The 57,262-nt window shown below is 69.0% G+C and carries 54 protein-coding genes (1 of these 54 cut by a window edge); 28 read left to right on the top strand and 26 right to left on the bottom strand.

Features of this window, described 5'->3' with window-relative positions:
- From A5782_RS10115 to A5782_RS10095, 5 genes are all read left to right on the top strand, one after another.
- Positions 1–514, top strand: partial view of a glycerol-3-phosphate dehydrogenase/oxidase gene (locus tag A5782_RS10115; RefSeq protein WP_067098882.1) — the 3' portion only. The gene continues 1,235 nt to the left of window position 1, outside the view; 514 of the gene's 1,749 nt are visible here — the last part of the coding sequence; its start codon lies off the left edge, out of view; its stop codon occupies positions 512–514.
- 12 nt (positions 515–526) lie between these two features.
- Positions 527–1,405, top strand: coding sequence for a pseudouridine synthase (locus A5782_RS10110; RefSeq protein ID WP_067098879.1), 879 nt, complete (start codon positions 527–529; stop codon positions 1,403–1,405).
- A gap of 67 nt (positions 1,406–1,472) precedes the next feature.
- Positions 1,473–2,975 carry an HNH endonuclease signature motif containing protein gene (locus A5782_RS10105; RefSeq protein ID WP_067098874.1) on the top strand — a complete coding sequence of 501 codons (1,503 nt, stop codon included), beginning with the start codon at positions 1,473–1,475 and terminating at the stop codon, positions 2,973–2,975.
- 36 nt (positions 2,976–3,011) lie between these two features.
- On the top strand, positions 3,012–3,818 hold the full coding sequence (locus A5782_RS10100) for an MBL fold metallo-hydrolase (protein WP_067098869.1): 807 nt from the start codon (positions 3,012–3,014) through the stop codon (positions 3,816–3,818).
- Positions 3,819–4,026: 208 nt separating this feature from the next.
- Positions 4,027–5,169 (top strand): PPE family protein, encoded by a 1,143-nt coding sequence (locus A5782_RS10095; protein ID WP_067098865.1) that lies wholly within the window; start codon positions 4,027–4,029, stop codon positions 5,167–5,169.
- Here the strand turns inward: A5782_RS10095 and A5782_RS26085 are convergent.
- Complete coding sequence (locus tag A5782_RS26085) at positions 5,129–5,341, bottom strand: hypothetical protein (RefSeq protein WP_156623874.1); 213 nt, start codon at positions 5,339–5,341, stop codon at positions 5,129–5,131. The two genes, A5782_RS10095 and A5782_RS26085, sit on opposite strands and share 41 nt — an antisense overlap.
- On the opposite strand from A5782_RS26085, the gene A5782_RS10090 reads away from it, so the two are divergent.
- The gene (locus A5782_RS10090) at positions 5,340–6,488 is read left to right on the top strand and encodes a PPE family protein (RefSeq protein ID WP_067098860.1); all 1,149 of its coding nucleotides are present in this window, start codon (positions 5,340–5,342) and stop codon (positions 6,486–6,488) included. The genes A5782_RS26085 and A5782_RS10090 overlap by 2 nt on opposite strands.
- Here A5782_RS10090 and A5782_RS10085 read toward each other — a convergent pair.
- Entirely contained in the window at positions 6,419–7,078 is a 660-nt protein-coding gene (locus A5782_RS10085) for a DUF5994 family protein (protein ID WP_082942859.1), read from the bottom strand. The genes A5782_RS10090 and A5782_RS10085 overlap by 70 nt on opposite strands.
- A gap of 509 nt (positions 7,079–7,587) precedes the next feature.
- Complete coding sequence (locus A5782_RS10080) at positions 7,588–7,953, bottom strand: DUF732 domain-containing protein (protein ID WP_067098853.1); 366 nt, start codon at positions 7,951–7,953, stop codon at positions 7,588–7,590.
- 191 nt (positions 7,954–8,144) lie between these two features.
- Between A5782_RS10080 and A5782_RS10075 the strand changes: the two genes are divergently transcribed.
- Complete coding sequence (locus tag A5782_RS10075) at positions 8,145–9,062, top strand: PHB depolymerase family esterase (protein ID WP_067098849.1); 918 nt, start codon at positions 8,145–8,147, stop codon at positions 9,060–9,062.
- Positions 9,063–9,084: 22 nt separating this feature from the next.
- On the opposite strand, the gene nei2 is transcribed toward A5782_RS10075, so the two are convergent.
- The 5 genes from nei2 to A5782_RS10050 are packed head-to-tail and all read right to left on the bottom strand — an operon-like array spanning position 9,085 to position 18,010.
- The gene (gene nei2 / locus A5782_RS10070) at positions 9,085–9,840 is read right to left on the bottom strand and encodes an endonuclease VIII Nei2 (protein ID WP_067098844.1); all 756 of its coding nucleotides are present in this window, start codon (positions 9,838–9,840) and stop codon (positions 9,085–9,087) included.
- Position 9,841: 1 nt separating this feature from the next.
- Positions 9,842–14,467 (bottom strand): ATP-dependent helicase, encoded by a 4,626-nt coding sequence (locus tag A5782_RS10065; RefSeq protein WP_067098842.1) that lies wholly within the window; start codon positions 14,465–14,467, stop codon positions 9,842–9,844.
- A gap of 39 nt (positions 14,468–14,506) precedes the next feature.
- Entirely contained in the window at positions 14,507–15,178 is a 672-nt protein-coding gene (locus A5782_RS10060) for a TetR/AcrR family transcriptional regulator (protein WP_067098840.1), read from the bottom strand.
- Between the two features lie 46 nt (positions 15,179–15,224).
- Positions 15,225–16,754: an aldehyde dehydrogenase family protein gene (locus tag A5782_RS10055; RefSeq protein ID WP_067098921.1), complete on the bottom strand. Its 1,530-nt coding sequence runs from the start codon at positions 16,752–16,754 to the stop codon at positions 15,225–15,227.
- Positions 16,755–16,756: 2 nt separating this feature from the next.
- Positions 16,757–18,010 carry a VOC family protein gene (locus A5782_RS10050; protein WP_067098838.1) on the bottom strand — a complete coding sequence of 418 codons (1,254 nt, stop codon included), beginning with the start codon at positions 18,008–18,010 and terminating at the stop codon, positions 16,757–16,759.
- A 30-nt stretch (positions 18,011–18,040) separates the two neighbouring features.
- Here A5782_RS10050 and A5782_RS10045 point away from each other — a divergent pair, with 30 nt between their 5' ends.
- The 6 genes from A5782_RS10045 to A5782_RS10020 all read left to right on the top strand — a co-directional run bounded on the left by A5782_RS10045 (position 18,041) and on the right by A5782_RS10020 (position 22,499).
- Positions 18,041–18,493 carry an Lrp/AsnC family transcriptional regulator gene (locus A5782_RS10045; protein WP_067098836.1) on the top strand — a complete coding sequence of 151 codons (453 nt, stop codon included), beginning with the start codon at positions 18,041–18,043 and terminating at the stop codon, positions 18,491–18,493.
- 52 nt (positions 18,494–18,545) lie between these two features.
- Positions 18,546–19,895, top strand: coding sequence for an L-lysine 6-transaminase (lat, locus tag A5782_RS10040; RefSeq protein WP_067098833.1), 1,350 nt, complete (start codon positions 18,546–18,548; stop codon positions 19,893–19,895).
- A 216-nt stretch (positions 19,896–20,111) separates the two neighbouring features.
- Positions 20,112–20,495: a hypothetical protein gene (locus A5782_RS10035; protein ID WP_067098918.1), complete on the top strand. Its 384-nt coding sequence runs from the start codon at positions 20,112–20,114 to the stop codon at positions 20,493–20,495.
- A gap of 47 nt (positions 20,496–20,542) precedes the next feature.
- A complete protein-coding gene (usfY, locus tag A5782_RS10030) occupies positions 20,543–20,854 on the top strand; it encodes a protein UsfY (protein ID WP_067098830.1) in 312 nt (103 codons plus the stop codon).
- 422 nt (positions 20,855–21,276) lie between these two features.
- Complete coding sequence (locus tag A5782_RS10025) at positions 21,277–21,714, top strand: ATP-binding protein (protein WP_007773234.1); 438 nt, start codon at positions 21,277–21,279, stop codon at positions 21,712–21,714.
- Complete coding sequence (locus tag A5782_RS10020; RefSeq protein ID WP_067098827.1) at positions 21,711–22,499, top strand: RNA polymerase sigma factor SigF; 789 nt, start codon at positions 21,711–21,713, stop codon at positions 22,497–22,499. Before A5782_RS10025 ends, A5782_RS10020 begins: the two co-directional genes overlap by 4 nt.
- Here the strand turns inward: A5782_RS10020 and A5782_RS10015 are convergent.
- From A5782_RS10015 to A5782_RS09985, 7 genes are all read right to left on the bottom strand, one after another.
- Positions 22,470–22,901 carry an STAS domain-containing protein gene (locus A5782_RS10015; protein WP_067098823.1) on the bottom strand — a complete coding sequence of 144 codons (432 nt, stop codon included), beginning with the start codon at positions 22,899–22,901 and terminating at the stop codon, positions 22,470–22,472. The two genes, A5782_RS10020 and A5782_RS10015, sit on opposite strands and share 30 nt — an antisense overlap.
- A gap of 188 nt (positions 22,902–23,089) precedes the next feature.
- Positions 23,090–24,886 carry an acetyl/propionyl/methylcrotonyl-CoA carboxylase subunit alpha gene (locus tag A5782_RS10010; RefSeq protein ID WP_067098820.1) on the bottom strand — a complete coding sequence of 599 codons (1,797 nt, stop codon included), beginning with the start codon at positions 24,884–24,886 and terminating at the stop codon, positions 23,090–23,092.
- Positions 24,887–25,012: 126 nt separating this feature from the next.
- On the bottom strand, positions 25,013–25,432 hold the full coding sequence (locus A5782_RS10005) for a SufE family protein (protein WP_067098817.1): 420 nt from the start codon (positions 25,430–25,432) through the stop codon (positions 25,013–25,015).
- 21 nt (positions 25,433–25,453) lie between these two features.
- Complete coding sequence (locus tag A5782_RS10000; RefSeq protein ID WP_067098814.1) at positions 25,454–26,344, bottom strand: sulfurtransferase; 891 nt, start codon at positions 26,342–26,344, stop codon at positions 25,454–25,456.
- A 16-nt stretch (positions 26,345–26,360) separates the two neighbouring features.
- Positions 26,361–26,999, bottom strand: a complete 639-nt coding sequence (locus A5782_RS09995) for a nucleoside triphosphate pyrophosphatase (RefSeq protein WP_067098811.1) — start codon at positions 26,997–26,999, stop codon at positions 26,361–26,363.
- Positions 26,996–27,253: an acyl-CoA carboxylase subunit epsilon gene (locus tag A5782_RS09990; RefSeq protein WP_067098808.1), complete on the bottom strand. Its 258-nt coding sequence runs from the start codon at positions 27,251–27,253 to the stop codon at positions 26,996–26,998. Before A5782_RS09990 ends, A5782_RS09995 begins: the two co-directional genes overlap by 4 nt.
- Entirely contained in the window at positions 27,250–28,890 is a 1,641-nt protein-coding gene (locus tag A5782_RS09985) for an acyl-CoA carboxylase subunit beta (protein WP_067098806.1), read from the bottom strand. The genes A5782_RS09990 and A5782_RS09985 overlap by 4 nt, the downstream gene beginning before the upstream one ends.
- A 35-nt stretch (positions 28,891–28,925) precedes the next feature.
- Here A5782_RS09985 and A5782_RS09980 point away from each other — a divergent pair, with 35 nt between their 5' ends.
- Genes A5782_RS09980 through A5782_RS09970 form a run of 3 tightly spaced genes read left to right on the top strand, consistent with a single transcriptional unit; the run spans position 28,926 to position 31,867 of the window.
- A complete protein-coding gene (locus tag A5782_RS09980; RefSeq protein ID WP_067098803.1) occupies positions 28,926–30,494 on the top strand; it encodes an FAD-binding protein in 1,569 nt (522 codons plus the stop codon).
- Positions 30,495–30,511: 17 nt separating this feature from the next.
- Positions 30,512–31,339, top strand: a complete 828-nt coding sequence (locus tag A5782_RS09975; RefSeq protein ID WP_067098798.1) for a biotin--[acetyl-CoA-carboxylase] ligase — start codon at positions 30,512–30,514, stop codon at positions 31,337–31,339.
- A 9-nt stretch (positions 31,340–31,348) separates the two neighbouring features.
- Positions 31,349–31,867: a PH domain-containing protein gene (locus A5782_RS09970; protein ID WP_067098793.1), complete on the top strand. Its 519-nt coding sequence runs from the start codon at positions 31,349–31,351 to the stop codon at positions 31,865–31,867.
- On the opposite strand, the gene A5782_RS09965 is transcribed toward A5782_RS09970, so the two are convergent.
- Positions 31,822–32,481 carry a GtrA family protein gene (locus A5782_RS09965; protein ID WP_067098788.1) on the bottom strand — a complete coding sequence of 220 codons (660 nt, stop codon included), beginning with the start codon at positions 32,479–32,481 and terminating at the stop codon, positions 31,822–31,824. The genes A5782_RS09970 and A5782_RS09965 overlap by 46 nt on opposite strands.
- 110 nt (positions 32,482–32,591) lie before the next feature.
- On the opposite strand from A5782_RS09965, the gene A5782_RS09960 reads away from it, so the two are divergent.
- From A5782_RS09960 to A5782_RS09925, 8 genes are all read left to right on the top strand, one after another.
- Positions 32,592–33,920 carry a 5-(carboxyamino)imidazole ribonucleotide synthase gene (locus A5782_RS09960; protein WP_082942858.1) on the top strand — a complete coding sequence of 443 codons (1,329 nt, stop codon included), beginning with the start codon at positions 32,592–32,594 and terminating at the stop codon, positions 33,918–33,920.
- Positions 33,917–34,435 carry a 5-(carboxyamino)imidazole ribonucleotide mutase gene (gene purE / locus A5782_RS09955; protein ID WP_067098781.1) on the top strand — a complete coding sequence of 173 codons (519 nt, stop codon included), beginning with the start codon at positions 33,917–33,919 and terminating at the stop codon, positions 34,433–34,435. Before A5782_RS09960 ends, purE begins: the two co-directional genes overlap by 4 nt.
- A gap of 24 nt (positions 34,436–34,459) precedes the next feature.
- Positions 34,460–35,629: an acyl-CoA dehydrogenase gene (locus A5782_RS09950; RefSeq protein WP_067098777.1), complete on the top strand. Its 1,170-nt coding sequence runs from the start codon at positions 34,460–34,462 to the stop codon at positions 35,627–35,629.
- Between the two features lie 248 nt (positions 35,630–35,877).
- Positions 35,878–37,023 (top strand): PP2C family protein-serine/threonine phosphatase, encoded by a 1,146-nt coding sequence (locus tag A5782_RS09945; protein ID WP_156623873.1) that lies wholly within the window; start codon positions 35,878–35,880, stop codon positions 37,021–37,023.
- Positions 37,020–38,621, top strand: coding sequence for a CHASE3 domain-containing protein (locus A5782_RS09940; protein ID WP_067098770.1), 1,602 nt, complete (start codon positions 37,020–37,022; stop codon positions 38,619–38,621). Before A5782_RS09945 ends, A5782_RS09940 begins: the two co-directional genes overlap by 4 nt.
- Positions 38,618–39,067 carry a response regulator gene (locus A5782_RS09935; RefSeq protein ID WP_067098765.1) on the top strand — a complete coding sequence of 150 codons (450 nt, stop codon included), beginning with the start codon at positions 38,618–38,620 and terminating at the stop codon, positions 39,065–39,067. The genes A5782_RS09940 and A5782_RS09935 overlap by 4 nt, the downstream gene beginning before the upstream one ends.
- Before the next feature lie 352 nt (positions 39,068–39,419).
- The gene (gene pstS, locus A5782_RS09930; protein WP_067098759.1) at positions 39,420–40,526 is read left to right on the top strand and encodes a phosphate ABC transporter substrate-binding protein PstS; all 1,107 of its coding nucleotides are present in this window, start codon (positions 39,420–39,422) and stop codon (positions 40,524–40,526) included.
- A 21-nt stretch (positions 40,527–40,547) separates the two neighbouring features.
- Positions 40,548–42,542: a serine/threonine-protein kinase PknD gene (locus tag A5782_RS09925; RefSeq protein ID WP_067098754.1), complete on the top strand. Its 1,995-nt coding sequence runs from the start codon at positions 40,548–40,550 to the stop codon at positions 42,540–42,542.
- A 4-nt stretch (positions 42,543–42,546) separates the two neighbouring features.
- Here the strand turns inward: A5782_RS09925 and A5782_RS09920 are convergent, their stop codons facing one another.
- Together A5782_RS09920 and A5782_RS09915 are read right to left on the bottom strand one after the other, a co-directional pair.
- Positions 42,547–43,752 (bottom strand): CaiB/BaiF CoA-transferase family protein, encoded by a 1,206-nt coding sequence (locus tag A5782_RS09920; protein WP_067098749.1) that lies wholly within the window; start codon positions 43,750–43,752, stop codon positions 42,547–42,549.
- 14 nt (positions 43,753–43,766) lie between these two features.
- Positions 43,767–44,690, bottom strand: a complete 924-nt coding sequence (locus A5782_RS09915; RefSeq protein ID WP_067098746.1) for a class I SAM-dependent methyltransferase — start codon at positions 44,688–44,690, stop codon at positions 43,767–43,769.
- A gap of 137 nt (positions 44,691–44,827) precedes the next feature.
- Here A5782_RS09915 and A5782_RS09910 point away from each other — a divergent pair, with 137 nt between their 5' ends.
- Entirely contained in the window at positions 44,828–45,484 is a 657-nt protein-coding gene (locus tag A5782_RS09910) for a cation transporter (protein ID WP_067098741.1), read from the top strand.
- A 4-nt stretch (positions 45,485–45,488) separates the two neighbouring features.
- Here A5782_RS09910 and ctpC read toward each other — a convergent pair whose 3' ends face one another.
- From ctpC to A5782_RS09890, 4 genes are all read right to left on the bottom strand, one after another.
- Entirely contained in the window at positions 45,489–47,726 is a 2,238-nt protein-coding gene (gene ctpC / locus A5782_RS09905; protein ID WP_067098738.1) for a manganese-exporting P-type ATPase CtpC, read from the bottom strand.
- Positions 47,727–47,736: 10 nt separating this feature from the next.
- Positions 47,737–48,018 carry a DUF1490 family protein gene (locus tag A5782_RS09900; protein WP_067098735.1) on the bottom strand — a complete coding sequence of 94 codons (282 nt, stop codon included), beginning with the start codon at positions 48,016–48,018 and terminating at the stop codon, positions 47,737–47,739.
- A gap of 112 nt (positions 48,019–48,130) precedes the next feature.
- On the bottom strand, positions 48,131–48,859 hold the full coding sequence (locus tag A5782_RS09895) for a TIGR03089 family protein (protein ID WP_197694180.1): 729 nt from the start codon (positions 48,857–48,859) through the stop codon (positions 48,131–48,133).
- Entirely contained in the window at positions 48,847–50,319 is a 1,473-nt protein-coding gene (locus A5782_RS09890) for an LCP family protein (RefSeq protein ID WP_067098732.1), read from the bottom strand. Before A5782_RS09890 ends, A5782_RS09895 begins: the two co-directional genes overlap by 13 nt.
- Before the next feature lie 109 nt (positions 50,320–50,428).
- Here A5782_RS09890 and rfbD point away from each other — a divergent pair, with 109 nt between their 5' ends.
- From rfbD to A5782_RS09875, 3 genes are read left to right on the top strand one after another with little or no spacing between them, the layout of a single operon-like run.
- Entirely contained in the window at positions 50,429–51,334 is a 906-nt protein-coding gene (gene rfbD, locus A5782_RS09885) for a dTDP-4-dehydrorhamnose reductase (RefSeq protein ID WP_067098729.1), read from the top strand.
- Entirely contained in the window at positions 51,294–52,211 is a 918-nt protein-coding gene (locus A5782_RS09880; RefSeq protein ID WP_156623872.1) for a glycosyltransferase family 2 protein, read from the top strand. The genes rfbD and A5782_RS09880 overlap by 41 nt, the downstream gene beginning before the upstream one ends.
- Before the next feature lies 1 nt (position 52,212).
- Positions 52,213–53,289, top strand: a complete 1,077-nt coding sequence (locus A5782_RS09875; protein WP_067098722.1) for a sugar phosphate nucleotidyltransferase — start codon at positions 52,213–52,215, stop codon at positions 53,287–53,289.
- Here A5782_RS09875 and A5782_RS09870 read toward each other — a convergent pair.
- The 4 genes from A5782_RS09870 to A5782_RS09855 form a co-directional block, all read right to left on the bottom strand.
- Positions 53,286–53,831 carry an NUDIX domain-containing protein gene (locus tag A5782_RS09870; protein WP_067098913.1) on the bottom strand — a complete coding sequence of 182 codons (546 nt, stop codon included), beginning with the start codon at positions 53,829–53,831 and terminating at the stop codon, positions 53,286–53,288. The two genes, A5782_RS09875 and A5782_RS09870, sit on opposite strands and share 4 nt — an antisense overlap.
- Positions 53,828–55,423: a class I SAM-dependent methyltransferase gene (locus A5782_RS09865; RefSeq protein WP_067098719.1), complete on the bottom strand. Its 1,596-nt coding sequence runs from the start codon at positions 55,421–55,423 to the stop codon at positions 53,828–53,830. Before A5782_RS09865 ends, A5782_RS09870 begins: the two co-directional genes overlap by 4 nt.
- A gap of 10 nt (positions 55,424–55,433) precedes the next feature.
- Positions 55,434–56,786 carry a coenzyme F420-0:L-glutamate ligase gene (locus A5782_RS09860; protein ID WP_067098716.1) on the bottom strand — a complete coding sequence of 451 codons (1,353 nt, stop codon included), beginning with the start codon at positions 56,784–56,786 and terminating at the stop codon, positions 55,434–55,436.
- The coding region (locus tag A5782_RS09855) for a 2-phospho-L-lactate transferase CofD family protein (RefSeq protein WP_197694179.1) at positions 56,783–57,262 on the bottom strand (480 nt) is incomplete at its 5' end. The genes A5782_RS09855 and A5782_RS09860, both read right to left, overlap by 4 nt.

Genomic DNA, 57,262 nt, shown 5'->3' with positions numbered 1-57,262 from the left:
CGAGAAGGTGAGCCTGCTGGGCGCCGAAGGCTACTTCGCGCTGATCAACCAGGCCGAACACGTCGCCGAGCTGCAGGGCCTGCATCCCTACCGGGTGCGCCATCTGCTGGACCGCTACGGCTCGCTGATTGGTGACGTGCTGGCGCTGGCGGCCGAACGCCCCGACCTGCTCAACCCGATCAAGGAAACGCCGGGCTACCTGCGAGTGGAAGCGCTGTATGCGGTCACCGCCGAGGGCGCATTGCATTTGGAAGACATCCTGGCGCGGCGGATGCGCGTCTCCATCGAATACCCGCACCGCGGCGTCGACTGTGCCCGCGAGGTCGCCGAAGTGGTCGCGCCGGTGCTGGGCTGGTCGGCCGAGGACATCGAAGGTGAGGTCGCGAACTACACCGCGCGGGTTCAGGCCGAGATCTTGTCCCAGGCTCAGCCCGACGACGTGTCCGCCGATGAGTTGCGGGCCAGCGCGCCCGAGGCGCGCGCCGAGATCCTCGAGCCGGTCCCGCTCAGTTGAGCACGCCCTGATATGGCTTTAAGGGCGGCGCCACTGCCCGTGCGGGACGGACTCGGCCCGGCGCGGGTGCGGCTGCGGGGCGGGCCGGTGCTGGCCGAACTCACCGACCGGTTCGGCGCGCGGGCCCGCGCCAAGGTGCTCGCGGGCGAGGTCGTCGACGCGGACGGCGCGGTAATCGATGGCGCCACAGCCCTTCCCGCCGGCGCGAGCGTCTACCTCTATCGCGAGCCGCCGGATGAGGTGCCCGTCCCGTTCGACATCCCGGTGCTGCATCGCGACTCCGACATCGTGGTCGTCGACAAACCGCACTTCTTGGCCACCATGCCGCGCGGACGCCACGTCGTGCAGACCGCGCTGGTGCGGCTGCGTCGGGAACTGGGTGGCGAACCAGGATTGGCCGAGCTCAGCCCGGCACACCGCCTCGACCGGCTGACCGCCGGGGTGCTGCTGTTCACGGTGCGGCGCGAGGTCCGCGGCGCCTACCAGACGCTGTTCTCCCGCGGGCTGGTGAAAAAGACCTACCTGGCCCGGGCCGCCGTCAACCAGGGGCTGGAGTTGCCCCGCGTGGTGAAGAACCGAATCATCAAGCGCCGCGGCCACTTACAGGCGGTCTGCGAGCCGGGTGCGCCCAACGCCGAGACGCGCGTGGAGCTGCTGTCACCGGACGGTCTGTACCGGCTGACGCCACGCACCGGACGCACCCACCAGCTGCGCCTGCACATGGCCTCGCTGGGGATAGCGATCGAGGGTGATCCGTTGTATCCCAACATCGTTGACGTTGCCGCCGACGACTTCAGCACGCCCCTGCGGCTTTTGGCGCAACGCATCGAGTTCACTGATCCGCTCACCGGTGTGCGACGCGAGTTCGTCAGCCGCCGGGCGGAGCCGTGAGTGTTGGGAAGCTTTGAGCCCGGGCGCTGACCGACTCTTGTCGTACCGGCGCGGTAGACTCGAACACATGTTCGATACAGCGCGGCAAGCAGAGGTGATTGCCCGCTTTGATGAGCTTGTCGAGCGGCAGCACCCGTCGACGACGGCGCGCTCGACAGAGCTGGTGGAATCGATCTGCGATTCCTCCCGGGTTCAGAATCGGGCGGTGGCCGCGCAGCTGGCCGCGATCCACGAGTTGTTCACCTATCGGCTGTCGCGGTGTTCGGAGACCGAGGACTGGGCGATCGACACGATGGACGCGGTGGCCGCCGAGGTGGCCGCTGCGTTGCGAATCGGCCAGGCGCTGGCCCTCAGCAGGCTGCGGTATGCGCGCGCGCTGGTCGAGCGGCTGCCCAGGGTAGGCGAGGTGTTCCGGACCGGGGACATCGACTATCGGATGTTTCAGACCATCGTATTTCGCACCGACTTGATCGCCGATCCCGAAGTGCTGGCGGTGGTGGACGCCCAGTTGGCGGCCAATGTGCTGCGTTGGCCGTCGATGACGCAGGGTCGGCTGGGCGCCCAGGTGGACAGAATCGTGGCCAAAGCCGACATCGACGCGGTGCGGCGGCGCCGGCAGCGCGTGAGCGACCGCGCCATCTGGATCGGTGAGGTGCACGACGGGTTGGCCGAGCTCAGCGGCGCCCTGCTCGGGCCGGACGCTCACGCGCTCGAACAGCGATTGAGCGCGCTGGCGGCCTCGGTGTGCGCTAATGACCCGCGCACGCGCGAGCAGCGCCGCGCCGACGCTCTGGGCGCGCTGGCCGCCGGAGCAGACCGACTCGGGTGTCGCTGCGGGCGGCGTGATTGCGCGGCCGGCAAACGTCCCACCGCCGGGCCGGTGGTGATCCATGTGATCGCCGAGGCGGCCTCCCTGGAGGGACGCGGCGGCGCACCAGCCTCGGAGGTGGGAGCCGACGGGGTCATCCCGCCCGAACTCGTGGCCCAACTCGCGCAGTCGGCCAAGCTGGTGCCGCTGACCCGCCCCGCCGACGAGCCGGAGAAGGGCTACGTGCCGTCGAAGAAGTTGGCCGAGTTCGTGCGCTGCCGGGATCTGACGTGTCGGGCGCCCGGCTGCGACCGCCCCGCCAGCCACTGTGACATCGACCACACGATCCCCTACGCCGACGGTGGGGCCACGCACCCGTCGAACTTGAAATGTCTGTGCCGGCTTCACCATTTGCTCAAAACTTTCTGGGGCTGGCGCGACCGACAGCTGCCCGACGGGACTGTCATCTGGACCCTGCCCGACGGGCATACGTACATCACCACCCCGGGCAGCGCGCTGCTGTTCCCCGCCCTGTGCGCGCCCACGGGCGAAATCGCCCCGGCGGCGGCCAGAACCGACTACTGCGCCGAACGCACCGGGATGATGCCCCGACGCCGCCGCACCCGCGCCCAAGACCGCGCCACCCGGGTCGCCACCGAGCGCTGCCGCAACCGCCAAGCGCGCCTGGCCAGCCACGCCCCGTCGGTGAGCCACTCGTGGCCCACCACCTACGGGCCCGACGACGATCCACCGCCCTTCTAGCGGCATGGACGCCGCGGGACCGGGTAGCCCGCGGCCATGGACATCACCGTTACGTTCGTCGGCAACGCCACCACGCTCATTTCCGCGGGCGGGGTGACGCTGTTGACCGACCCCAATTTCCTGCACCGGGGGCAACGCGCCTACCTCGGCCATGGGCTGGTGTCCAAGCGGCTCAAGGAGCCGGCGATGCGCCTGGGCGAACTGCCACCCCTCGACGCGATCGTGCTGTCACACATGCACGGCGATCACTGGGACAGGGTGTCGCAGCAGGGCCTCGACCACGGACTTCCCGTCGTCACCACCCCGCATGCCGCCCAACGGCTGCACAGGCGTGGCTTCGTCCAGGCGCGTGGCCTGCAGACCTGGCAGCAGCACACGATCACCAAGGGCGGCACCACGCTGACCCTCACGTCGCTGCCCGGGCGTCATGCGCCGGGGTGGAGTCAGCGGCTGCTCCCGCCGGTGATGGGCACCATGCTGGAGTTCGCCGCCGCCGACGGCTCGCCCCGGCGCCGGGTCTACATTTCCGGCGACACCCTGCTGATCGAGGAGCTCAAAGAGATCCCGGCGCGGTTCGACCCGATCGACGTGGGCATGCTGCACCTCGGCGGCACCCGACTGCCGGCCGGCGCGCGGCTTCCGTTCGGACTGACCGTGACCATGGACGGGCGCCAGGGCGCCGAACTGGTCGCGATGCTGGCCCTGCCGAAAGCGATCCCGGTGCACTTCGACGACTACGCGGTCTTCGCGTCGCCGCTGGCCGACTTCACCAGCGAGATGCAGCACCGAGGACTGGGTGACCGGATCATCACGGTGGACCGCGGCGCCTCGGTGACCGTGTAGGAAGGCGGCCGCTGTCGGGCGGGTTGCCTGGTCAGCAAATGTCAAATCGCTCTCAGTTTTGGGTATAGGGTGTCCTAACACCGGGCAGTCGAACTGGGAGGTACCGACCGCAGGTGACAGGCTTCGACGTGCAGAGTTCCAAGGTTCTTCGCGGCCTGGTTAACGCAAATTTGCTGAGGCGTTCTCAGCGTGGGCATTGTGAGATGTGATGGATCTTTTTGCACCCCCCGAGGTCACCTCGACGCTCATCCACACCGGACCGGGAGCGGGCTCGCTGATCGAGGCCGCCGGCGCCTGGCAACGTCTGGCCGTCGAACTGGAGAATTCGGTCTCCACCTATGCCTCGACGCTGTCGTCGCTCATCGAGTCCTGGGACGGGCCGTCGGCGATGGCGATGCTGCAGTCCGTCCAGCCCTACCTGCTCTGGCTGCGCGAGACCGCGCAGCAATCCGCGCAGATGGCCACCTCGGCCGAGTCCGCCGCGTCGGCGTTCACCGTCGCCCGGTCCACGGTGGTGCACCCCTCGGTGGTCAGCGCCAACCGGACGCGCCTGGCGCAGTTGCTGGCCACCAACGGGTTCGGGACCAACACGGCGGCCATCGCCGAGACCGAAAACGAATACCAGACCATGTGGGCGAACAACTCGGCGGCGATGAGCCGCTACCAGGCGTCGTCCTCGCAGGCGACCACCCAGCTGTCGCAGTTCAATTCGCCGTTGACCATCGCCAATCCGTCCGGAACGGCCAATCAGCAGGTCGCGGTGAGCAACGCCTCCATGTTGAGCGCCGGCGACGCGAGCTCGTCGGCGGGGTCGGTCCTGAACTCTCTCAACATGCCACTCGGATTCGACCCCAACAGCGGCTGGTTCAGCTACTTCAGCACCTGGGGCAACCAGTTCCTCTCGTCCGGTTTCCCCATCAACCTGCTGGGTGTGTGGGCACAGATGGCGACCGCCCAAGGGGTTCAGTCCGTGGGTGGCGACATCGGCAGCGGTCTGTCGGAAGGGCTGGGAGCGGCCACGGCGAGCCTGTCCAATGCGGTCAAGGGTCTCGGCGCGGGAATGGCGCCCACGGGGGCGATGGGCGTCGGGGTGACGGTGGGCAAGCTGACCGCACCCCCCGCCGTGGTGGGGCTGCTGCCCGGTACGCAAACCGGGGTGCAACTCGCCGCCGCGGCGTCGCCGCTTCCCGGAGCGGAACCGGGGTTCCCGATGATGCCGATGATGGTGCCGCCGCCGACCGCCTCGGCGGGCACCGGCTGGCGCAAACGTAAACAGCAGAAGTACGAGGACGTCGCCCTCGGCCAGGAGGTCAAGGGCAAAGTGATGCCTCGAAACCCATCGGCGGGATGACGTTGACGATGGCGCCCCACGACTGCGGGCGCCGAAAACCGCCGCCGGGCAGGTCAACGGCGACCAGCAGCGGGACACCGCGGTGCCCCGCCGTCACCCACTCTCGAATTGCCGGACGGGCCGACGCGCAGCGTTCGCCCAACCCACGTTCTTCCCCAAGGTAAAGGTTCATGGATTTCGGGATACTGCCGCCGGAGGTCACTTCGGCGCTGATCCATTCTGGACCCGGCGCTTGGTCATGGATCGAAGCCGCCGCCGTCTGGCAGGAGCTCAGCGCCGAGCTCGAGCAATCCGCCAGCAGCTACAGCGCGGAGTTGTCGTGGCTGATGACGACGTGGCACGGCCCGTCGGCCCTGGCGATGGCCCAGGCGCTCGAACCGTACCTCGACTGGTTGCGCGTCACCGCCCAGCAGTGCCAGCAGATCGCCACCTCGGTGCAGGTCATGACCACGGCCTTCGAGTTGACGCACTGGACGGTGGTGCATCCCTCACTGGTCGCCGCCAACCGGGCGCGGCTGGCAATGTTGTTGGCCACCAACTTCTTCGGGATCAACTATCCGGCCATCGCCGAAACCGAGGCCGAATACCACGCCATGTGGGTGAACAACTCGGCGGCGATGATCCGCTACGCCGCCACCTCGGCGAGCGCCGTGCGACCGCCGACCTTCGCACCGCCGCCGCAGGTTGCCAATCCGTCGGGCGCAACGACACAGGCCGCCATGGTTCCGGCTACGGCCGCGAGCAATTCCGGGTCGCAGAGCGCCACCGGCATCGGGGGGACCCTCCAATCCGCCTCCAACGCTTTCTTCGATCCCAACTCGGGCTGGTTCGGATACTGGAGCAACTGGGCAAACCAAACCTTTGCCGCGGGCGGTTACCCGGTCAACATTCTCGGTGTGTGGGCGCAATTGGCAACCGCCCACGGCTTTCAGTCGCTAGGCGCCGACGTCAGCTCTGGCCTGGCCGAAGGCACGGCCGCGTTGTCGTCGGCGGAGACGCAGCTCATCAGCGCGGTCGGCGCCGCCGGATCGTCGTTGGCGCCCCGCGCGACGCTGGGCATCGGCATCTCGTTGGGGAACCTGACCATGCCGCCTGCGACGGTGGGGATGCTGGGGTCTTCGGCGCCGGTGCAACTGGCGTCAGCGGCCTCCGCGCTGCCCCCCGGGGCCGGCCAGACGCCGATGCTCCCGATGGCCCCGATGCGCCCGACGCGCGGCTCGGCGAGCGGTCGGCGGGGCAAGGGACGCGACTACGACGATATTGAATACGGCGCGGAGCTTCCGGGCACCGTGATGAACAGGCCGCCGTCGGCGGGATAGCGCTGCTTGCGCGACTCCATCATCCGGTTTCGGACGATGTGTTCGACGAGGATGGGGACGAAGGTCTGCACCGGCGCGTCGATGAATCGTTGCGTCGTCTCTTCACACCAGCGCCTGATCTGAGCGGCGCGGCGTTCGTCACCGAGCCCCTCCTGGCGGGCCAGCTTCTCGGCCACGTCCGCCACCGATCGCCCAACGGTGGCCCGAACGGCCGGCGAGACCACCGGCTCGGCGGGCGCTCGCGCCGCGTCGAGTGCCAGACGGGCGACGTCCTCTTCGGTGTCCGGCCGCAGGACATGCAGGGTGAGGTGGCGGCCGTTGTCTCCCATCACGATGACGCTGGCCGGCTCGTCACTGGTGAAGCCCAGCAATTCGATTGCGTGCCCGTCGATTTCGGCGAGCGCCGGCGTATTGTGCCAGCCGTTGCGCCGGTAGCCCACCATGACGATCCGCCCCAGCCGGTCGGAGAGCGACGCCGTCAGGCCCGGCAGCTCGTCGACCAGATTCGTCGACCGCGGCCACCAGGCGCCGTCGACGTGCTCGGACACAGCCCGATAAGGCTTGAGTTGCAACCGGTTTGATTGCTCCATTTCACCCACCTGCTCGCCGACTCCCGGATTGACCTGACCCCCGCCGAACTCAAGGTCATCACGGGTAACCGGCGATCACGGCGCTAACGAGTGGCTGATGGGTTTACCGATCGTGAACAACGAGATCCGCGATTGCATTCGGGTATGGCAACGAGTTTGGCGGGCGCGGTCGAGCCGTCGGTAAGGTCACAACAATTCCCGGGCAGCAACGAGGGCTATCGCGCGGCGGGCGGGACCGAAATGCCTTGGTGAATCCCCTGATTGATCTTGTCCCGCAGGGCCGGGCTGCCCGGCGGATCTGAATCCTCGCAGGCGCAGCTGAGATGACTGAAGGGGTTAGGGTCGGTGCTGGCAGACGCAGTGGCTCCGCTGGAAGCGCCGAGAGCGATGGCAATTCCCGCAACACCGACCAAAAGTTTCGGAATCATTTTTGGCCCTGAGCTTCTGAGTTTCGGATACCTGCAATTTTATCCGCGATGCATCACGAACCTGTCAACCATCTGTAAATTTCAGGACCCAGAAGCCGATGCCGAATCCGCGTACTTGGGGCAATACGCCTTGATGCTGACGCCGACGAAATAGCCGGCGTGATAGCTGTCGAGCGTGCTGCTGGACAGCACGCTGTTGGCAACCTGTTCTGGTGACTGGCCCATGTCAAGTTCGTGGCACACGGTGTGCCCGGAGTTGACGGCGGCGTCGGGCGACTCGTAGTTGATGCCTTTGGCCTTCAGCGCGGACAGAAAAGCGTCGTCGGCAGACGTGGCGTGCGCGGTCACGGATGCTGCCAGCACGCCGAGCAGCCCTGCCACCGGCACAACGCCAATCGCCAAGAGCGACAGCGTCCGGATGGGCTTGCGTATCTGGGTGGTCGTCATTTCTGATACTCCCGTGGAACAGAAGTGCCGTTGCTTGCTGAAGGCGGGGCTAGTTCGAATGTTTGCATGTCGCGGTGCCAACCGGTCCCGTATCGCCGATAATGCGGCGTGTGCCACACCAGGGTTTGCTCCGCCGTCGGACGCGCGTAACCGGCGAGCCCTCGCCGACGCGCCGTCGGTGATCTGACGATATGGCATTCGCCCGGGGTTTGTGGCTCGCTGTGGTGGCGATATGCGTGGTCGGCTGCGGTGTGCGGCACGTGTCGGCGGCGAGCGCTCGAGACATTTCGGGCACCTTTCGATCCGGCGGCATGGACCGAACCTACATGTTGCACGTGCCGACGGGCGACCCCGTCGGGCTGGTGCTCAGTTTGCACGGCGGCGGCGGTACCGGGATCTCGCAGCGCGGCCTGACGGGCTTCGACACCGTTGCTGATGCCCATAACCTATTGGTGGTCTACCCCGACGGTTACGACAAGAGCTGGGCCGACGGACGTGGCGCCTCGCCCGCCGATCGCCGCCACATCAACGATGTGGCCTTCCTGGTCGGGCTGGTGAACAAGCTGCAGAACGACTACGGTATCGCGCCCGGGCACGTTTTCGTCACCGGGATGTCCAACGGGGGCTTCATGAGCAACCGGTTGGCGTGCGACCGTGCCGACGTCTTCGCCGCGGTCGCACCGGTGGCCGGCACCCTGGGTGTGGGGGTGGCCTGCAATCCCTCGCGGCCGGTGTCGGTCTGGGAAGCCCATGGGACGGCCGACCCGCTGGTGCCGTTCAAGGGTGGGGCGGTGCGCGGACGCGGCGGGGTCAGCCACTCCATCTCGGCGGACACCATGGTGGGCAAGTGGCGCTCGGCGGATGGTTGCCAGGGCGATCCGGCGATGGAGGCGCTGCCCGATGCCCGCGACGGCACCGTCGTGCGCCGCTACGAGTCCACGCCGTGCACGGCGAACACCGAGGTGGTGTTCTACAGGATCGACAGCGGCGGGCACACCTGGCCGGGCGGCAAGCAATATCTGCCGGCGGCCGTCATCGGCCCCACCACGCGCGCGCTCGACGGGTCCGAGGCCATCGCCCAGTTCTTCCTCGCGCACGCCCGCGACTAGGCCCGTGAGAAGGGTCAGGGCGTCAGCGCTGGCAGGACGGGCACCAGTACGTCACCCGTTCCCCGGAGTCGTCGGAGTTGATCCGGGTGCCGCAGCGGCGGCACGGCTGCCCCGATCGCCCGTAGACCCACAGCTGGCGTCCGGCCCGGGTGTCGCCGGTGGTGCATCGGTTCCAACGGAAGCGGTTGAGCCACAACATATCCCGCGCACGCGATACCAGCCGATGGGGATCGGCGATCTCGCGCACCGGCGCGGTGGGCAGATGCCCGGTGAGGTAACACAATTCGTTGCTATAGACATTGCCGACTCCGGCCAGCACCCGCTGGTCCAAGAGCGCCTCGGCGATCGGCCGGTCCGGGTCGGCCGTCAGGTTGGCGGCGGCGCGCACGGCGTCCCAATCTTCGCCGAGCAGATCGGGTCCCAGGTGCGCGACGGCGTCGCCGTCACGCTCGCGCTCGAGGATCTCCAGCACGCCCAGATCGACGCCGACGGCCCGGACGGCGTCGGTTTCCAAGATGATTCGTGCCCGGTGGTCGATCCGCATCGGGCGATTGCCGACCCGCCAGCTGCCGTCCATTTTCAAGTGTGAGTGAATGCTGGCCGCGCCCGCCCGGATGAACAAATGCTTTCCGCGGCTGAACACCTCGTCGACGACCTGCCCGGTCAGATCGACGGTGGCGAACCGCGGCACCCGGATGTCACAGCGAGTCAGGGTGGCGCCGAGCAAGCGCTCGCGCAGCACGGCGGCGGTGTGCCAGACGGTGTCACCTTCGGGCATGTCAGCGCAGGCGCATTCCGCGTGGGGTGCGGGCGAATCCGGCGTCGGAGAGCGCGTCGACCGGACCGGGTCCGTCCGCGCGGGGCGCCAAGGCGGGGACCCCGTCGATGCGTTCGATCAGGATCGAGGCGACGCGGCGGGAGGCGACCAGGTCGGCCAGCGCCGTCGCGGCGGCGTGATGGGCGGCGGGGCTGTCGGCGAAGGTGAGCAGCGACCGCCCGCCGCGCTCGAGGAACCAGGCCAGCTCGCCGTCGACCAGCACCACCAGCGCGCCGGCCTTGCGGCCCGGGCGCGCCCCCGGCCCGGCACCTTCGCCGCGGGAGGCGGGCCACGGCAGCGCGGCGCCGTAGGGGTTGGCCGGATCCGCGGCGGCCAGCGCGATCGCCCGGTACTCGGGCCGTTCCGGATCGACCCCGTCGGAGTAGGCGCGCAGCCGGTCGACGGTCGATGCGACGGCGAACTGCGCCCCGCCCAGCGACTCGATGAAGTAGCCGCGCTGGCACCGGCCCGCGTCCTCGAACGTGCTCAGCACCTTGTACAGCGTGGCGAACCCGCCGGCCACGCCCTCGGCGGTAACCGCGCCCCTGGTCAGAACGCCGTGACGGCCCAGCAGGAGTTCCGCTTGGTAGTGGGCGCGCAGCGTGGAATCCGGCTCCGGGGCCGGCAGGATCGACCACCGGCCGGCCACGGTCGGGTCGGCGGGCCGGGACTGCGGATGCGCGACGCTGTACCGGCTCAGCCGCGGTGGCCGATGCGACCGATGCGCGGGCGCCGAGCGCTTGCGCGTTCCGGTGCCACCGAGCAGGGCGCGCACCGGGGCGAACGTGTCGCCGGTGACCCAGCCGGCCCAGATCAGTTCCCACAGCGCGGCTTTGAGCTCCGATTCACCGAATCCGCCTTGCGTGAGTTGGCGGAAGAAGTAGGCGCCCCCCGGGGCCAGCGTGTCCAGGACGGCGCGGTGGGCGTCGCCCAACTCGATGTCGGCGGGCCCGGGCAGCGTCAACGGCGCGGATTCGCCGGGGTGCAACGCGATCCAGCCGTCGCCGCTGGAAATCGACCCGGCCCCCGACCAGGTGACCTCGCCGGTGGCGAGCAACTCGTCGAGCATCGCGGGAGAGTAGTCGCGGACCCGGGGGGCCAACACCAGCGGCTCGATCGCCGAAGCCGGCATCCGGACACCGGCCAGCTGATCGATCACCGACATCAGGCCGTCGAGCCCCGAATGACCTGGGGAGCGCGATGACTCGGCCGCCCCCACCCGATGCCAAGCCGGCAGGAACCGGCCGTAGGCGGCGGTGCTTACCGGCTCGACCTGCGACCGCAGCGCCGCCAGCGACCGCCGGCGCAGGATGCGCAACACGTCGGCGTCACACCACTGTTCGCCGCCCGCCACGGGCGCCCCCGGTGCCGCGGGCATTTCCGCCACGGCGACGAAGTCGCCGCGGACCAGCCGGCCGTCACCGGCCAGCCGGCCCAGGATGTCGGCGGTCACCCGCAGCCCCAACCCGAACCTGGCGGCGGCCTCGGCCGTGGTGAACGGGGTGTGGGTGCGCGCGTAGCGGCCCAGCAATTCGCCCAGCGGGTCGGCCACCTCCTCGGTGAAGGCCGCCGGCACGCCGAGGGGAACCGCGATGCCGATGCCGTCACGCAGCCGGCCGATGTCCTCGATGGCCACCCACCAGCTGCGGCCGGCGAACGACACCGTCAGCGCGCGCCGCGCTGCGCGCAACGCCTCCAGCCAGCCGCCCACGTCGGCGCCGCCGGCGCGGGCGGCCACCTCGTCCTCGGTCAGCGGCCCCAGCAGCCGCAGCAGGTCCGCGACGGCCTCGGCGTCGCGGGCGGCCCGCTCGGCCGAGAGGTGCTGGAGTTGGCGGCCGGTGGCGGCGATGATCTCGGGATCGAGCAGGTCGCGCAGCTCCACCCGGCCCAGCAGCTCGGCCAGCAGCGTGCTGTCCAGCGACAGCGCGGCGGCCCGGCGCTCGGCCAGGGGACTGTCGCCTTCGTACATGAACGCGCCGACGTAGCCGAACAACAGCGACGCCGCGAAGGGAGACGGTCTCGCCGTTTCTACTTCGAGGACCCGCACCCTGCGCTGGGCGATGCCGGTCATCAGCAGGGTCAGGGCCGGGACGTCGTAGACGTCCTGCAGGCATTCGCGGATGGTCTCCAGCACCACCGGGAAGTCGGGGTATTTGCGGGCCACTTCCAGTAACTGGGCGGCGCGCTGGCGCTGTTGCCACAGTGGCGAGCGGCGGCCGGGGTGGCGGCGCGGCAACAGCAGGGCGCGGGCCGCGCACTCGCGGAACCGCGACGCGAACAGCGCCGAGCCGCCCACCTCGGCGGTGACGATCGGGTCGATCTCCTCGGCGTCGAAGACGAAAAGGTCGGCGCCGGGCGGGACGTCAGTGCCCGCGTCGGACGTGAAATCGGAAAAGGTGTCGGGCAGGCGGACCACGACGCCGTCGTCGGAGGCGGTGGGCTTCTCGTCGATGCCGTAGCGTTCGCGCAGCCGCCTGGCGACCGCGAGCGCCAGCGGTCCGTTCACCGGCAGGCCGTACGGGGAGTGCAGGATCACCCGCCAGTCGCCCAGTTCGTCGCGGAACCGCTCGACCAGCAGGGTGGTGTCGGTGGGCACCACCCCGGCGGCGCTGCGCTGCTCGTCGAGCAGTCGCCATAGGTTGTCGGTCGCGTACGCATCGAAACCCAGGCCGGCGCACCTGGTGTCGAATGCCTCCCGCTTCAGGCCGGCCAGCTCGCCGGTGAACGCGCCGAGCGCGGCGCCCAGCTCGGCCGGGCGACCCAGGCCGTCGCCGCGCCAGAACGGCAACCGGGCCGGCTGGCCGGGTGCCGGGATCACCAGCACCCGGTCGTGGGTGATCTCGGTGATCCGCCAGCTGGTGGCGCCCAGCGAGATGACGTCGCCGGGGCGCGACTCGTAGACCATTTCCTCTTCGAGTTCTCCAACCCGCGAAGGCTTTTCGGCTTCAGAGGCCAGGTAGACGGTGAACAGCCCGCGATCGGGGATGGCGCCGCCGGACGTCACGGCCAGCCGCTGCGCACCGGGGCGCGCGGTCAGCGTTCCGGTGTCGCGGTCGTAGACCAATCGCGGTCGCAGCTCGGCGAATTCGGTGGACGGGTACTTGCCGCTCAACAGGTCCAGGGTGGCCTCGTACACGCTGCGCGGCAGCGTCGCGAACGGGGCGGCCCGCCGCACCGTGTCGAACCACCGATCGGCGTCCAGCGGTTCCAGCGCGGCCGCGGCCACGGTCTGCTGCGCCAGGATGTCGAGCGGATTGGCGGGCACCCGCATGGTTTCGATCTGGCCGGTCAGCATGCGCTGCACGCTGACCGCGCAACCGATCAGGTCGGTGCGGTGCTTGGGGAACAGCACCCCCTGCGAGACTTCGCCCACCTGGTGGCCGGCCCGCCCGATGCGCTGCAGGCCGCTGGCCACCGACGGCGGCGCCTCCACCTGGATCACCAGATCGACGGCACCCATGTCGATACCGAGCTCCAGGCTCGACGTGGCGACCACCGCCTTGAGCAGCCCGCGTTTGAGGTCCTCTTCGACCAGGGCGCGTTGCTCCTTGCTCACCGAACCGTGGTGGGCGCGGGCCAGTAGCGGGGCGGCGCCGTAGGTCTGGCCGCTGCCCATGATGTGCGCCGGGGCCCCGCCGGCCACCTTCGCATTGGCGTCCGTGGACAGTTCGACGCCGCTGCGTTCGGCGTGAATCTCGTTGAGGCGGGCGGTAAGCCGCTCGGCCAGCCGTCGCGAGTTGGCGAAGACGATGGTCGAATTGTGCGACTCGATCAGGTCGACCAACCGGTTCTCGACGTCGGGCCAGATGGTGTTGTTCGCCAGGTTGGCCATGTCGGGCACCGGCACCTGCACAGAAAGTTCGACCGTCTTGGCCGATGGCGGAGCGACGATGGTCGTGGGCGCCTGCCCGGACAGGAAGCGGGCGAGTTCCTCGGGCGGGCGCACCGTGGCCGACAACCCGATGCGCTGGGCGGGTTTGTCCTCCCGCAGCGCGTCCAGGCGCTCCAGCGACACCGCCAGGTGCGCGCCGCGCTTGCCGGCGGCGATGGCATGGATCTCGTCGACGATCACGGTCTGCACGCCGGCCAGGGTCTCGCGGGCGGCCGAGGTGAGCATCAAGAACAGCGACTCGGGAGTGGTGATCAGCACGTCGGGCGGGCGGTTGATCAGCTGGCGACGGGTGGCCGGCGGGGTATCGCCGGAGCGGACCCCGACGCTGATGTCGGGGGCCGGCAGGCCCTGGCGTTGGGCGATGCGGGTGAGCCCGGCCAGGGGAGTGCGCAGGTTGCGCTCGACGTCCACGGCCAGCGCCTTGAGCGGGGAGACGTAGAGCACGCGGGTGCCGGGCGGGCGCTCGGCCGAGCCCGCCAGGCTGTCCAGGGCCCACAGGAACGCCGCCAGCGTCTTACCCGATCCGGTGGGGGCGATGACCAGGGTGTTGTGGCCATCGGCGACGGCGTTCCAGGCGTCGGCCTGCGCGGTGGTCGGTGCGTCGAATGTGCTGGTGAACCACTCACGGGTGATCGCGCTGAACCGGCCCAGTGGGTCGGCGCGGCCGGAGGGCCCGGAATCAGCGCGAGTGCTCACCTGTCCATGGTGCCAACGGGCACCGACAAAGCGCGTCGGCTAGCGCGCTTCGATACGAGCCGTGGACATCGCGTGGGAGAGTTCCCCGGGGATCTCGGGCACCCGGGCGATGGCGTCGAACAGCGAGTGCGCGCACGCGTCGGCAAGGCGATCGGCGTCGGTCGTGGGATCGATGATGCGCTGCCGGCACAGCTCGAAGGTGAACGCCAGCCAGCCATGGCAGATCACCCGAAGGTCACGTTCGACGTCGGGCTCCAGTTTGCGCGCGGGCGTCTTGGCCACCAGGTCGGTGATTCGGCTCATGATGTGTTCGAGCTGACGGTTCTTGGCTTCGTCGTCGACGCCCAGCAGAACCGGGTCGGAACGGCCAAGCCCGACGTAGGCCGCCCACGCGGCCTCGGGATTCTGCTCGTGGTAGGCCATGTAGGCCATCACGCCGGTCCGGACTTCTTCGTACATGGTCAGGCCGGTGGCGTCGTCCATGTTGGTGTTCTCGTACAAGCGGTCGGCCTCGTCTTTGACCACCGCCGCGAAAAATGCTCGTTTGTCGGGGAAATAGTGGTACATCAGGGCCCGCGATACCCCGGCGCGTTCCGCGATCTCATCGATGCGGACCTCGTCGTAGGGTCGCTTCCCGAAGACCTCTGCCCCTAAAGCGAGCAGCTCAGCGCGTCGATCCTCGGGGGATAAGCGCCTGCGGGCTGTCGGCATGTGTCAGATAGTACTCATACGACATGAGACGACGGCCACATTGGATTCATCCGAACTTCACACCCTGGGCCAGCGGCAACTCGCCGGAATAATTGACGGTATTGGTACTTTGGCGCATGTAGGCCTTCCACGAGTCCGTGCCGGATTCGCGTCCGCCGCCGGTCTCCTTTTCCCCGCCGAACGCGCCACCGATCTCCGCTCCGGACGTGCCGATGTTGACATTGGCGATTCCGCAGTCGGATTCGGCGAGGAACCGCTCGGCCTCCCGCAGGTCGGTGGTGAAGATGGCGGACGAAAGACCCTGTGGCACCGCATTGTTGAGCGCGATCGCGTCATCCAGCTCGTCGTAGGTCAGCACGTAGAGGATGGGTGCGAACGTCTCGGTCGCCACGATGGCGGTCTGCGCGGGCATGAGTACCAGCGCCGGCGCGACGTAGTAGGAACTCGGGTGTTCGGGGACTTGCGGGTGGGTGCGGTCGCCGCCGATGACCTCGCCGCCGTCGGCGCGAGCCTGTTCCAGCGCCCCCACCATGTCGCGGTAGGCGGTCTCGTGAATCAGCGGCCCGACCAGCGTGCCCGGTGCGGACGGGTCACCGATCCGCAGCTGCCCGAAGGCCGACACGACGCGCGCGACCACCTCGTCGGCCACCGAGCGGTGCACGATCAGCCGGCGCAGGCTGGTGCAGCGTTGACCGGCGGTGCCGGCGGCGGCGAACACCACCGCGCGCACCGCGAGGTCCAGGTCGGCCGACGGCGTCACGATGGCCGCGTTGTTGCCGCCCAGCTCCAGCAGCACCCGCCCGAATCTCGCGGCGACGCGGGGACCGACGGCCCGGCCCATCGCGACGGAGCCGGTCGCGGACACCAACGCGATGCGGGGGTCGTCCACCAGCAGCTGACCGAGGTCGCGGTCGCCCAGCACCAGGGAACTCACCGCCGGCGGGGCGCCGACATCGGCTGCGGCCCGCGCCATCAGGGACGCGGTGGCCAGCGCGGTCAACGGCGTCAGCTCCGAGGGCTTCCACACCACCGGGTCCCCACACACCAGCGCCAGCGCGGCGTTCCAGGCCCACACGGCGACCGGGAAGTTGAACGCGGTGATCACCCCCACGACACCGAGCGGATGCCAGGTCTCCAGCAATCGGTGGCCGGGCCGTTCGGATGCGATGGTGCGGCCGTAGAGCTGGCGCGACAGGCCGACGGCGAACTGGCAGATGTCGATCATCTCCTGCACCTCGCCGTTCGCCTCGGAGGTGATCTTGCCGACCTCGAGGGTCACCAAGGTGGCCAGCTCGCTGCGGTGCGCGGTCAGCAGCTCGCCGAGCCGCGCCACCAGCGCGCCGCGGACCGGGGCCGGTGTGCTGCGCCACACCGAAAACGCTTGGGCGGCTTCGGTGATCGTCCGCTCGGCACGCTCGGACGTGGTGGGCGCGACGGTGAACAGCACCTCGCCGGTGATCGGTGTGCTGGCCGGCATTCCGTGGCCGTCCGGCTCCCCCAGTGTGACGTCGGCCCCCATCGCCCGCAGGGCGTCACGCGCCCGCGCGCGCAATTCGTCAGCTGAAGGCATGGGCATGGTCATCGTGGTGCCTCCTGGGAGAGCGCTTCGTAAAGCGGGTACGGATCGTAAATCTCGCGGCCGATGGACCCGGCCAGCCACTGGGCGTCGTAGCCGGAATCGTCGGCGGCGTCGGCGTTTTCGAACCCGCCGTGGGCATCGACGTTCGACCGGAAAATGCCGGCCGCCGACGCGGGCAGGAAGTCCTCGTAGACGATCGGTGCCGACGGGTCACCACCGCGGTAATAGGCGAGTCCCTCGGCGGCCATTTCCGCGTCGGTGCGCGGGAAGTACTTCGCCCACACCGCCGCCGGGTCGCCGGCCTGCATGGCGGCGTCGTAGCGTTGGTGGCCCTTCGGTGTCAGCGCGACCCCGCGGGCTTCCACTTCACCGAAGCGCACCCGCAGCGTCGCGTCGGTGATGCGGCCGTCGTCGCCGAGGAAGCGGCGTGGTTCGGCCAGGGCGCGAAAAGAGGTCTGGCGCAACAGGACCTGCGGGCCCTCGGTGCGGGGTGGGCCCTGGATGGCGTCGATCATGGTGATGCCGCGCCGGTTCATCCGCTGGTACAGATCGTCGATGTCGAGCACCCGCGGCGTCAGGTGGTTGATATGGGTGGTGCCGACGCCGGCGATGTCGGCGGCCACCGGGGAGACCCGCGCCAATTCGTCGTACCAGGATCGCTGGATCGGGTGGCCGGACAGCGCGAACGCCGCCACCGCGGACGCGACGAACGCCCGCGCCTGGTCGGCCTCGCAGCCACCCTCGGCGGCGAGCATCCGCGCCCGGGCGGCCAGCGCGGGGTCGAACAGTTGGCGCTGGCCCAAAAAGGTGTCGATGCGGCGGCGCAGGTCGCGGTCGAAATAGCGCGGGTCGCGGGTGGCCAGCATCGAAGTGAACACCCGAAAGGGATTGCACGACAACTCTTTTGCATCGATGGGCCGAAACGCGGTCGACACCACCGGGACGGGTGAGGCCGCGTGACGCAGGTCGTAGTAGCCCACCGGCAGCATGCCGAACGCGGCGAACAGATCGGCGACGGCCACCAGCTCGGCCGGGCTGCCCACCCGGATCGCGCCGTGTCGCTCGGCGGTGACGCGCCGCAACGAGCCGAAGCGTTCGGCATTGGCATGGCGCGCTGCGTAATCGGCGTTGACCTGTCCGCTGACCTCGACCAGGGTGCCGTATGCCGGCACCTCGGCGGCGTACATCGCCGACAGGCCCGCGGCGAATTGCGCCCGAAGCTGCCAGGTGTGCAGCCATTTCGTACGGCTCACCGCGGGCCGTTCCTGCGATAGTCTCCGGCCATGAGTGAGACGCTCGACGAGGTCGACCGGATTCTGGTGCGCGAACTGGTCGCCGACGGACGGGCGACGTTGGCGGAGCTGGCCACCAGCGCCCGGCTGTCGGTCTCGGCCGTGCAGTCGCGCGTGCGCAGGCTCGAGGCGCGCGGCGTGATCTCGGGGTACTCGGCGCGCATCGACCCGGAGGCCGTCGGGCACCTGCTGTCGGCGTTCGTGGCCATCACTCCCTTGGATCCGTCTCAACCCGATGATGCGCCCGCCCGCCTCCAGCACATCGAGGAGATCGAATCGTGTCACTCGGTGGCCGGCGAGGAAAGCTACGTCCTGTTGGTACGCGTCGAGTCCGCACGGGCGCTGGAGGAACTACTGCAGCGGATCCGGACCGCGGCGAACGTCAGGACGCGAAGCACCATCATATTGAATACTTTTTACGCTGATAGGCAACGAATACCATAAAATATACGGCACACACCTCATGATTCCGTAAAAACCGGCTACCATAGGCGGCATGACCGCCACCCTGGAACGCTTCGCCCGCGCCGGTCGGCGCACCGAGCCGGACCGGGTCCACGAGGTACTGGCCCGCAGCATTCTGGTCGACGGTTTCGACCTTGTGCTCGATCTGGCCCGCTCCGCCGGCTCCTACCTGTACGACGCCCGCGACGGCCGCCGCTACCTCGACATGTTCACCTTCTTCGCCTCGTCCGCGCTGGGCATGAACCACCCCGCGCTGGCCGACGACGAGGAGTTTCGCGCCGAACTGGCGCAGGCCGCGCTGAACAAGCCGAGCAACTCCGACGTGTACTCGGTGGCGATGGCCGGTTTCGTGCAGACCTTCGCCCGGGTGCTGGGCGACCCGGCCCTGCCGCACCTGTTTTTCGTCGACGGCGGGGCGCTCGCGGTGGAGAACGCGCTCAAGGTGGCTTTCGACTGGAAGAGCCGGTTCAACGAAGCACACGGGATCGATCCCGCGCTGGGCACCCGGGTACTGCACCTGCGCGGCGCGTTCCACGGCCGCAGCGGATACACGCTGTCGTTGACCAACACCAAGCCGGTCACGGTGGCCCGCTTCCCCAAATTCGACTGGCCGCGCATCGATGCCCCGTTCATCCGGCCGGGCCTGGACGGGGCGGCCATGGCGGCGCTGGAAGCCGAATCGCTGCGACAGGCCCGCGCGGCATTCGAATGCCACCCGCACGACATCGCCTGCTTTGTGGCCGAACCCATCCAGGGCGAGGGCGGCGACCGTCACTTCCGGCCCGAGTTCTTCGCCGCCATGCGCGAGCTGTGCGACGAGTACGACGCTTTGCTGATCTTCGACGAGGTGCAGACCGGCTGCGGCCTGACCGGAACGCCGTGGGCCTACCAGCAATTGGGCGCGCATCCCGACGTGGTGGCGTTCGGCAAGAAGACCCAGGTGTGCGGCGTCATGGCGGGCCGCCGGGTCGACGACGTCGCCGACAACGTCTTCGCGGTCTCCTCGCGGGTGAACTCGACGTGGGGCGGCAACCTGGTCGACATGGTGCGCGCCCGCCGCATCCTGGAGGTGATCGAGGCCGACGAACTGTTCGAGCAGGCCGCCGAACGGGGTGCCTATCTGCGCGGCCGTCTCGACGAACTCGCCGGCGAATTTCCCGGCCTGGTGCTCGAGCCCCGCGGCCGCGGACTGATGTGTGCGTTCAGCCTGCCGACCACCGCCGACCGCGACGAGCTGATCCGCGGCCTGTGGCACCGCGCGGTGATCGTGCTGCCCTCGGGTCACGACGGCGTCCGGTTCCGTCCGGCGCTGACCGTCTCGCGCTCGGAGATCGACGCCGCGATCGGCGCCGTGCGCGCCGCGCTCAGGAACCTGAACTAGGGCTTGACCTCGCGCCGAGCCGGTTTACCCGGGTTTGCCGCGGGGTATCTGTAGCCGTGCGCCTTCCGCTGCTACCAGCGCGGCGTTGCTGCCGAAGTACCCGTGGCGTCCGGAGCGCCGTGGGATGACTCGGCGGACAACCTGCCCTAGTGCGGTAACTAATGCGACGCGGCGCGCGATGAATCAAGCGCGGGTACGAATCGGGAGGTGACAACGGTGCAGAAAGCGGACGCGCGATCAGGTGGGGATCGCTTGGGGCAGGAGGACGGCGAGGTGCTCGCCGCCATCCGGTTCGCCGTCTTGGCCACGCTTGCTGCCGTCGGCTTCCTGTTGGTCGCTGCCGTGTGGGTGAGTACGTGCCCGGGAGTGAGTGTGGACACGGTGGCGTGTGGTCCTCCCCAGCGCACGCTGTTGGCGTTCGGGGGTCCGCTGATCGCGTTGGTCGCCGGGATCTGGGCGTTCCTCCGCACTTACCGGGTGTGGAAGGCCGAGGGAACCTGGTGGGGATGGCACGGCGCCGGCTGGTTCCTCCTGACCGCCATGGCGCTGATGGTTGCCATGGGTGTTGCTCCGATCGCCGGTCCGGTACTGGCCCTTTAGGTTTGTTCTCCCGCGATCTACCGTTGATCATGCGGTGAGGAGCAGCTATGGGAGACACCTATCACGACCCGGTCGATCATCTGAGGACGACGCGACCGCTCGCCGGTGAGTCGCTGATCGACGTCCTGCACTGGCCCGGGTACCTCTTAGTTGCCGCGGCCGTGATCGGGGCCTGCGGAAGTCTTGCGGCGTTCGCCAGCGGACATCACCACGAAGGCATGACCGCGGGCATCGTCGCGGTGATCGCCGCGGTGCTGGGGCTGGCCTGGCTGGCGGTGGAGCACCGCAGGATTCGCAGGATCGCTGATCGGTGGTACACCGAACATCCCGAGGTCCACCGGCAGTGGCCGGCCAGCTAGGGAGGGCCGAACGACTTCGGCGGGCGGCCTTTTTCCGCAGGTGACCTGGCCCGACGCCGCACTGTGTGAAATCTCGCATGAAAGCGAATTCGGAGGTTACGCGCGCGAACTTCTGGGTATCAGGTCTGCACCATGATGAGTGCCGGAACGGTTGCGTTTGCGTGGTCACCCCATCATGGGGGACAACATCACGAACACACCGACATAAATGCCTACTGCGACGACGATCCAGACGACCAGCGTGACCCCGGCGATTACCGCGACGCGCCTATACCGGCGCGTCGCGTCTGTGTCGGTCGTGTCAGGCCCATCCGCATCGGGCCGAATACCCGGCGGCGATCATGACTAACCGGCTCGAACGCGAGGTCGACGGCGGACTGCGAAGCAGTAGTAGTGTCGGTCAAACATTGCCGGGAGACCATATGAACGATGCTGGATTGCACGCTAACAAGCGTCCGCGCGGCCACCGCGCCGTCGAGCTCCACGTTGCTGCGCGACTGGAGAACCTCGCAATGCTGCGCACCTTGGTCGGTGCCATCGGCACCTTCGAGGACCTGGATTTCGATGCGGTGGCGGACCTGCGGCTCGCGGTCGACGAAGTGTGCACCCGGTTGATTCGTTCGGCCACTCCCGATGCGACACTGATCGTCGTGGTCGACCCGCAAGACGACCAGTTGGTGGTGGAAGCTTCCGCGGCGTGCGACACCCACGACGTGGTGGCGCCGGGCAGCTTCAGTTGGCACGTGCTGACGTCGTTGGCCGACGACGTCCAGACTTTCCATGACGGTCGCGAGCCCAATGAGACCGGCAGTGTTTTCGGCATCACACTGACGGCGCGACGGGCGGCCTCCAGCAGGTGACAGCGCGAGCTGCCGGCGGTTCGGTTTCGCGTCCGAACGAATACGCCGATGTTCCGGACATGTTCCGTGAGTTGGCCGATGTCACGCCCGACTCGATGGAATTCCAGCGTCAACGGGACAAAATCGTCGAGCGCTGCCTGCCGCTCGCCGACCACATCGCACGTCGCTTCGAGGGCCGCGGGGAACCGCGCGACGACCTGGTGCAGGTGGCGCGCGTCGGATTGGTCAACGCCGTGGTCCGCTTCGACGTCGACGCCGGTTCGGACTTCGTTTCCTTCGCGGTGCCCACCATCATGGGCGAGGTTCGCCGCCACTTCCGCGACAACAGCTGGTCGGTGAAGGTTCCGCGGCGGTTGAAGGAACTGCACCTGCGGCTGGGCACCGCCACCGCCGATCTGTCGCAGCGGCTGGGCCGGGCGCCGACGGCGACCGAACTCGCCGCCGAGCTCGAGATGGACCGCGAAGAGGTGGTCGAGGGCCTGGTCGCCGGCAGCTCCTACAACACCTTGTCCATCGACAGTGGTGGCGGCAGCGAGGAGGAGGAAGCCCGCGCGATCGCGGACACTCTCGGTGACGTCGACACCGGCCTGGACCGCATCGAGGATCAGGAGTCGCTTCGCCCCCTGCTCGAGGCGTTGCCCGAGCGGGAGCGAACCGTGTTGGTGCTGCGCTTTTTCGAGTCGATGACGCAGACGCAGATCGCCGAGCGCGTCGGCATCTCTCAGATGCACGTGTCGCGACTGCTGGCGAAGTCGCTAACGCGGCTCCGTGACCAGTTGCAGTAGCGGCCGGGGTTCGTCGTCTTCAACCCGCAGCGGTTCCAGCAGCGGCTCGGCCCGCGGCGTCGTGACCGGAAGCGTGCCGTCCGGGTCGCAGACCCGCAACAACCTCGCCACCGCCGGGCTCGGCGCCATGGCCCAGGACACCTGGGCGGCTGAGCACGCCACATTGATCCGGTGCAGCGCTGAAAAACCCGCAGTGCCAATGAATTTCAGGCCGCGCAGGTCAAGTATCACCCGCCGGGAGCGGCCGGTGCCCTGTTGCACGTACGCGGCGAGTTGATCGGCGTTGGCCGCGTCGAGCTCACCGTCCACCGTGATCAGGGTGCCCGTCGGGCCCCAGCGGGCAGTGAACTGTGCTGTGCGGCTTTGTTGCCAAGATTGGGCCACAGACATGGCTGACTCCATCCCATTGGGGGGATTCCTGCTGTAAATACGTCAGCTACGTGAAAAAAGTTCGGAGCAGAAGGAAGGGAATTCCGCCTGCCCCCACGTCATGAACGTATAGCGGGTGGCTGTGAACTCAACCTGGTCCAAAACTCTACTCGCGGTAGCCGGGGCCTACAACGTTGTCTGTGAAATCTCTCGCCGCAGCGTTACTTGATCTCGGCGAGCACCGTGCCCTGGGTGATGGCGGCGCCGGCCTCGACGGCAAGTCCGGTGATGACGCCGTCCTTGTGGGCGGTGACCGGGTTCTCCATCTTCATCGCCTCGAGCACCACCACCAGGTCGCCTGCGGCAACCTCTTGGCCTTCCTCGACCGCGACCTTGACCACCGTGCCCTGCATGGGCGCGGTCACCGCGTCACCGGAAGCAGCCGCACCCGCGTGCGCCCCGCGCTTGCGCGCCTTGGGCTTCTTGCGGATGACACCGGCCGGATCGGCGGCGCCACCGCCCGACAGCGCCAGGTCGCCGGGCAGCGACACCTCGAGCCGGCGTCCACCGACTTCCACGACCACCTTCTGGCGCGGGCGGGCGTCCTCTTCGTCCAGCGGCTCGCCGCCGGTGAACGGCTCGATGGTGTTGTTCCACTCGGTCTCGATCCAGCGGGTGTGCACCGAGAAGCCGTCGTCGTCACCGATGAACGCCGGGTCGGACACCACGGCGCGGTGGAACGGGATGACCGTGGCCAGACCTTCGACGTGGAATTCGTCCAGCGCCCGGCGGGAGCGGGCCAGCGCCTCCTCGCGGGTGGCGCCGTAGACGATCAGCTTGGACAGCATCGAGTCGAATTGGCCGCCGATGACCGAGCCGGCCTCGACACCCGAGTCCAGCCGGACGCCGGGCCCGGTCGGGATGTCGTAGCGGGTGACCGGACCGGGCGCCGGCAGGAAGCCGCGTCCGGCGTCCTCGCCGTTGATCCGGAACTCGATGGCGTGCCCGCGCGGCGTCGGGTCCTCGGTGAGGTCGAGCTTCTCGCCGTTGGCGATCTTGAACTGCTGCAACACCAGGTCGATGCCGGCGGTTTCCTCGGTGACCGGGTGCTCGACCTGCAGGCGGGTGTTGACCTCCAGGAAGGAGATCAGGCCGTCCTGGCCGACCAGGTATTCGACGGTCCCGGCGCCGTAGTAGTGCGCCTCCTTGCAGATCCGCTTGGCCGACTCGTGGATCTCCTTGCGCTGCGCATCGCTGAGGAACGGCGCGGGCGCCTCCTCCACCAGCTTCTGGAAGCGGCGCTGCAGCGAGCAGTCCCGGGTGCCGGCGACGATGACGTTGCCGTGCTGGTCGGCGATCACCTGCGCCTCGACGTGACGGGGCTTGTCCAGGTAGCGCTCGACGAAGCACTCGCCGCGTCCGAACGCCGCGACCGCCTCGCGGGTGGCCGACTCGAACAGTTCGGGGATCTCCTCGATGGTGCGGGCGACCTTCATGCCGCGCCCGCCACCGCCGAAAGCAGCTTTGATCGCGATCGGCACGCCGTATTCCTTGGCGAAAGCGACGACCTCGTCGGCGTCCTTCACTGGTTCAGGGGTGCCGGGCACCAGCGGGGCCTGCGCGCGGGCGGCGATGTGTCGTGCGGTGACCTTGTCGCCGAGGTCGCGGATCGACTGCGGGCTGGGCCCGATCCAGATCAGGTTCGCGTCCAGGACCGCCTGAGCGAAGTCGGCGTTCTCCGACAGGAAGCCGTAGCCGGGGTGGATGGCGTTGGCGCCGGACTTGGCCGCCGCATCAAGGATTTTGCCGAAGTCCAGGTAGGACTCCGCCGAAGTTTGACCGCCCAAAGCGAACGCCTCGTCGGCCAGACGCACGTGCGGTGCGTCGGCGTCGGGCTCGGCGTACACCGCCACGCTGGACAGGCCCGCATCGCGGGCCGCGCGGATCACCCGGACAGCGATTTCGCCGCGGTTGGCGACGAGCACTTTGGAGATCCTCGAGCTGGCGTGACTAGCCACTGCGCCTCCTGTTTGGCATATCCGCAGACGCATTTCTGCGGGCTTCTCTAAGAGAATTTCTTACAACGAGTTCTCGGGAAGTCTAAGCGGCGCGCCGTTCGGCCCGACGAGGCGGTCCATGTTTTTTCAGGACGACTCGCGCAGCCTGCGCTTGATGCGGGCGAGCATCGCCGACAAGCCGCGCAACCGCAGCGGGCTGATCAGAGCGGCCAACCCGAGGTCGGCATAGAAATCCTCGGGCACCGCCAAAATGGCGGCGGCGGGCTGCTCGTCGAGACCGGCCGCCAGAATCGACGCGAACCCGCGCGTGGTGGGCGATTCGGCCGGCGCGCTGAAGTGCAGCCGCACCCGGTCGGGGTCGCTGGCGTCGACATGCATGAACAACGGGGTCTGGCACTCGGGGACCGGCTCCATGGCCGCCTCTTCGAGGTCGGACGGCAGCGCCGGAAGTTCGTTGGCGAATTCCAGCAGCAGCACCAGCTTGTCCTGGCCCTCGACTTCGGCGAAGTCGGACACCACTTCGGCTAAGGGAGCGGGCAGACTCATAAGACAGTCATCGCTTCGCCATCAGACCGCAACGGCGCCCGGCTCTTCACCCGCCACGATCGGCGTGCGCACGGTGTTGCCCCACTCCGTCCACGATCCGTCGTAGTTGCGCACCCCGGGCTTGCCCAGCAGATGCGTCAGCACGAACCAGGTGTGGCTGGAGCGCTCGCCGATGCGGCAGTACACGACGGTCTTGTCGTCCGGCTCGATGAAGCCGTACAGCTCCTCGAGCTCCTCGCGGCTGCGGAACCGGCCGCTCTCGTCGACCGCCTTGGCCCACGGGATCGACCGGGCGGTGGGGATGTGGCCGCCGCGCAGCACGCCCTCCTCGGGGTATTCGGGCATGTGCGTGCGCTTGCCGGTGTACTCGTCGGGCGAGCGCACGTCGATCAACGGCTGGCTGCCGAGAATGCCCAGCACGTCGTCCTTGAAGGCGCGGATGGGCCCGTCGTTGCGCGTCACGACCGGGTAGCCGCTGGACGTCTTGGTGGGGACGTCCAGGGTGGTCTCCCGGCGTTCGGCCAGCCACAGATCACGGCCGCCGTTGAGCAGCCGCACGTCCGGGTGGCCGAACAGGGTGAACACCCACAGCGCATAGGCCGCCCACCAGTTGCTCTTGTCGCCGTAGATCACCACGGTGTCGTCGCGGGCGATGCCCTTGCGGTCCATCAACTCCGCGAACTGCGCTCCGTCGATGTAATCGCGGACCCGGGGGTCGTTGAGGTCGGTGTGCCAGTCGACCTTCACCGCGCCGGGGATGTGACCGACGTCGTAGAGCAGAACGTCCTCGTCGGATTCGACGATCGCCAGACCGGGGGTGCCTTGGTTGGCGGACAGCCAGTCGGCGGTGACCAGTCGCTCGGGGTGGGCGTAGGCCGACAATGTCGGGCTTGGATCGGCGGGTAATGACACGTGATCGAGCCTACCGTCAGGGCTGGTTCGCGGCCCACAGCGCGGACACCGACAGCCCGACCCGCCCCAGCAGAGACCGCAGCAGCGGCAGGCTGACGCCGATCACGTTCGACGGGTCGCCGTCGATGCCGTCGACGAACCAGCCGCCCAGGCCGTCCAGGGTGAAGCCGCCGGCCACCTGCCACGGTTCTCCGTGGGCGACATAAGCCCGCACGTCCACGTCCGATGGTTTGGCGAAATGAACTGTAGTACAACGTGATTCGATTTCACGGTGGGTAGTGACACCGTCGCGCAGCCGCAGCAGGCAGTGCCCGGTGTGCAACTCGCCGGAACGACCACCCATCAGGCGCCACTGGCTCGCGGCGGCCTCGGCCGATCCCGGTTTCCCGCACAGCCGGCCGTCGAGAGACAACATCGAATCACAGCCGATGACAACGCAACTGGCCGCGACGCCGGCGTCAAGCTCGCGAACGACCTGTTCGGCCTTGGCCCGGGCGAGGGCGCACACCACGTCGCCGGGCGACGCGTTCGGGCCCAGCGCGGCGGCGACGGCGTCCTCGTCGACGCCGGAGACCACGACCAACGGATCGATGCCGGCCTGGCGCAGGACTTTGAGCCGGCCGGTGGAGGCCGACGCCAGCACCAGGCGGGTCAATGCCTCATGTGCGTCATTTGCTGGAACGTGAGCCGCTGATAGTTGGACATCGCGAAACGCAGCCGGTCGACCGGCAGGCCCCAGCGGGTCTGCTCGGGCTGTTCGGACTCCGGTGCGCCGCCGGCGACGGAGGCGAGCGCGGCCACCAGCGCGGCCACCTCCTCGTCGGTGGGGTGACCCTTGAGTATCTGGATGTGCGGCTCGTCCGCCGGGGACGCGGTTTCAGTTGTCGCGGAACCGTTTTCGTCGCTCATAGGGGTATGTTCCCGTGCTTCTTGGGGGGCAGGTGGGAGATCTTGCGTTCCAGCAGCCGCAGCGCCGTTCCGATGTAACCGCGGGTGTGCGACGGCGGGATCACCGCGTCGACGTAGCCCCGCTCCGCGGCGACATAGGGGTTGACCAGGGTGTCCTCGTACTCCTGCTGCAACTGCAGCCGCAGCGCGTCGACGTCCTTGCCCTCCTTGGCCGCCTCGCTCAGCTGCTTGCGGTAGACGAACCCGACGGCACCGGAGGCGCCCATCACGGCGATCTGCGCCGACGGCCACGCCAGGTTGACGTCGCAGCCCATGTCCTTGGAGCCCATCACGCAGTAGGCGCCGCCATAGGCCTTGCGGGTGATGACGGTGATCTTGGGGACCGTGGCCTCGCCGTAGGCGAACAGCAGCTTGGCGCCGCGGCGAATGATGCCGTTGTACTCCTGGCCGGTGCCGGGCAGGAAGCCCGGGACGTCCACCAGCATGATGATCGGGATGTTGAAGCAGTCGCAGGTCCGCACGAACCGGGCCGCCTTCTCCGAGGCGTTGATGTCCAGGCAGCCGGCGAACTGGGTCGGCTGGTTGGCCACGATCCCGACCGGGCGGCCCTCGACGCGGCCGAATCCGACGACGATGTTCTGCGCGTAGCCGCCCTGGACCTCCAGGAATTCGTCGTCGTCGAGGATCCGGGTGATCACCTCGTGCATGTCGTAGGGCTGGTTGGGCGAGTCCGGGATCAGCGTGTCCAGCTCGAGGTCCTCGTCGGTGAGGTTGTCCTCGATGGCGCCCGGGGGATGCGGCTCGGCGTAGCGGGGCGCGTCGGTGGCGTTGTTGGGCGGCAGGTAGCTCAGCAGGTCGCGAACCCAGTCGAAGGCGTCCTGCTCGCCGGAGGCGACGTAGTGCAGGGTGCCCGACTTGGCCATGTGGGTGTGGGCGCCGCCCAGCTCCTCCATGGTGACGTCCTCACCGGTGACGGTCTTGATGACGTCCGGCCCGGTGATGAACATCTGGCTGGTCTGGTCGACCATCACCACGAAGTCGGTCAGGGCGGGGGAGTACACGTGCCCACCGGCGGCGGCGCCCATGATCAGCGAGATCTGCGGGATGACGCCCGACGCCAGGATGTTGTTCCGGAAGATCTTGCTGTACAGGCCCAGCGAGACGACGCCCTCCTGAATCCGCGCGCCGGCGCCGTCGTTGATGCCGATCAGCGGGCGGCCGGTCTTGATGGCCAGTTCCTGGATCTTGACGATCTTCTCGCCGTACACCTCGCCGAGGCTGCCGCCGAACACCGTGGCGTCCTGACTGAAGATGCACACGTCGCGGCCGTCAATGGTGCCGTAGCCGGTGATCACGCCGTCGCCCAGCGGCCGGTTGTTCTCCAGGCCGAAGTTCTTGCTGCGGTGGCGTGCCAGCGCGTCGAGCTCCACGAACGAGTCCTCGTCGAGCAGGGCGAGAATGCGCTCGCGGGCGGTCAGCTTGCCCTTGGCGTGCACCTTCTCGACGGCCTCTTCACCCACCGGGTGCAGCGACTCTTCCCGGCGCTTGTGCAGCTCGGCCAGCTTGCCCGCGGTGGTGTGGATGTCGATGGTGTGCTCGGCAGCGGGTTCCGCAGTGTGGTCGGTAACGCTCGTCATGGGAGTCGAGCTTAGCCGCGCGGTACTGTCCGCTGATGGACGCCCGCCCGTTGGGAACCGCGGACTGGGCGGCCGAATGCGACGTGCTCGTGGCGGGGTCCGGCGGCGGCGGGGTGACCGGTGCGTACACCGCGGCCCGCGAGGGCCTCGACGTGCTGCTGGTCGAGGCGACGTCGAAATTCGGTGGCACCACCGCCTACTCCGGCGGGGGCGGCGTCTGGTTTCCGTGCAATCCCGTGCTGGTCCGCGCCGGCACCGACGACACCATCGAGGACGCGCTCACCTACTACCGCGCCGTGGTCGGTGACCGCACCCCCCGCGAGCTGCAGGAAACCTTTGTCCGCGGCGGCGCCGGGCTGATCGAGTACCTGGAGGCCGATTCGAATCTGAAGTTCGTGCCGTTGCCCTGGCCCGACTACTACGGCAAGACGCCGAAGGCGCGCCTGGACGGTCAGCGCCACATCGCGGCCAAGCCGCTGGCGGTGGCCGCCGCCCCCGAATTCCGCGAGGTGATCCGGGGGCCGCTGGACACCGACCGGCTCGGCGCCGAACCCCCGTCCGATTACTACCTCGGGGGTCGTGCCCTGATCGCGCGGTTCCTCAAGGCGATCGGGCAATACCCGACCGCGTCGCTGCAGCGCGACAGCGCCCTGGTCGAGCTGGTGATGGCCGACGGTCGCGTCACGGGCGCGATCGTCGAGACCGCCGGCGAGCGCCGCGCGATCCGCGCGCGCCGGGGGGTGCTGCTGGCCGCCGGGGGCTTCGAAGCCAACGAGGAGTTGCGCCGGCGCTACCGCGTGCCGGGAACATCGCGAGACACCATGGGCGGCCCGGGCAGTCGCGGCCTGGCGCTGCAGGCCGGCATCGCCGCGGGCGCCGACACCGACCTGCTGGACCAGGCCTGGTGGTCACCGGGCCTGACCCATCCCGACGGTCGCTCGGCGTTCGCGCTGTGGTTCACCGGCGGCATCTTCGTCAACCAGGACGGCAACCGGTTCGTCAACGAGTCGCGAGCCTACGACCGCGCCGGCCGCGAGATCATCGCGCAACTGCAGGACGGGTCAATCACGTTGCCGTACTGGATGATCTACGACGACTCCGACGGCGAGGTGCCGCCGGTGAAGGCGGCCAACGTCACCATCGTCGAGACCGAGAAATACGTCGCCGCCGGCCTGTGGCACACCGCGGACACCCTCGAGGAACTCGCCGAGAAGATCGGTGTGCCGGGGCAGAACCTGGCGGCGACGGTGGCCCGGTTCAACGGCTTCGCCGCCGCCGGCGTCGACGAGGACTTCGGCCGCGGCGACGAGGCCTTCGACCGAGCCTTCTCGGCGGGCGCGTCGCCGCTGGTGCCCATCGACTCACCGCCCTATCACGCCGCCGCCTTCGGCATCTCCGATCTGGGCACCAAGGGCGGTCTGCGCACCGACTCCGCGGCGCGGGTGCTCGACGTATCCGGCAAACCCATCCGCGGCCTGTACGCGGCGGGCAACACCATGGCCGCACCCAGCGGCACGGCGTATCCCGGCGGGGGCAACCCGATCGGAACCAGCATGCTGTTCAGCCATTTGGCCGTGCTGGACATGCGCGACCCGCACCCCTGAGTTCTAGGCTGGGTGCGGTGACAGAACGAGATCGGCTTCGAGCGCCCCTGGACGGCGGCGCGTTGCGCGCCGAGTTGATCGGCACCGGGCTGGGCTGGCGCAAGCTCGAGGTCGTCGAGCAGACCGGCTCGACCAACGCCGACCTGCTGGCGCGCGCCGCGGCGGGCGACGACGTCGCCGGTGCCGTGTTGATCGCCGAGCACCAGACCGCGGGTCGCGGCCGGCACGGCCGCGGCTGGTCGGCCACGCCGCGGGCCCAGATCACCATGTCGGTCGGGGTCAGCGTCGTCGACGTCCCGACCGCCGGGTGGGGCTGGCTGCCGCTGGCCACCGGGGTGGCGGTGGTCGACACCGTGACGCCGTTGCTGGCGGGGACCGGGGCCCAGGCGGGTCTCAAGTGGCCCAACGACGTGCTGGCCGGCCCGCCGGATTCGCCGGGCAAGCTGGCCGGAATCCTCGCCGAGGTGGCAAAGCCCGTCGTGGTAATGGGCTTGGGGCTCAACGTGACTCAGTCCGCCGACGAGATCGACGGCCCCGGCGCGACGTCGCTGCTCGACCTGGGTGTCGCCGCGCCGGACCGCACCCGGCTGGTGTCCGCCCTGCTGCGAGAGCTGGGGCGGCGGATCGTGGCCTGGCGCGCCGCGCGCGGGGCCGACTGGGCGCTGGCCGCCGACTACCGGGCCCGCAGCCTGACCATCGGCAACCGGGTGCGCGCGCACCTGCCCGGCGGCAAGCAGGTCGACGGGACCGCGAGCGCGATCGACGACCAGGGCAGGCTATGCCTGGAAAGTGGCGGGCAGACCGTCGTCGTCGCGGCCGGCGACGTGGTGCATTTGCGGGGCTAATGTCAGTCCATGGGCTACCCGGATAACGTTCTGGCCGCCGGCGAACACGTCATCGTGCACCGCCACCCGCACTGGAAACGGCTGATCTGGCCGGTGCTGGTTCTCATCCTGGTGACCGGACTGGCCGCGTTCGGCTCGGGATACCTCAACTCGACGCACTTTGAGCAGCTCGCCAAGAACATCATCTACGGCGTCATCTGGGGGATCTGGCTGGTGATCGTGGGCTGGCTGACGCTGTGGCCATTCGCGAGCTGGCTGACCACCCATTTCGTGGTGACCAACCGGCGGGTGATGTATCGGCACGGGGTGGCCACCCGCACCGGGATCGATATACCGCTGGCCCGGATCAACAGCGTGGAATTCCGCGACCGGATCACCGAGCGCATGTTGCGCACCGGGACGCTGATCATCGAATCGGCGTCACAAGATCCGTTGGAGTTCTACGACATTCCGCGGCTGCGCGAGGTGCACGCGCTGCTGTATCACGAAGTCTTCGACACCTTGGGTTCCGAGGAATCGCCCAGCTGACCCAGGCGGCCGGCCCGGTTGCGCCAGGCCCGCAGCAGCGTGACGTTGCCACCTTCGATCTCGTCCTCGAAGATTTCGGCGATACCGCCGGCGGTAAGCGCGGATTCCAGGGCCTTCTCGGGGTCGCGGGCGAACTGGTCGGGAAACACCCAGCGCCGAAACGCCCAGAACCGGAACGCCATCTGCAACAAGTTGCCGATGAGGTAGGCCGAGATGAAGTCGGCGATGTTCTCCACCGCCAGCGACACCGTGGGCTCGCGCAGCTGCAACACGTAGCTGGAGAACCACAGCGGTGCCATGGAGAGCAGCACCCCCACGCCGCTGAACGCGAAGAACAGCAGCGCCTCGTGGTGACGCTCGCGCCCGCCGCGATTGCGGAAGCTCCATTCCCGGTTCAGCACGTAGGACGCGATGACCGCGACAATGCCGGCGATCACCTTTGCGGTCACCGGTTTGGATTCCAGAATTGTCAGCTTCAGCGTGTAGAAAATCACCGAGTCGATGACAAAAGTGGTTCCGCCGACGATGGCGAATTTGATCAGTTCGTGGTGGCGTAGCAAATAGGGCTGCATAACCCTAGGCAGACGCGAAATCGTGGCTTCGGCGAAGGACACAACACGTCAGTGTACGGACGGACACAAATTCGACGCAAAATTGTACGTAACAATTCGGTGTCGGCCCCGGTCAACACGCCTTTAGCGCCGGTGTGTTTCCCCGTGACACCATGATGGCCGTGCCGAGTACACGCCCGCCGGGCGAAGCCCCCCTCCGAGCGGCCCCCGCGGCCTCCCGTACCGCCTCCCGCGCCGTTCCCGTCGTCGCGATGGTCGGCGGCGGTCAGCTCGCCCGAATGACCCACCAAGCGGCGATCGCCTTGGGGCAGACGCTGCGGGTGCTGGCCACCGCCGCCGACGAGCCGGCCGCGCTGGTCGCGCCCGACGTCGTCATCGGTTCGCACACCGAAATCGAAGACCTGCGCCGGGTGGCGGCGGGCGCCGACGTGCTGACCTTCGACCACGAACACGTGCCGAACGAACTGCTGGACAAGCTGGTCGCCGAGGGCGTCAACGTGGCGCCGCCGCCGCAGGCGCTGGTGCACGCGCAGGACAAGCTCGTCATGCGCCGGCGGCTCGACGCCCTCGGCGTCCCGGTGCCCCGCTATGCCGAGATCGGCAGCCTCGACGAACTCGACGCCTTCGCGCGCCGCATCGCCGGCCCCGTGGTGGTGAAAGCGGTCCGCGGCGGTTACGACGGGCGCGGGGTGCGGATGGCGCGCGACCCTTCGCACGCCCGCGAGATCGCGGCCGCCTTCCTGGCCGACGGGGTCCCGGTGATGGCCGAGGAGCAGGTGAAGCTTCGCCGCGAACTGTCGGCCCTGGTGGCACGGTCACCGTTCGGTCAGGGTGCGGCGTGGCCGGTCGTCGAGACGGTGCAGCGAGACGGGATCTGCGTGCAGGTGATCGCGCCCGCGCCGGAGCTGCCCCGCGAAAAGGCCGCGGCCGCGCAACAGCTGGCGCTGCGGCTGGCCGCCCAGCTCGGCGTGGTCGGGGTGCTCGCCGTCGAGCTCTTCGAGACGGCGGGACCTTCCGGCGGCGAGCTGCTGGTCAACGAGCTGGCGATGCGGCCGCACAACTCCGGGCACTGGACCATGGACGGATCGCGCACCAGTCAGTTCGAGCAGCACCTGCGCGCGGTGCTGGACTACCCGCTCGGCGATACCGACGCCATCGCACCGCTGACCGTGATGGCCAACGTGCTGGGCGCCGCCAACCCGCCGCGGATGAGCGTGGACGAGCGGCTGCACCACCTGTTCGCGCGGATGCCCGACGCCCGCGTCCACCTCTACGGCAAACAAGAACGGCCCGGCCGCAAGGTCGGGCACATCAACTTCGTCGGCTCCGGGCCGGCGGACCGGAAATACGTCGCGAAGCTGCGGGAACGCGCCGAGCTGGCGGCACACTGGTTGTCACACGGGCAATGGAGCGACGGATGGGATCCACATGGCGCCGGCGACGATGCAGAGCAAAGCGATGGGGAGGAGCGGCGAAAATGACCGAGAGACCGCCTCGGGTCGGTGTGATCATGGGCAGCGACAGCGACTGGTCGGTGATGCAAGACGCCGCGGCGGCGCTGGCCGAGTTCGACGTGCCGGCCGAGGTTCGGGTGGTTTCGGCGCATCGCACCCCGCAGGTGATGTTCGACTACGCGCGTGACGCTGCCGGGCGTGGTCTCGAGGTGATCATCGCCGGGGCCGGGGGAGCCGCGCACCTGCCCGGAATGGTCGCGTCCGCGACGCCGCTGCCGGTGATCGGTGTGCCGGTGCCGCTGGAGCGCCTCGACGGCCTGGACTCGTTGCTGTCGATCGTGCAGATGCCCGCGGGCGTGCCGGTGGCCACGGTCTCCATCGGCGGAGCCCGCAACGCCGGACTGCTGGCCGTGCGCATCCTCGGCTCGTCGGACCCGGCGCTGCGGGCGCGGATCGTCGACTTCCAGGAACAGCTGGCGCAGAGCGTCCGGGCCAAGGATGAGGCGCTGCAGCAACGCCAGGGTAAAGTTACCGGCGAGTAGCAAGGCGAATAGGAGGCTCTCAAGATGGCTGGATGGGCGGGAAACCCCGACTTCGATCTGTTCCAACTGCCCGAGGAGCACACCGAGTTGCGGGCCGCGATTCGCGCGCTGGCGGAGAAGGAGATCGCTCCGCACGCCGCCGACGTGGACGAGAATTCCCGCTTCCCCGACGAGGCGCTTGCGGCGCTGAACGCCTCCGGGTTCAACGCCGTGCACGTGCCCGAGGAGTACGGCGGGCAGGGCGCGGACTCGGTGGCGGCGTGCATCGTGATCGAGGAGGTCGCCCGCGTCGACACGTCGGCGTCGCTGATTCCCGCGGTGAACAAGCTGGGCACCATGGGGCTGATCCTGCGCGGCTCCGACGAGCTGAAGAAGCAGGTGCTGCCGTCGATCGCGGACGGCTCGGCGATGGCGTCCTACGCGCTGAGCGAGCGGGAGGCAGGCAGCGACGCGGCGGCGATGCGGACCCGGGCCAAGGCCGACGGGGACGACTGGATTCTCAACGGCGCCAAGTGCTGGATCACCAACGGCGGCAAGTCGAGCTGGTACACGGTGATGGCCGTGACCGATCCCGACAAGGGTGCCAACGGCATCTCGGCGTTCATGGTGCACCGCGACGACGAGGGCTTCACCGTCGGGCCCAAGGAGCGCAAACTCGGCATCAAGGGCTCACCGACCACCGAGCTGTACTTCGAGAACTGCCGCATCCCGGGCGACCGGATCATCGGAGACCCCGGCACCGGCTTCAAGACCGCGCTGGCGACGCTGGACCACACCCGGCCCACCATCGGCGCCCAGGCGGTCGGCATCGCCCAGGGCGCGTTGGACGCCGCCATCGCCTACACCAGGGATCGCAAGCAGTTCGGCCGTCCGGTCAGCGACAACCAGGGTGTGCAGTTCATGCTCGCCGACATGGCCATGAAGGTCGAGTCCGCCCGGCTGATGGTGTACCACGCGGCCGCCCGCGCGGAGCGAGGCGAATCCCACCTGGGCTTCATCTCCGCGGCGTCCAAGTGCCTGGCCTCCGACGTCGCGATGGAAGTCACCACCGACGCGGTGCAACTGTTCGGCGGCGCCGGCTACACCCTCGACTTCCCCGTCGAGCGGATGATGCGCGACGCCAAGATCACCCAGATCTACGAGGGCACCAATCAGATTCAGCGCGTGGTGATGTCGCGTGCGCTGCTGCGCTGATCGTTTTCCGGCGATGCTGTTGCGGGAAGCCGAACCGCACCGCTTAGGATCTCCACTCGGTGCGTGAAGTCCACACCGACAGTCGGTAAACAGCCACCGACTCACGTCCGACCACCGTCACAGCGCACAGGGCTTATCGCGGCAAGGGGGTCTGCGGTGCAGAACGTGACGTCCGATGCTCGTCCACAGATGGCCGGCAATTGATACCGACGCGCGCTCCGGTCGCACCTGAGGCGAGTTGGCAGTCATTGTCGTTGCTATTGGTCGAGGACGACCGCGCGGACGCGGTGCTGGTGGAAGAACTGATCAGCGACGCGGTGGCCGATATTCGGGTGGTGTGGGCGCAGTCGATGGCGCATGCCGAACGCGAGCTCGAGTCCGCCCGGCCCGACTGTGTGCTGTTGGATCTGCACCTGCCCGACGCCAGCGGGATCGACGCGTTGAACCGCATCGCCAACCGCGATGCCACCGTTCCGATCGTGGTGCTGACCGGCCTGAACGACGAGTACTTCGGGGCTTCGGCGGTCGCCGCCGGTGCCCAGGACTACTTGGTCAAGGGCCGGGTCGAGCCGGAAATGCTGCGCCGCGCGCTGCTGTACGCCATCGAGCGCAAGCGCGCCGAACTCATCGCCGCCGATCTGCACGCGACGCAGCTGCGAGCCCGGGAGAACGCGCTGCTGGAACGCGGCCTGCTGCCCTCCCCGCTGCTGCTGGACAATCCGGGCGTCGACATCGTGGCCCGGTACCGGCCGAGCCGCGAAGACGCTTTGCTGTGCGGGGACTTCTACGACGTGGTCCAGACGCCCGACCGGATCGTGCACGTGCTGATCGGCGACGTCGCCGGGCACGGCCCGCACGAGGCGGCGCTGGGCGCGGCCCTGCGGATCGCGTTTCGCGCGCTCACCTTCGCCGGTGTGCACGGCGTCGAACTGATGCGCCAGCTCGAACGGGTCTTGTATTCGGAACGCACCGCCACCGGGATTTTCGCGACGGTGCTCAGCCTCAAGATCTCGCCTGAAAGCCCACGGGTCGGCGTCATCCGCGCCGGCCATCCCGGGATGCTGTTGCAGGCCGGCGGAACCGTGCAGTGGCTCGAGCCGCCGGGCGGCCCGGCACTGGGCCTGTGCGCGGGCGACTGGCCGTCCGAGGAGCTGGAGCTGCGCGCGGGTGAAGGCCTGCTCTTGCTGACCGACGGACTCTACGAGGGATATTCGGGTGAGGGCACGCAACGACTGGGCGAGGACGGCCTGCTTGCCCTGGCCCGCTCGCACGCGGACCGCCCCGGCCCGGCGTTCGTCGACGCGCTGATCAACGGTGCCCAGGAACTCGCGCAGCCGCGCGGCGGCCTTACCGATGACATCGCCGTCCTGCGTCTCGAGAGGACTACCACGTGACGGCACTGCGTCCGATTCGGTTGACGGAGCTCACCGTTCGGGGATGGCTGGCACTCGTGTTGTGGATCATGGGCGCGACGGTGCTCGTCGGCGCGCTGATCGGTGCGGCGTTGCTGCATCGCGCCGACGAGGTGTCGCGCGAGATGGCCGCCGGGATTCAGCCGGCGCGGGTCGCGGCGGCCCGCCTGCAGGCGGCTCTGCGTGACCAGGAGACGGGTCTGCGTGGGTACCTGATCTCCGCTGACCGGCAGTTCCTCGCGCCGTATTACGACGGGCAGCGCGCCGAACAGGCTGCCGCCGAAGAGATTCGGCGATTGGTGGGCGGGCGCGCGCAGGTGATCGCCGATCTGGACGCCGTCGAAACGGCGGCCGCGGACTGGCGGACCAGCTATGCCGAGCCGCTGATCACCAACGTGGCCCCCAAGACGCCAAGCGTCATCGGGCCCCGCACGGCCGACCTGGGCAAGAGCAAATTCGACCATCTCCGCGAGCTTTTCGATACGCAGAACACGCACCTGGCGGTGGCCGCTGCGGCGGCTACCGACGAACTCAACGAGATCAACAGCTGGCGCGACTGGGTGCTGGGCGCCACGGTGCTGATCGTCATTGGGGCAGCCCTGGTGCTGGGCTTGCTCAGTCGGTCCGCGATCACCCGGCCGATCGCGGCGCTGGCCGCGGCCTGCCGCAGGATCGCCGAGGGCAATTTCGACGTCACCATCTCGGCTCCCACGCGGCCCAGAGACATTCGGAACATGGCGATCAACGTGGAGAACATGCGCAAGCGCATGGTCGAGGATCTCGGGCTGTCGCAAAGCGCCCAGGCGCAGCTTGATGAGCAGGCCGCCGAATTGCGCCGCTCCAACACCGAACTCGAGCAGTTCGCCTACGTCGCCTCCCATGACCTGCAGGAGCCTCTGCGCAAGGTCGCCTCGTTCTGCCAGCTGCTGGAAAAACGCTACGGCGACAAGCTCGACGAGCGCGGCATCGAATACATCGGCTTCGCGGTCGATGGCGCCAAGCGCATGCAGGCGCTGATCAACGACCTGCTCACCTTCTCCCGGGTCGGCCGGCTGGGCACCACCGAAACCGAGGTGAAGCTCGACGCGACGCTGGATGCCGGCCTGGCCAACCTGGCCGTCGCGATCGAGGAGACCGACGCCGAAATCGTGCGTCCGGCCCAGCCGCTCCCGCAGATCGTCGGGGATCCGATGCTGCTGACGATGCTGTGGCAGAACCTCATCGGCAACGCAATCAAGTTCCGGCACAAGGACCGTCGCCCCCGCATCGCCATCGAATGCTCGCCGGGCAGCGGCACGCACGACGGCGAATGGGTGCTGAGCGTGGCGGACAACGGCATCGGCATTCCGGAGGAATTCTCCGACAAGGTCTTCGTGATCTTCCAGCGGCTGCACGGCCGGGATGTGTACGCCGGCACCGGAGTCGGCCTGGCGCTGGTCAAGAAGATCATCGAGCATCACGGCGGCACCGTCCGGATCGACACGTCCTACACCGACGGGACCCGATTCGAATTCACCCTGCCCATGCCCGAACCCGTCGACGAAACAGACTCGGTCGCTTTGGAAGGAGCGCATCAATGACGACACCAGAAGGCAGAGCAATCGACATCCTGCTCGTCGAGGACGATCCGGGCGACGAGCTCATCACGCGAGAAGCGTTCGAACACAACAAACTCAAGAACAGGCTGCATGTCGCGCACGACGGCGAGGAAGGCCTCAACTACCTCTACCGGCGCGGTGAGTTCGCTGACGCGCCGCGGCCCGACCTCATCCTGCTCGACCTGAATCTGCCCAAATACGACGGCCGCCAGCTGCTGGAAAAGGTCAAGTCCGATCCCGATCTGGCTCGCATCCCGGTCGTGGTGCTCACCACCTCCTCGGCCGAGGAAGACATCCTCAAGAGCTACAAGCTGCACGCGAACGCCTACGTCACCAAACCCGTTGATCTGGACCAATTCATGAAGGCGGTCCGGCAGATCGACGAGTTTTTCGTTCAGGTGGTGCGGCTGCCGGGCAACGGCGCCTGATCGCGTGGCGTCCGCCGCGATAGCCAGGTGATCAGCCATCCGAGCATGATCAGCAGCAGGAACACGGTCAGTTAGCCGGCCGCGCCGTATGGCGGTCGCCGGCCGACCCCAGCGGCAGGCCCGTGCCGCCGCCAGTGGCGGCCGAAACCGGACCCGCGGCTGCGCTGTGTTCTCGACGACCCATCACCCACGCATGCTACGTGGCGGTGCTTGGCAAATAGCCGCCGCACAGGTACCTCTTATTAAAAGTCAAGGGTTTGTATATTCACGATTGATTAACTTTTGTGGTCCCCTGGATAGCAGCCGGCGGCGAGCCCTGCGCATCCGCCGCCGCGATGTGCGAAGGAGTTGCGTGAGGTTCCCTCGATATGGCGCCGCGTTGGGTCTGGTGGCCGTCACCGCGCTGGCGCTGACGGGGTGCGGCGGCAACTCGAACTCCTCGGGCTCCGGCGCCAAGTCGGCGCCGGTGGACTGCGGCGGCAAGAAGGTGCTGAAAGACAGCGGCTCGACCGCGCAGCAAAACGCGATCGAGCAGTTCGTCTACGCCTACGTCCGGGCCTGCCCCGGCTACACGCTGGATTACAACGCGAACGGGTCCGGCGCCGGCGTGACCGAGTTCGTCAACAACCAAACCGACCTCGCCGGTTCCGATGTCCCCCTTGACCCGTCCACGGGTCAGAACGACCGGGCGGCGCAGCGGTGCGGTTCGCCGGCCTGGGATCTGCCCACGGTGTTCGGGCCGATCGCGGTCACCTACCACCTGACCGGTGTGAGCGGGCTGAAACTGGACGGGCCCACCGTCGCGAAGATCTTCAACGGCGCCATCACCAAGTGGGATGACCCTGCACTGAAGGCCATCAACTCGGGCCTCAACCTGCCGTCGACTCCCATCGCGGTCATCTTCCGCAGTGACAAATCCGGTACCACGGCGAACTTTCAGAAGTATTTGGACGGCGCGTCCAACGGCGCGTGGGGCAAGGGCTCCAGCGAGACGTTCAACGGCGGGGTCGGACAGGGCGCCAGCGGGAACAACGGCACGTCGGCGCTGCTGCAGAACACCGAGGGGTCGATCACCTACAACGAGTGGTCGTTCGCGGTGGGCAAGCAGCTGACCATGGCGTCGATCATCACGTCGGCGGGCCCGGACGCGGTGCCGATCACCAAGGACTCCGTCGAGAAGACGATCGCCGGTGCGACCTTCAGCGGGCAGGGCAACGACCTGGTGCTGGACACCTCGTCGTTCTACAAGCCGACGCAGTCCGGCGCGTACCCGATCGTGCTCGCGACCTATGAAATCGTCTGCTCGAAGTACCCGGACGCGGCCACGGGCGCGGCGGTGAAGGCGTTCATGCAGGCCGCGATCGGTCCGGGCCAGGACGGTTTGGACCAGTACGGTTCCATCCCGCTGCCCAGCGCGTTCACGGCGAAGCTGTCGAGCGCGGTCAATGCGATTTCCTGACGATGCCAAGGAGGCTCGAGGGTGAGCGATAGCGGGCCTGCCTCGCGGGTCGGGTCCTGGTTCGGCCCCTACCGGCTGGTGCGACTTCTGCGCCAGGGCGGCATGGGTGAGGTGTACGAGGCCGAGGACACCCGCAAGCGCCGCATGGTGGCCCTGAAACTCATCTCCCAGCAGTTCACCGGCAACTCGGAGTTCCGTGCGCGCCTGCAGCGCGAGGCCGACATCGCGGGGCGGCTGACCGAACCGCATGTGGTGCCGATCCATGACTACGGCGAGTTCGATGGGCGCTTCTACGTGGACATGCGCCTTGTCGACGGCGTCGATCTGGGCACTCTGTTGCACCGGGACGGGCCGCTGGCCCCACCGCGGGCGATCGCCATCATCCGCCAGGTCGCCGCCGCGCTGGACGCGGCGCACGCCGCCGGCGTGACGCACCGCGATGTCACACCGGGCAACATTTTGGTCACCCCCAGCGACTTTGCCTACCTGGCGGATTTCGGCATCGCGCGGGCCGCGACCGATCCGGGGCTGACCCAGGTCGGGACCGCGATCGGAACCTATTACTACATGGCCCCGGAACGATTCACCGACGACGAGGTCACCCATAGCGCCGACATCTATTCGCTCGCATGTGTTTTGAGTGAGTGCCTGACCGGATCACCGCCCTACCGGGCGGAAACCGTCGAACGGCTGGTCGCCGCGCATCTGACGAAGACGGCCCCGCCGCCCAGCCAATTGCGCCCCGGCGCGATTCCGCCCGCCTTGGATCACGTGATCGCCAAGGGCATGGCCAAACGTCCCGAGGAGCGCTACCGCACCGCAGGCGAATTCGCCGCCGCCGCCCATGAAGCGTTGACCGGATCCCAGCAGCTGCAGGCCAGCACGATTCTGCGCGAGGGGCAGAGCGCGGCGCTGGGCGCGGCTGCCAACGATCAGCGCGTGGCGCGCGAGCCGGGTTCGTTCGCGTCGGCACCGAGCGCCGACACCGTGGCGGGTCCGTGGCCCTCGGGGGGCAGCGGTGCGAACAGGAGCGAGCGGTCCGGCTCTGGGCCGTCGCTGATCCGCGCCGCCCCCACGACTTCCGGCCGCTCTTATGGACCCCGTCCGGACGTCGGGCGTCCCGCCGTGCCGAACGACAACAAACGTAAGCAGTGGATCATCGTCGGCGCCATCGCCCTGGTCGCGCTGGTCGCTTTCGTCGTGGCGGTCGTCAGCTACCTGTCCACCGAATCGTCGGGGCCGTCGAAGCAGGCAAGCGGTCAAAGTGTGTTGCCGTTCAACGGCATTGACTTTCGTTTGTCTCCGGGCGGGGTGACGCTGGACAGCGCCGGCAATGTCTATGTGACCAGCGAGGGCATGTACGGCCGGGTGGTGAAGCTGACGACCGGTTCGAACGCCACGACGGTGCTGCCGTTCAACGGGCTCTACGAGCCACAGGGCTTGGCCGTCGACGGCGCGGGCACGGTGTACGTCGCCGATTTCAACAACCGGGTGATCAGCATAGCCGCGGGCTCCAACAGTCAAAAGCAGTTGCCGTTCACCGGCCTGAACTACCCCGAGGGCGTCGCGGTCGACAGCCAGGGCGGCGTGTACGTCGCCGACCGCGGCAACAGCAGGGTGGTGAAGCTGGCGGCCGGATCCAACACCCAGACCGTGCTGCCGTTCAACGGGCTCAACAATCCGGACGGGGTGGCCGTCGACCCCGCGGGCAACGTCTACGTCGCTGACACCGACAACAACAGAGTCGTGAAGCTCGACGTGGCGTCGAATACCCAGTCGGAGTTGCCGTTTCATGACCTGTCCGTGCCATGGGGCATCGCGGTGGACAACAGCGGCACCGTCTATGTCACCGAGCACGACAAGAACGACGTGGTGAAGTACCCGCCGGGCGCGACCGCCGCGACCGTCCTCGGGTTTACCGGACTCAACACTCCCTTGGCGGTGACGGTCGACAAGGATGGCAACGTCTACGTCGCCGACCGCGGGAACGACCGGGTGGTCAAGCTCACGCCGTGAGGACCTACGGCGTGGGCTGCGGCGCGCCCAGGTACTCCTCGGTGTGCTGCCCGAGGGCCGGTGGAGGCTCGGTGGCCCAGCCAGCCGATAAGGCGTCGAAGCTCAAATAGCGTGCCGGAGTGCGGATTACCGTGACTTGCTCCGGGCCCTCGCCGACCGGCAGGGCGAGTTCGTTCTCGGCGAACAGCGCGGTGCCGACCACCTGCTTCCAGGTGTAGGCGTGGCACGCCATCAGCCCGCCCTCTTGTAGCAGCCGGACCCATTCGTCGGCGGTCTTGGCGGCCAGCGCCTTCTCGAGTTCTTCGGTCAGCTCGGGATAGTTGAGTGCCCGCGCGCGCTGATCGATGAACCGCTCGTCGTCGCGCAGGTCTGGCCGGCCGATGATCTCGCACAGCTTGTCCCAGTGCTTGGGCACATACGCGCTGATCACCAGGTAGCCGTCGGCGGCCTTGAATGCGTCCGACGGTTGGGTGGCGAAACCAACACCCTTGCGTCGCTTAGGTTTTAGTGTCGAGTCCGGCTTCGGGGCGTCGGTTGGCTTGTTCAGGTGGATGGTCAGCTGGCTGGCCTGCAGGCTGACCGCGACGTCATACATGGCGACCCGCACGACATCGGCGACTCCATGGCGCTCACGGTTGAGCAGCGCGGCCAGCACGGCCTGGGCCAGCACGTGCCCGCTGGCGGCGTCGACAAGCTGGAACGGGATGATCTGGGGCTTGCCGGTGGGAGTGGGCATCCCGGTCGTCATGCCCGACTCGGCGGCGACCATGAGGTCGACGCCCGGCCGGCTGCCCTCCGGGCCGTTGCCGCCGTAGGCGGAAAGGCGCGCGTAGATGAGTTTGGGATTGCGCGATTGCAGCTGCTCGGGACCCAGGCCCATGCGTTCCATCACCCCGGGCCGAAAGCCTTCCAGCACAACGTCCGCCGTATCGACCAGCCGCAGGATCTGCTGCTTGGCCTCGTCGCTGCGCAGGTCGGCCATCACCGACTTCTTGCCCCGGTTGTGGGGCAGGAACAAGGTGGCCAGCGGTGGGCGTCCGGGCAGGACCGCCGTGATGTGCCGGGCGGCCTCACCGAGGGGCGCCTCGATCTTGATGACTTCGGCGCCCAGATCGGCCAGCACCTGTCCGGCCATCGGCCCGGCGATGTTCTGGGTGAAGTCGAGCACCCGGTAACCGTCGAGTGGCTTGGCGGGCTTGCTGTTCGGCATCGTATTGCCTTCCTTTAACCTGCCCTGTGCAGCACCGCTGTGCAGTAGTAGTTCTGGGCGAAGGGCGCATCGGGATCCGTGGACTGCAGCGGTAACCCGTTGTTGGCCAACAGCTGGTTCAGCGGTGTGCGAACCGGCTGCCAGCCCAGGTGCTGCAGATAGGTCGCCACGTCGTTGCGCTCGCCGGGGAAGCCCAGTTCACCCAGCGCGATGTCGAGGCCGTTGCGCCGCCATTTCTCGCTCGCGGCGTTCAACGCGTCCCCGTTTGTCCCCGTGTTCGCGAAGACCTCAACCATCAGCTGACTGCCGTCGGCGGACAGGGCGGTGATGTTGTCCAGCAAGCGGTCCTGAGCTTCGGGCGGCAGGAAGCCGACCAGTCCCTCGGCCGCCCAGGCGGCCGGCCGGGCGGTGTCGAAGCCGGCCTGCCGCAGCGCCGACGGCCAGTCGTGGCGCAGGTCGATCGGAACGGCGCGCACTTCGGCGGTGGGTTCGGCGCCGAGTTCGGCGATGGTGGCGGCCTTGAACTCGAGGACCTGCGGCTGGTCGATCTCGAACACGGTGGTGCCCCGCGCCCACGGCAGCCGATAGGCGCGCGCGTCCAGGCCGGAAGCCAAGATGACCACCTGCCGGATGGCCCCATTGTTCTGGGCCCCCGCCTCGGCGAAGAACGCGTCGATGTAGCGGGTGCGGGCGGCCATCATGTCGGTCATGCGTTGCATGCCCCACGGGGCGTCGGGCTCGTCGACGTCGGCGGAGTCGAGCTCACCGGCGGCCCACCGGGTCATGAAGTCGACGCCGACCGCGCGCACCAGGGGCTCGGCGAACCGGTCGTCGATCAGCCCGTCTCGGGTGGCCCGGGCCCGTCCGGCGGCCACCATGGTGGCGGTCGCTCCCACGCTGGTCGACAGGTCCCAGGTGTCGTCGTCGGTGCGCGCCATCGTGGAAATCCTTCCGGTCTACTGGTTAGCCACCATAACTACCAGCGCCGAGGCCCCGGTCACGAGGTGCGACACAGATCGATCACGGCCGGGCGTTGCGGGCACGGGCCCCGCCGGGGCGCCGCTAGCCTCGCGCCATGACCCCTTCGGTTGCCATCGAGCAAGAATGCGGGAGCATCGCGGCCCACGACGCCGACCGCCGGCGCGGCGCCGGGTGGGCGCGCCGGTTGGCCTGGATCAGCCTGGCGGTGGTGCTCGTCGAGGGCGTCGTCGGGCTGTGGCAGGGGCTCTTGGTCTCCTCCGTCGCCCTGACCGGCTGGGCCCTGGGCGGAGCGTCGGAGGCGCTGGCGAGCGCCATGGTGGTGTGGCGGTTCAGCGGTGCGCGTGCATTTTCCGAGAGCGCCGAGCGGCGAGCGCAGCGCGGTGTCGCGGTGTCGTTCTGGCTGACAGCTCCGTACATCGCCGCCGAATCCATCCACGAGCTGACGGGTGACCACCACGCCGAGACGTCGGTGATCGGCATCGGGCTGACCGCCTTCGCGTTGGTGCTCATGCCGGTGCTGGGGCGGGCCAACCATCGGTTGGGCACCCGGTTGGGCTCGGGGGCCACCGAGGCCGAAGGAATCCAGAACTACCTGTGCGCCGCCCAGGCCGCCGGGGTGCTGATCGGCCTTGCGATGACGACACTGTGGTCCGGCGCGTGGTGGATCGACCCCGCGGTGGGGCTGGCGATCGCCGGGGTTGCGGTGTGGCAGGGCGTGCGCGCCTGGCGTGGCGAGGATTGCGGCTGCTGAACCCTCAGCCTGCGCGATCGCCGTTCGATGCGCCACGCGGAGCATCGAGGCGGTAGCGGATCAGCCGGGAGCTGTTGGCCACCACTGCCACCGACGACGCGTTGTGCAGGATGGCGGCCAGTACGGGGGACAGCGCGCCGCCGGCGCCGATGATCAGGCCGGCGGCGTTGACGGCGATGGACATGCCGTAGTTCTCCTGGATGACGTCGACGGCGCGGGCGCCCAGGTCGCGCACGTCGAGCAGGCGGTGCAGGTCGTCGTTGGCCAGCGCCACGTCGGCGGTCTCGACGGCCACGTCGGTGCCGGCCAACCCCATGGCGATGCCGATGTCGGCGGCGGCCAGCGCGGGGGCGTCGTTGATGCCGTCGCCGACCATGCCGACGGTGTAGCCCTGGTCCTGCAGTTCGCGCACGGCGGCGAGTTTGTCCTCCGGCATCACCTCGGCGCGCCACTCGTCGATCCCGAGCTCGCCGGCCACCACCTCGGCGATGTCGGGGTGATCTCCGGTGAGCATCACGATTCGGCGAATACCGCCTGCGCGCAACTTCTCCAGCACGTCGGCGGCCTCGGGACGCACCTCGTCGCGCAGGCTGATCAGCCCCACCAGTTTGCCGTCCACGGCCAGCAGCAGCGGGGTCTCGGCCTGGCGGCGCAGCCTGTCGACCCAGTCCTTTGCCTTCTTGGACACCTTGACTTTTTCGGCCTGCAGCAGCCCGGGGCTGCCCAGCAGCAGGGTCCGGCCGTCGGCCCAGGTCCGCATGCCCAGCCCGACTAGGACCTCGCACTCCTCGTGCGGCGGGATGGTGATGTGGCGTTCCTCGGTGGACCGGATCACCGCCTCGGCCAGCGGATGCCGGGAGTGGATCTCCGAGCTGGCCGCATACGCCAGCACCTGTTCGGGCTGCCAATCTGAGTGCAGCGCAATGATATTGGTGACCACCGGGCGCCCGACGGTGAGCGTGCCGGTCTTGTCGAACACGATCGCGTCCACCCGGCCGGCCTGCTCGAGGTGTGAGCCGCCCTTGATCAGGATGCCGCGTCGCGCGCCGTTGCCGATCGCCGCGCTGATCGCGGTCGGGGTGGCCAGGCCCACCGCGCACGGGCAGGCGATCAGCAGCATGGTCATCGCCCGGCGGACGTCACCGGTGATCGCCAAGGTGATGGCCGAGACGATGAACGAGGTGGGAACGAAACGGCGCGAGAAGGTTTCGCCGACGGTCTGGATCGGCGCGCGGTCGTGCTGGGCCTCCTCCACCCGGGTGATGATGCGACCGATGGTGGTCTGGTTGCCGACCGCGTGGGCGCGCACCACCAGGCGCCCGCGCACCACCACCGAACCCGCGTGCACGTGCATGCCGACCACCACGCTGACCGGCAGGTTCTCCCCGGTGATCGCGGACTGGTTGACGATCGCCTCGCCGTCGACCACCTCGCCGTCGACCGGTATGGCGACATGGTCGTGGACCACGACCTCGTCGCCGATCTGCACGGTGTCGATCGGCACCTGCACCTCGGCCCTCGGGCCGGCTTGCGCGTCGTCGGTCAGCCGGATCCAGGCCGTGTCCTGGCTGCCGCGCAGCAGTTCGGAGATGGCCCGGCGGGTCCGCCGCAACGTCAGATCCTGAAGGTACTCACCGATATTGAGCAGCCACAGCACGGTCAGCGCGACGACGTTCTCACGCAACACCAGGCTCGCCACGGTCGCCGCCGAGACCAGCGCGTCGGTTCCGGCCCGCCCGGAGCGCAACGAGCGCAGCGCGCCGCGCAGGAAGGGATAGCCGGTGAAGACGGTGACCCCGGTGGCGAACAACCGGCCGCTGGGGCCCAGCAGTGGCGGGCGCGCGAAGACGTAGCGGCGCACCCCCAGCAGCGCCAGCGCGGCGCCGCCGACGACCATGCGCAGCACGTCGGCGTTGCGGATCTCCTCCGAATGCGGCGCGCGGGCCGGGATGAGCTCGGCGGCGACGTGCGCCGCCTCGCCGATGGCGGCCAGCACCGCGGAACGCTCAGCGCGCCGGGGCGAATACCAGACGACGACCGATCCGGTGCGCGGGTAGGCGTGCACCACGCGCACACCCTCGCACTTGGCGACGGCCTCTTCGACCGCCACGGCGCGCCGGGAGTTGGCGCGCACCCACTCGACGGCGACCCGCATGCGTCCGGCCGCGTCCGAAATGACTTGCAGCGCGGGGTCTTCGGTTCGCGCCTCGTCTGCGATGTCGGGGACTAGGGCGAGGTCCATATCGGAAGGATCAGTGCTCGTGGTCGTGGGTGTCGCCGATCGAGGGGGTGGGCGCCTCCTCGCCGATGCGCTCACGGGCCTCGGCCATGACGTCGGCGAGCTTGAGCCGCGCCGACTCGGCGGCCTCTTCGGCCTTGCGGGTGCCGCGCAGTCCGAGCTCGGCCCCCTTGACCGCGGTCTCGTGCAGCGGCGCCTTGGCCACGGCCTTGCGCGCCACCTCGTAGGCCGTCACGCCGACCAGCCCGGTGAATACCGTGCCCGCCGCCTTTCCCAAGAGCCCGTACACCGCCATGGCCGCAACCTTCCTCTCGTCTTACGCGTTCAGCCCATGCTTGCACGACGTTAACATCGAAATATTGCGATATCAATATGTATTGGCCGGGCCGAGTGACGACCCGGCGCCCTTACAGCACCCGGGTGACTTTTTCGGTCTCGATCCGGCGCGTTTGCGCGGTGGGATCCGCGTTGGCCACCTGCACCAGCGAGCCGCCGACGGCCATGATCGCCAGCAGCCCGTCCACCAGTTCGGCGGGCCCGGACCACGATGCGCCGGACAGCACCCGGTCGCTCGACGTCAAACCCCTTGCCGCCGCCGAGCTTTGACAATCGGCCAATACCTCCTCGGCCGACCGCCCGCTCAGCGCCGGACCGGGACGCGCTTCGGCGACGATCTGATCGCCGTGCACCCGCACCGCGGTGGCATAGTCCGTCACGCCGATCGGCAGGTCGGGCACCGGGCGGCCGAACGGGTCCAGCGACAGCACCGCCACCTCACCCCCCGACACCGCGTCGTCGGCTTCGTCGAGCCGCTCGGGGGTGCACAGGGCGATGTCGCAAGCCGGCTCGGCCGGGCCCGTCAGCACCGCCTCGGCACCGATCCACCACACCCCGAACAGCACCGCCGCCGTCTGCCAGTGGGCGGGTAACAGGATCGCCACCCGGCTGGCCGGCCCGGCACCCAGCTCGTCGCGCAGCAGGTTGCCCGTCTTGGCGGCCCAGTTGGCCAGCGTCACCGCGGACAATTCGATGCGTTCGCCGGTGTCGTCGTCGTAGTAGGTGATCCGCGGCCCGACCGGATCGGCCCGCAGCATCGGATCGAGGATGCCCCCGCTCAGCGTGATCAGTTGATGCACTCCGGCTTGTCGGAGCCGGCGGTCAGGATCGGCGACGGCGCGGGAACGCCTGCGCCGGCCGACACCGCACCGGCGGTGGAGACCCGGGCGGGCACGATCGTCGCGCCGCCGGAAAGGCCCGAGCCCGGACCGCTGTAGTCGTTGGCCAGCACCACCCGCACCGCACCCGGCGCCAGCGAGGCGTCGGCGACCACCGGCAACCCACCCAATTCCTTGGAGACCTCCTTGGCCCCCAGGTCGTCGCTCTTGGCGGCGCGCACCTGGCTGGCCTTGACGTGCCCGCCATCGTTGTTGCCCACCGTACCCGCGGCAAAGCCCTTGGCGCTCAACACGTCTGATACCGCCGCGGCCAACCCGTTGATATCGGTGTCGTTGACAACGCTGGCGGTGGTCTTCGCGGGTGTGTAGGCGATCTCCTCGGTCTTGCCCTGTTCCTGATCGTGCAGCAGGCCACCGACCCAGTCGGCGACCTGATGCGGGTCCAGCCGCACCACGCTCTGCATGCCGTCGTCGCTCCAGCCGGCGCCGTCGAGCACCGGAATGGTGGCGAAGGCGACGTTACCCCCGGCCAGCTTCTGCATCTGCTGCACGAAATCCATGACGTCCCAACCGGCGGAGATCACCACCGAGCGCTGCACGGCGGACTCCAGCCGCCTGACCGTGGTGGGGCTGGACAAGGTCTGGCCGGAGATCACCCGGTGGGCCAGCGAGGCCATCACCACCTGCTGGCGCACCACCCGGTCCAGGTCACCGCGGGGCAGTTCGTGACGCTGGCGCACGAAGCTGAGCGCCTCCGGCCCGTTGAGTCGTTGCGGGCCGGCCGGGAAGTCCGCACCCGAGAGCGGTTCGAACACCGGCTCCTTGAGGCAGACGTCGACGCCGCCGAGCGCGTCGGTGATCAACGAGAAGCCGAGCAGCCCGATCTCGGCGTAGTGGTCGACGGTGACGCCGGTGAGGTCGGCGACGGTCTTGATCAGCGCCTCGCGACCGGCCTCGGTGCCCTGGGCCGCGGCGTCGGTGGCGGAGTCGCCGGCCCTGACCAGGCTGGCGCGTTTGGCCTCCCGGGTCTGGCCGTAGACGCCGTTGATCTTGGTCTTGCCCAGGCCCGGCGCGGCGACGTAGGAGTCGCGCGGGATCGAGATCGCGGTGGCCGACTTCCCGCTGTTGGGGATGCGGATCAAGATGATCGTGTCGGTGTTGGTGGCTTCCTCGTCGCCGGCCTTGAGCGCGTCCAGTTCCGCTTGCGACAACGGGTTGCCGTGCGCGTCGGTGCGGCTGTCCAGGCCGACCAGCAAGATGTCGATCGCGCCGTCGTCGCCGCCCTTGCCCAGCGAGGGCGCGGACATGTGAAAGATGCCGTCTTCGAAGGACCGGACGTTGCTCCACGCGATCCCGGTGCCGAGGACGACCGCGAGCGTCAGCGCGGTGGCAATCACACGAACCACACGTTGCACAGGCATCCCACTACATTACTTGTGACACAGCAGCTTCACGGGTAGCCAGCCCCCGCGCGCCCCGGGGCGTGGTCCGCGCGTCCTCGGGCTTTTCACGCCATGCGAAACTCGAACCATGTCTCCCAGGATCGTGATCGCCGGTGCCGGTGGGCAGCTGGGCGGCTATTTGACCTCGCTAGCCGCAAGTCAGGGCCGTGACACGCTGGCGCTGACGTCGTCGCAGTGGGACATCACCGACCCCGCGGCAGCCGAGCGGATCGTGCAGCGCGGCGACGTGGTGATCAACTGCGCGGCCTACACCGACGTCGACGGCGCCGAGAGCGACGAGGCGGGCGCGTTCGCCGTCAACGAAACCGGTCCCGGGCACATCGCGGCGGCCTGCGCGAAGGCCGGCGCCCAGTTGGTCCACGTCTCCACCGACTACGTGTTCAACGGGGACTTCGGCGGCGCGGCGCCGCGGCCGTACGAGCCCAGCGATCAAACCGCGCCGCAGAGCGTGTATGCCCGCAGCAAGGTCGCGGGGGAGCGGGCCGTGCTCGCGGCGCTGCCCGAGGCGGTCGTGGTCCGCACCGCCTGGGTCTACACCGGCGGCACCGGCAAGGACTTCGTCGCGGTGATGCGCCGCCTGGCGGCCGGGGACGGCCCGGTGAACGTGGTCGACGACCAGACCGGGTCCCCGACCTACGTCGGCGACCTGGCCGCCGCGCTGCTGCAGATCGTCGACGATCGCGTGCCCGGCCCGATCCTGCACGCCGCCAACGAGGGCGCCTGCTCGCGGTTCGAACAGGCCCGCGCCGTCTTCGAAGAATGCGGCGCCGACCCGCAGCGGGTGCGTCCCGTCACCACCGCACAGTTCCCGAGGCCGGCACCGCGGCCGGCCTACACCGCGCTGGCCAGCGGTCAGTCCGTCGCGGCGGGGATGCGGCCCCTGAGGCCCTGGCGCCCTGCGCTCGTCGCGGCGCTGGCCGCCTCCGATAGCGATGTCGCGGCCGATCGACCGTTACCCTCTACGCGTGACTGACGTCCTGCCGGTCGTGACGGTGACCTACTCACCGGGCCCACACCTGGAGCGCTTCCTGGCCTCGCTGTCGCTGGCCACGGAGCGCGAAGTGTGCGTGCTGCTGGCCGACAACGGCTCCACCGACGGCACCCCGCAGGCGGCCGTCGATCGCTATCCCAACGTGCGGCTGTTCCACACCGGAGCCAACCTCGGCTACGGGACGGCGGTGAATCGTGCCATCGCACGACTGGACGGCGACGACGACTGGGTGATCGTCGCCAACCCGGACGTGCAGTGGGGCCCGGGCAGCATCGACGCGTTGCTGGACGCCGCGTCGCGCTGGCCGCGCGCCGGTGCGCTGGGCCCGCTGGTCCGCGATCCAGACGGGTCGGTGTATCCCTCGGCGCGGCACCTGCCCAGCCTGATCCGCGGCGGCATGCACGCCGTCGTCGGACCGTTCTGGAAGAGAAATCCGTGGTCGGCCGCATACCGCCAGGAGCGGCTGGAGCCCAGCGAGCGGCCGGTGGGCTGGCTGTCGGGGTCGTGCCTGCTGGTGCGCCGGTCGGCGTTCGGCCAGATCGGCGGTTTCGACGAGCGCTACTTCATGTATATGGAAGACGTCGACCTGGGCGACCGGCTCGGCAAGGCCGGCTGGCTTTCGGTCTACGTGCCGTCGGCGGAGGTGCTGCACCACAAGGGTCACTCCACCGGAGGAGACCCGGCCAACCATCTGGCCGCACACCACAAGAGCACGTATATGTTTCTGGCCGACCGGCATTCCGGTTGGTTGCGCGCCCCGCTGCGCTGGACGCTGCGTGCCTCGCTGGCGCTGCGTTCCCGGCTGATGGTGCGCAGCGCGCTGCGCGCGTCCGGGCGGCGAGTAGAAGGGCGACGCTGAGGTGGGAACTCCAGAAGTCGATGTGGTGATCCTGGTCGGAGGCAAGGGCACCCGGCTGCGGCCGCTGACGCTGTCCGCGCCCAAGCCCATGCTGCCCACCGCGGGCCTGCCGTTCCTCACGCATCTGCTGTCGCGGGTCGCCGCGGCGGGCATCGAGCACGTCATCCTGAGCACGTCGTATCAGGCCGCGGTGTTCGAGGCGGAGTTCGGCGACGGTTCCAAGCTCGGCCTGCAGATCGAGTACGTCACCGAGGAGCGGCCCCTGGGCACCGGCGGCGGCATCGCCAACGTCGCAGGGCATTTGCGGCACGACACCGTGATGGTGTTCAACGGCGACGTGCTGTCCGGGTCCGACCTGGGCCAGATGCTCGACTTCCACTCCGCCGAGGAATCCGACGTGACCCTGCACCTGGTCCGGGTGGGCGACCCGCGGGCGTTCGGCTGCGTGACCACCGAGGAAGGCCGCGTCACCGCGTTCCTGGAGAAGACCCAGGATCCGCCCACCGACCAGATCAACGCCGGGTGCTACGTCTTCTCGCGTCAGATGATCGACCGAATTCCGCGCGGCCGCGAGGCCTCGGTGGAACGTGAGGTGTTCCCCGCTCTGCTGTCGGATCCCGACGTGAAGGTCTGCGGCTACGTCGACGCCAGCTACTGGCGCGACATGGGCACCCCCGAGGACTTCGTGCGGGGCTCGGCGGATCTGGTGCGCGGCATCGCCCCGTCGCCGGCGCTGCACGGCCACCGCGGCGAGCAGTTGGTGCACGACGGCGCGGCGGTGTCGCCGGGTGCGGTGCTGGTCGGCGGCACGGTCGTCGGGCGCGGCGCCGAGATCGGCCCCGGTGTCCGGCTGGACGGCGCGGTGATCTTCGACGGCGTCAAGGTCGAGGCCGGCAGCGTGATCGAGCGCTCGATCATCGGCTTCGGTGCGCGCATCGGCCCGCGGGCGCTGATCCGCGACGGCGTGATCGGCGACGGCGCCGACATCGGTGCGCGCTGCGAGTTGTTGCGGGGCGCCCGGGTGTGGCCCGGTGTGTCGATTCCCGACGGCGGTATCCGCTACTCGTCCGACGTCTAGGCGGGTTCGGCTCGCCTGGCCTGGGCGACCAGATACTCCAGCGCGTAATCCGTCCCGTCCGGCAGGGCGTCGGCGGGCCACCACCGCAGGTCCTCCGACTCGTCGCTGATCGCGATCTGCGCGCCGGCCGGCGCGTGCGCCACGAATTGCAGGTCCAGGTGGCGGGTCGGCACGCCCAGCGAGCAGACCACCGGATGCACGTGCACCGCGGCCAATCGGGGTTTCATGCGCAGCCCGTCGATCCCGGACTCCTCGGTGGCCTCGCGCAGCGCCGCGGCGACGATGTCGGCGTCGTCCTCGTCGCAGTGCCCGCCCAACTGCACCCACCGGCGCAGGCGGCGATGCAGGGTCAGCAGCACCCGGTCGCCGGAGTGGTCGAGCACCAGCGCCGACGCGGTGACGTGGCCGGGCACGCACTCGCGCCGGCAGGCATCGCTGCGGGCGTGCACGAAGGCCAACACGGCGTGGCGCAGCGAATCCTGCGCCGCGTCGGGGGGTTCCCAGTCCGACAGGAGCGCGATCGTCGACTCCCGAACGCTCATCGCGACCGCCGCCGCTTGCGCCGATCCCGCAACGACGCCCACGCCGCACGGCAGTCCGCCACCACCTCGGCCGGCACTCCCAGGCCGTCGATCAGCACGCGACGGTCGACGACGTCGAGCGCCTTGTCGGTCTCGTTGGCCTTCAACAAGAGGTCCACGTCGCAGGCGAGCTCGGCGTCGGCGTGCGCCGGCCGGGGAATGGGCAGCTGCTCGGCTTCGCGGGGTTCCAGCTCCAAAACGCCCCCGCCGTAACTGCGGCCCATGATCTCGGCGAAGGCGAACGTCACGCTGTTGTGGAACACCGCGGCCAGCGCGGCGGGGTCGACCCGGGTACCGGAGCAGGCGGTGAGGCGCACCCGGTGCACGGTGTCGGTGCTCGTGGCCGCGGCGGCGTTGACGGTCAGCCGCGGCGCCCGGTGGATCTGGCGCAACAGGAACAGGTCGGGCGCCCACAGCGACGGCGTGCTCCACCAGGGCTTGCGGATCGAGCACTTGTAGCCGCGGTGCACCCCGGCCGCTTCACCCGCGCGGATGTGGGCGCTCAACGCGGCATCGTCCGGCTCGCGCGGCGCGTTGAGCAGCCAGCTGCGCTGCCCGGCGGCGAGATCGCTTGCCCGGCAATCGGTGTCGTAGATCAGCCCGGACAGCTGGGCGCTGCGCGAGACGAGCGGGACGCAGTGCGGCCGCAGCCCCAGCTCATCGGCCCGGGCGTCGGTGAAGGTGAAGAACGCGTTGCGCCCGGTCACGATGCCGACCTCCACCCTGGCCACCGCCCCGAGCCGGGTCAGGGTGCCCGAGCCCTTGAGCGCGCGCAGCAGCCGGATCGCGGCGGGGTCCAGAAAGTACTTGGTCCACTTCTCGTTGTCGTGTACGCGTGCGGGCTCGGAAGGAAGATGTTCCACGCCCAGATCGGCGCCCGCCAGGGCGTCGGCGTCCTTGAGGTGCACGGTGCGGATGCGCGCGGGGCCGGCGCCGATGACTCCGCAGAACAACACGACCTCCTGCAGGATGCCGTCGAACACCAGGCGCTCGAAGGTCAGCAGGGTGATCTCGCGGAATCGGCTCAGCAGAAAGTCGCGTAACTGTGCGGCGTAGCTGACCTGGAGCAGCTCGGCCGGAAGCACCAGTCCCACCCGCCCGCCGTCGCGCACCAGCACGGTGCTCGCCACGACGAATGGAACCCAGGCGTTGGTCAGCCTGGTGGGACGCAGGCCAACGCGGCGCATCAGATCCAGCGCCGGATCGCGCAGCTCCGAGGACCAGTTGCCGAACCGGATGTAGGGCGGGTTGCCGGCGATCCCGTCCCATGCGCCGGCCTGCGCGCCGGCGAGCCAGGCGAACAGGCTCTGGTTGTCGACGGGAGCGAACCGGCGCGACTTGGCCGCCTCGTCGGCGATCAGCTCGACGCCGCGGACCTGGTTGCTGAGCGCGGCCAGCTCGCGCAGGATGGCGCCGTCGCCGCAGGAGGGTTCGACGATCCTGGGTCCCGCCGCACGGACCCAGGCGGCCAGGAAGCGGGCCACCGGCGCGGGGGTGTAGTAGCCGCCGCGGACCTTGTCGGCCGAGGCCGCCGCCTTGCCCGCGAACGTCATGGGCTCAGTATCACTTGCGGATCAGCAGATTACCGGCGTCCGCCGGATCGCGCGGCCCGGCGGGCTCGGCGGCGTAGCCGATGGCGATGGCCCCCAACGGCTCCCAGTCGGCGGGCAACTCGAGCTCGTTGCGCACCAGGTCGGCGGCGAAGATCGTCGAGCCGATCCAGCAGCTGCCCAGCCCCCGCACCGCCAGCGCGACCAGCAGGGCCTGCACGGCCGCGCCGACCGCCACGGTGAACATGGTGTGCTCGGCGTCGGTGCGGGCGGCGTCGGGATAGGAGTGGGCGCCGTCGGGGACCAGGATCGGGAGGACGACTTCGGGCGCGTCGTAGAGGATCCGGCCGCGCGCCACCCGGCGGTCGATCGAGTCGGCGGGCCGGCCGTCACCGGAAAGGTCGGCGCGCCACTTGTCCTGCATGCGGTCCAGCAGCCGGGTCCGGGTGGCCGGGGTCTGCAGCCAGACGAACCGCACCGGGCGGGTGTGGTGGGGAGCCGGTGCGGTCAGGGCTTCGGCGACGGCGTCTTCCAGCAGCTCCGCCGGCACCGGTTCGGCGCTGAACCGGCGCACCGATCGGCGCAGCAGCTGCGCCTCGCGGCGGCCCATGTCGAGGGCTTCGGCGGTGCCTAGCCAGAACAGGTCCTCGGTGCCCGGGCGCAACAACTGCCGCGCCGTCGAGCCGTCGTCGGTGATGGACAGGCCGCGCACCACCGCCACGGGCATCGCGGTCAGTTTGCCCTTGACCAGATCGGCGGCCCCGGCGATCTCGTCGGCGATCGCCACCTCGGTGACCAGCAGCTCGTTGCCGTGTTGGTCGACTGCCCCGGAATAGCCGTGCAGCACAGCCAAACCCGACGCACCCACGGCCGCGTCGGTCTGGCCGTTGCGCCAGGCGCGGCCCATCGTGTCGGTGATGACCACGGCGACATCGACACCGAGCCGCTCGCGCAGCGCGGCCCTCAGCGCCGCGGCGCTGCCGTCCGGGTCGACCGGCAGCAGCGCCAGTTCGTCGCGCCCGACGTTGGATCCGTCCACGCCCGCGGCGGCCTGCACCAGGCCGATCCGGTTCTCGGTGATCAGGGTGCGGCCCTTGCGGGCCAACACCCGGACGGCTTCGTCGTCGACCAGCTTGCGCCTCAGTCGATCGCGCTCCTCGGGATCCTGCGGCGCCGGCACCAGCCGGCCCTCGCATTTGGACACCGCCTTGCTGGTGACCACCACGACGTCGCCTGCGCGCAACCACGGTGCGGCCGCGGCCACGGCCGCACCCAGATCGTCGCCCGGTCGGAATTCGGGCAGCCCGACAACGGGCAGGATCTCGATCGCGGCGGCGGTGCCGTGCTCGCCGGGCGAAGGCGTCATGGAGCGACCCCCGCGACGTCCAGTCCGGCGCTGACCATCTCGGCCGTCGCCTTCGGGTCGGTCATCACCAGCGGCACCGAGCGCACCGCGACGCCGTCGATGTCGGCGTGGTCGTCCTCACTCACGAGCCAGCCATCCAGGATGCCGGTGTCCCGGCGGGCCCCGTAGTGGCGGCCGACGGCCTCGGCGGTGGACTCGACCCCGATCACCGAGAGGCAGGCATCGGCCATGCCGCGCAAGGGCTTTCCACCGATGATCGGTGAGTAGCCGACGATCGGGGCGCGCGCCGCACGCAACGCGCCGCGAATGCCGGGCACGGCCAGGATGGCGCCGACGCTCACCACCGGGTTCGACGGCGCCAGCAGGATGACGTCGGCATCCGCGATGGCCGCCGTGGCATCAGTTGTGGCGGCCGCCTTTTCGGCGCCCACGAAGGCGAAGCTGTGCGTGGGCACCCGGGCCCGGTAGCGCACCCA

Source organism: Mycobacterium sp. 852002-40037_SCH5390672 (assembly GCF_001665875.1).
Taxonomy (GTDB): Bacteria; Actinomycetota; Actinomycetes; order Mycobacteriales; family Mycobacteriaceae; genus Mycobacterium.
This window is presented reverse-complemented; position numbering and strand designations above follow the sequence as displayed.

Bases quoted from the DNA above. Each gene is read 5' to 3' on its own strand.
- A5782_RS10110 (WP_067098879.1), top strand. From the start codon at position 527: ATGGCTTTAAGGGCGGCGCCACTGCCCGTGCGGGACGGACTCGGCCCG.
- A5782_RS10105 (WP_067098874.1), top strand. From the start codon at position 1,473: ATGTTCGATACAGCGCGGCAAGCAGAGGTGATTGCCCGCTTTGATGAG.
- A5782_RS10100 (WP_067098869.1), top strand. From the start codon at position 3,012: ATGGACATCACCGTTACGTTCGTCGGCAACGCCACCACGCTCATTTCC.
- A5782_RS10095 (WP_067098865.1), top strand. From the start codon at position 4,027: ATGGATCTTTTTGCACCCCCCGAGGTCACCTCGACGCTCATCCACACC.
- A5782_RS10090 (WP_067098860.1), top strand. From the start codon at position 5,340: ATGGATTTCGGGATACTGCCGCCGGAGGTCACTTCGGCGCTGATCCAT.
- A5782_RS26085 (WP_156623874.1), bottom strand. From the start codon at position 5,341: ATGAACCTTTACCTTGGGGAAGAACGTGGGTTGGGCGAACGCTGCGCG.
- A5782_RS10085 (WP_082942859.1), bottom strand. From the start codon at position 7,078: ATGGAGCAATCAAACCGGTTGCAACTCAAGCCTTATCGGGCTGTGTCC.
- A5782_RS10080 (WP_067098853.1), bottom strand. From the start codon at position 7,953: ATGACGACCACCCAGATACGCAAGCCCATCCGGACGCTGTCGCTCTTG.
- A5782_RS10075 (WP_067098849.1), top strand. From the start codon at position 8,145: ATGGCATTCGCCCGGGGTTTGTGGCTCGCTGTGGTGGCGATATGCGTG.
- nei2 (WP_067098844.1), bottom strand. From the start codon at position 9,840: ATGCCCGAAGGTGACACCGTCTGGCACACCGCCGCCGTGCTGCGCGAG.
- A5782_RS10060 (WP_067098840.1), bottom strand. From the start codon at position 15,178: ATGCCGACAGCCCGCAGGCGCTTATCCCCCGAGGATCGACGCGCTGAG.
- A5782_RS10055 (WP_067098921.1), bottom strand. From the start codon at position 16,754: ATGCCCATGCCTTCAGCTGACGAATTGCGCGCGCGGGCGCGTGACGCC.
- A5782_RS10045 (WP_067098836.1), top strand. From the start codon at position 18,041: ATGAGTGAGACGCTCGACGAGGTCGACCGGATTCTGGTGCGCGAACTG.
- lat (WP_067098833.1), top strand. From the start codon at position 18,546: ATGACCGCCACCCTGGAACGCTTCGCCCGCGCCGGTCGGCGCACCGAG.
- usfY (WP_067098830.1), top strand. From the start codon at position 20,543: ATGGGAGACACCTATCACGACCCGGTCGATCATCTGAGGACGACGCGA.
- A5782_RS10025 (WP_007773234.1), top strand. From the start codon at position 21,277: ATGAACGATGCTGGATTGCACGCTAACAAGCGTCCGCGCGGCCACCGC.
- A5782_RS10015 (WP_067098823.1), bottom strand. From the start codon at position 22,901: ATGGAGTCAGCCATGTCTGTGGCCCAATCTTGGCAACAAAGCCGCACA.
- A5782_RS10005 (WP_067098817.1), bottom strand. From the start codon at position 25,432: ATGAGTCTGCCCGCTCCCTTAGCCGAAGTGGTGTCCGACTTCGCCGAA.
- A5782_RS09990 (WP_067098808.1), bottom strand. From the start codon at position 27,253: ATGAGCGACGAAAACGGTTCCGCGACAACTGAAACCGCGTCCCCGGCG.
- A5782_RS09985 (WP_067098806.1), bottom strand. From the start codon at position 28,890: ATGACGAGCGTTACCGACCACACTGCGGAACCCGCTGCCGAGCACACC.
- A5782_RS09980 (WP_067098803.1), top strand. From the start codon at position 28,926: ATGGACGCCCGCCCGTTGGGAACCGCGGACTGGGCGGCCGAATGCGAC.
- A5782_RS09970 (WP_067098793.1), top strand. From the start codon at position 31,349: ATGGGCTACCCGGATAACGTTCTGGCCGCCGGCGAACACGTCATCGTG.
- A5782_RS09960 (WP_082942858.1), top strand. From the start codon at position 32,592: ATGATGGCCGTGCCGAGTACACGCCCGCCGGGCGAAGCCCCCCTCCGA.
- purE (WP_067098781.1), top strand. From the start codon at position 33,917: ATGACCGAGAGACCGCCTCGGGTCGGTGTGATCATGGGCAGCGACAGC.
- A5782_RS09950 (WP_067098777.1), top strand. From the start codon at position 34,460: ATGGCTGGATGGGCGGGAAACCCCGACTTCGATCTGTTCCAACTGCCC.
- A5782_RS09935 (WP_067098765.1), top strand. From the start codon at position 38,618: ATGACGACACCAGAAGGCAGAGCAATCGACATCCTGCTCGTCGAGGAC.
- A5782_RS09920 (WP_067098749.1), bottom strand. From the start codon at position 43,752: ATGCCGAACAGCAAGCCCGCCAAGCCACTCGACGGTTACCGGGTGCTC.
- A5782_RS09915 (WP_067098746.1), bottom strand. From the start codon at position 44,690: ATGGCGCGCACCGACGACGACACCTGGGACCTGTCGACCAGCGTGGGA.
- A5782_RS09910 (WP_067098741.1), top strand. From the start codon at position 44,828: ATGACCCCTTCGGTTGCCATCGAGCAAGAATGCGGGAGCATCGCGGCC.
- ctpC (WP_067098738.1), bottom strand. From the start codon at position 47,726: ATGGACCTCGCCCTAGTCCCCGACATCGCAGACGAGGCGCGAACCGAA.
- A5782_RS09900 (WP_067098735.1), bottom strand. From the start codon at position 48,018: ATGGCGGTGTACGGGCTCTTGGGAAAGGCGGCGGGCACGGTATTCACC.
- A5782_RS09890 (WP_067098732.1), bottom strand. From the start codon at position 50,319: ATGCCTGTGCAACGTGTGGTTCGTGTGATTGCCACCGCGCTGACGCTC.
- rfbD (WP_067098729.1), top strand. From the start codon at position 50,429: ATGTCTCCCAGGATCGTGATCGCCGGTGCCGGTGGGCAGCTGGGCGGC.
- A5782_RS09880 (WP_156623872.1), top strand. From the start codon at position 51,294: ATGTCGCGGCCGATCGACCGTTACCCTCTACGCGTGACTGACGTCCTG.
- A5782_RS09870 (WP_067098913.1), bottom strand. From the start codon at position 53,831: ATGAGCGTTCGGGAGTCGACGATCGCGCTCCTGTCGGACTGGGAACCC.
- A5782_RS09865 (WP_067098719.1), bottom strand. From the start codon at position 55,423: ATGACGTTCGCGGGCAAGGCGGCGGCCTCGGCCGACAAGGTCCGCGGC.
- A5782_RS09860 (WP_067098716.1), bottom strand. From the start codon at position 56,786: ATGACGCCTTCGCCCGGCGAGCACGGCACCGCCGCCGCGATCGAGATC.